43 protein-coding genes, 1 tRNA gene and 2 pseudogenes (1 of these 46 only partly in view) are annotated in these 42,769 nt (G+C 65.6%); 19 read left to right on the top strand and 27 right to left on the bottom strand.

Going from position 1 to position 42,769, the window contains the following annotated elements:
• The 11 genes and pseudogenes from ACU0B3_RS10525 to ACU0B3_RS10475 all read right to left on the bottom strand — a co-directional run.
• A pseudogene (locus ACU0B3_RS10525) lies at positions 1-179 on the bottom strand (type III glutamate--ammonia ligase); the annotation flags it as partial.
• 378 nt (positions 180-557) lie between these two features.
• The gene (locus tag ACU0B3_RS10520) at positions 558-1,904 is read right to left on the bottom strand and encodes an FMN-binding glutamate synthase family protein (protein ID WP_446260811.1); all 1,347 of its coding nucleotides are present in this window, start codon (positions 1,902-1,904) and stop codon (positions 558-560) included.
• Between the two features lie 19 nt (positions 1,905-1,923).
• A complete protein-coding gene (locus tag ACU0B3_RS10515) occupies positions 1,924-2,601 on the bottom strand; it encodes a GltB/FmdC/FwdC-like GXGXG domain-containing protein (protein ID WP_446260810.1) in 678 nt (225 codons plus the stop codon).
• 1 nt (position 2,602) lies between these two features.
• Positions 2,603-3,533: pseudogene (locus ACU0B3_RS10510) on the bottom strand (class II glutamine amidotransferase).
• Between the two features lie 124 nt (positions 3,534-3,657).
• Positions 3,658-4,152 (bottom strand): GNAT family N-acetyltransferase, encoded by a 495-nt coding sequence (locus tag ACU0B3_RS10505; RefSeq protein ID WP_446260809.1) that lies wholly within the window; start codon positions 4,150-4,152, stop codon positions 3,658-3,660.
• Positions 4,149-4,775 (bottom strand): helix-turn-helix domain-containing protein, encoded by a 627-nt coding sequence (locus tag ACU0B3_RS10500; protein WP_446260808.1) that lies wholly within the window; start codon positions 4,773-4,775, stop codon positions 4,149-4,151. The genes ACU0B3_RS10505 and ACU0B3_RS10500 overlap by 4 nt, the downstream gene beginning before the upstream one ends.
• A gap of 56 nt (positions 4,776-4,831) precedes the next feature.
• Entirely contained in the window at positions 4,832-5,857 is a 1,026-nt protein-coding gene (locus tag ACU0B3_RS10495; RefSeq protein ID WP_446260807.1) for an ACP S-malonyltransferase, read from the bottom strand.
• Positions 5,854-8,043: a dehydrogenase E1 component subunit alpha/beta gene (locus ACU0B3_RS10490; protein ID WP_446260806.1), complete on the bottom strand. Its 2,190-nt coding sequence runs from the start codon at positions 8,041-8,043 to the stop codon at positions 5,854-5,856. The genes ACU0B3_RS10495 and ACU0B3_RS10490 overlap by 4 nt, the downstream gene beginning before the upstream one ends.
• A gap of 126 nt (positions 8,044-8,169) precedes the next feature.
• Positions 8,170-8,245 (bottom strand) — tRNA-Thr (locus tag ACU0B3_RS10485).
• A gap of 44 nt (positions 8,246-8,289) precedes the next feature.
• Positions 8,290-9,786 (bottom strand): heme biosynthesis HemY N-terminal domain-containing protein, encoded by a 1,497-nt coding sequence (locus tag ACU0B3_RS10480; RefSeq protein WP_446260805.1) that lies wholly within the window; start codon positions 9,784-9,786, stop codon positions 8,290-8,292.
• Positions 9,787-9,805: 19 nt separating this feature from the next.
• A complete protein-coding gene (locus ACU0B3_RS10475) occupies positions 9,806-10,897 on the bottom strand; it encodes a COG4223 family protein (protein WP_446260804.1) in 1,092 nt (363 codons plus the stop codon).
• A gap of 46 nt (positions 10,898-10,943) precedes the next feature.
• On the opposite strand from ACU0B3_RS10475, the gene ACU0B3_RS10470 reads away from it, so the two are divergent.
• Entirely contained in the window at positions 10,944-11,345 is a 402-nt protein-coding gene (locus ACU0B3_RS10470) for a hypothetical protein (protein ID WP_446260803.1), read from the top strand.
• Between the two features lie 56 nt (positions 11,346-11,401).
• Here the strand turns inward: ACU0B3_RS10470 and ACU0B3_RS10465 are convergent, their stop codons facing one another.
• Positions 11,402-12,121, bottom strand: a complete 720-nt coding sequence (locus ACU0B3_RS10465) for a uroporphyrinogen-III synthase (RefSeq protein ID WP_446260802.1) — start codon at positions 12,119-12,121, stop codon at positions 11,402-11,404.
• 61 nt (positions 12,122-12,182) lie between these two features.
• On the opposite strand from ACU0B3_RS10465, the gene tsaD reads away from it, so the two are divergent.
• The 4 genes from tsaD (at position 12,183) to ACU0B3_RS10445 (ending at position 14,468) form a co-directional block, all read left to right on the top strand.
• Positions 12,183-13,283, top strand: a complete 1,101-nt coding sequence (gene tsaD / locus ACU0B3_RS10460) for a tRNA (adenosine(37)-N6)-threonylcarbamoyltransferase complex transferase subunit TsaD (RefSeq protein ID WP_446260801.1) — start codon at positions 12,183-12,185, stop codon at positions 13,281-13,283.
• A 62-nt stretch (positions 13,284-13,345) separates the two neighbouring features.
• Complete coding sequence (locus ACU0B3_RS10455) at positions 13,346-13,621, top strand: YciI family protein (RefSeq protein WP_446260800.1); 276 nt, start codon at positions 13,346-13,348, stop codon at positions 13,619-13,621.
• Positions 13,621-14,058, top strand: coding sequence for an EVE domain-containing protein (locus ACU0B3_RS10450; protein ID WP_446260799.1), 438 nt, complete (start codon positions 13,621-13,623; stop codon positions 14,056-14,058). The genes ACU0B3_RS10455 and ACU0B3_RS10450 overlap by 1 nt, the downstream gene beginning before the upstream one ends.
• Positions 14,059-14,072: 14 nt before the next feature.
• On the top strand, positions 14,073-14,468 hold the full coding sequence (locus ACU0B3_RS10445; RefSeq protein WP_446260798.1) for a DUF1761 domain-containing protein: 396 nt from the start codon (positions 14,073-14,075) through the stop codon (positions 14,466-14,468).
• 288 nt (positions 14,469-14,756) lie between these two features.
• On the opposite strand, the gene ACU0B3_RS10440 is transcribed toward ACU0B3_RS10445, so the two are convergent.
• From ACU0B3_RS10440 to ahcY, 3 genes are all read right to left on the bottom strand, one after another.
• The gene (locus ACU0B3_RS10440) at positions 14,757-15,098 is read right to left on the bottom strand and encodes a DUF2853 family protein (protein ID WP_446260797.1); all 342 of its coding nucleotides are present in this window, start codon (positions 15,096-15,098) and stop codon (positions 14,757-14,759) included.
• A 202-nt stretch (positions 15,099-15,300) separates the two neighbouring features.
• Positions 15,301-16,530, bottom strand: a complete 1,230-nt coding sequence (locus ACU0B3_RS10435) for a PRC-barrel domain-containing protein (protein ID WP_446260796.1) — start codon at positions 16,528-16,530, stop codon at positions 15,301-15,303.
• A 139-nt stretch (positions 16,531-16,669) separates the two neighbouring features.
• Entirely contained in the window at positions 16,670-18,058 is a 1,389-nt protein-coding gene (ahcY, locus tag ACU0B3_RS10430; protein ID WP_446260795.1) for an adenosylhomocysteinase, read from the bottom strand.
• Between the two features lie 110 nt (positions 18,059-18,168).
• Between ahcY and ACU0B3_RS10425 the strand changes: the two genes are divergently transcribed.
• From ACU0B3_RS10425 to ACU0B3_RS10415, 3 genes are read left to right on the top strand one after another with little or no spacing between them, the layout of a single operon-like run.
• Positions 18,169-18,879 carry an FkbM family methyltransferase gene (locus ACU0B3_RS10425; RefSeq protein ID WP_446260794.1) on the top strand — a complete coding sequence of 237 codons (711 nt, stop codon included), beginning with the start codon at positions 18,169-18,171 and terminating at the stop codon, positions 18,877-18,879.
• Positions 18,880-18,889: 10 nt separating this feature from the next.
• Complete coding sequence (locus ACU0B3_RS10420) at positions 18,890-19,489, top strand: hypothetical protein (protein WP_446260793.1); 600 nt, start codon at positions 18,890-18,892, stop codon at positions 19,487-19,489.
• Complete coding sequence (locus tag ACU0B3_RS10415) at positions 19,490-19,963, top strand: N-acetyltransferase family protein (RefSeq protein WP_446260792.1); 474 nt, start codon at positions 19,490-19,492, stop codon at positions 19,961-19,963.
• 180 nt (positions 19,964-20,143) lie between these two features.
• Here ACU0B3_RS10415 and ACU0B3_RS10410 read toward each other — a convergent pair whose 3' ends face one another.
• Positions 20,144-20,503, bottom strand: coding sequence for a YigZ family protein (locus ACU0B3_RS10410; protein WP_446260791.1), 360 nt, complete (start codon positions 20,501-20,503; stop codon positions 20,144-20,146).
• Positions 20,503-21,231, bottom strand: a complete 729-nt coding sequence (locus tag ACU0B3_RS10405; RefSeq protein ID WP_446260790.1) for a M48 family metallopeptidase — start codon at positions 21,229-21,231, stop codon at positions 20,503-20,505. Before ACU0B3_RS10405 ends, ACU0B3_RS10410 begins: the two co-directional genes overlap by 1 nt.
• Positions 21,232-21,388: 157 nt before the next feature.
• Between ACU0B3_RS10405 and ACU0B3_RS10400 the strand changes: the two genes are divergently transcribed.
• From ACU0B3_RS10400 to ACU0B3_RS10385, 4 genes are read left to right on the top strand one after another with little or no spacing between them, the layout of a single operon-like run.
• Positions 21,389-21,622: a hypothetical protein gene (locus tag ACU0B3_RS10400; RefSeq protein ID WP_446260789.1), complete on the top strand. Its 234-nt coding sequence runs from the start codon at positions 21,389-21,391 to the stop codon at positions 21,620-21,622.
• 1 nt (position 21,623) lies between these two features.
• Positions 21,624-22,733 (top strand): class II histone deacetylase, encoded by a 1,110-nt coding sequence (locus ACU0B3_RS10395; RefSeq protein ID WP_446260788.1) that lies wholly within the window; start codon positions 21,624-21,626, stop codon positions 22,731-22,733.
• 55 nt (positions 22,734-22,788) lie between these two features.
• A complete protein-coding gene (locus ACU0B3_RS10390; protein WP_446260787.1) occupies positions 22,789-23,367 on the top strand; it encodes a nitroreductase family protein in 579 nt (192 codons plus the stop codon).
• A complete protein-coding gene (locus ACU0B3_RS10385) occupies positions 23,364-24,053 on the top strand; it encodes an EI24 domain-containing protein (protein ID WP_446260786.1) in 690 nt (229 codons plus the stop codon). The genes ACU0B3_RS10390 and ACU0B3_RS10385 overlap by 4 nt, the downstream gene beginning before the upstream one ends.
• A 279-nt stretch (positions 24,054-24,332) precedes the next feature.
• Here the strand turns inward: ACU0B3_RS10385 and ACU0B3_RS10380 are convergent, their stop codons facing one another.
• Entirely contained in the window at positions 24,333-24,614 is a 282-nt protein-coding gene (locus ACU0B3_RS10380; protein ID WP_446260785.1) for a DUF1467 family protein, read from the bottom strand.
• Positions 24,614-25,018, bottom strand: a complete 405-nt coding sequence (gene mce / locus ACU0B3_RS10375) for a methylmalonyl-CoA epimerase (protein WP_446260784.1) — start codon at positions 25,016-25,018, stop codon at positions 24,614-24,616. Before mce ends, ACU0B3_RS10380 begins: the two co-directional genes overlap by 1 nt.
• A 125-nt stretch (positions 25,019-25,143) precedes the next feature.
• On the opposite strand from mce, the gene ACU0B3_RS10370 reads away from it, so the two are divergent.
• Positions 25,144-25,869 (top strand): response regulator, encoded by a 726-nt coding sequence (locus tag ACU0B3_RS10370; RefSeq protein ID WP_446260783.1) that lies wholly within the window; start codon positions 25,144-25,146, stop codon positions 25,867-25,869.
• A gap of 205 nt (positions 25,870-26,074) precedes the next feature.
• On the opposite strand, the gene ACU0B3_RS10365 is transcribed toward ACU0B3_RS10370, so the two are convergent.
• The 3 genes from ACU0B3_RS10365 to ACU0B3_RS10355 all read right to left on the bottom strand — a co-directional run bounded on the left by ACU0B3_RS10365 (position 26,075) and on the right by ACU0B3_RS10355 (position 29,523).
• Positions 26,075-26,815, bottom strand: coding sequence for a GNAT family N-acetyltransferase (locus tag ACU0B3_RS10365; RefSeq protein ID WP_446260782.1), 741 nt, complete (start codon positions 26,813-26,815; stop codon positions 26,075-26,077).
• Positions 26,816-26,898: 83 nt separating this feature from the next.
• A complete protein-coding gene (locus tag ACU0B3_RS10360; protein WP_446260781.1) occupies positions 26,899-28,113 on the bottom strand; it encodes a DUF1501 domain-containing protein in 1,215 nt (404 codons plus the stop codon).
• Positions 28,114-28,128: 15 nt separating this feature from the next.
• The gene (locus ACU0B3_RS10355) at positions 28,129-29,523 is read right to left on the bottom strand and encodes a DUF1800 domain-containing protein (protein ID WP_446260780.1); all 1,395 of its coding nucleotides are present in this window, start codon (positions 29,521-29,523) and stop codon (positions 28,129-28,131) included.
• 152 nt (positions 29,524-29,675) lie between these two features.
• Here ACU0B3_RS10355 and ACU0B3_RS10350 point away from each other — a divergent pair, with 152 nt between their 5' ends.
• Complete coding sequence (locus tag ACU0B3_RS10350; protein ID WP_446260779.1) at positions 29,676-30,320, top strand: MT-A70 family methyltransferase; 645 nt, start codon at positions 29,676-29,678, stop codon at positions 30,318-30,320.
• A 64-nt stretch (positions 30,321-30,384) separates the two neighbouring features.
• On the opposite strand, the gene ACU0B3_RS10345 is transcribed toward ACU0B3_RS10350, so the two are convergent.
• Both ACU0B3_RS10345 and aspS read right to left on the bottom strand, forming a co-directional pair.
• Complete coding sequence (locus ACU0B3_RS10345; RefSeq protein WP_446260778.1) at positions 30,385-31,125, bottom strand: BglII/BstYI family type II restriction endonuclease; 741 nt, start codon at positions 31,123-31,125, stop codon at positions 30,385-30,387.
• A 3-nt stretch (positions 31,126-31,128) separates the two neighbouring features.
• A complete protein-coding gene (gene aspS / locus ACU0B3_RS10340; protein WP_446260777.1) occupies positions 31,129-32,979 on the bottom strand; it encodes an aspartate--tRNA ligase in 1,851 nt (616 codons plus the stop codon).
• A gap of 179 nt (positions 32,980-33,158) precedes the next feature.
• Here aspS and ACU0B3_RS10335 point away from each other — a divergent pair, with 179 nt between their 5' ends.
• Positions 33,159-34,388, top strand: a complete 1,230-nt coding sequence (locus ACU0B3_RS10335; protein WP_446260776.1) for a class I SAM-dependent methyltransferase — start codon at positions 33,159-33,161, stop codon at positions 34,386-34,388.
• On the opposite strand, the gene ACU0B3_RS10330 is transcribed toward ACU0B3_RS10335, so the two are convergent.
• The gene (locus ACU0B3_RS10330; protein ID WP_446260775.1) at positions 34,370-35,044 is read right to left on the bottom strand and encodes an HAD-IA family hydrolase; all 675 of its coding nucleotides are present in this window, start codon (positions 35,042-35,044) and stop codon (positions 34,370-34,372) included. The two genes, ACU0B3_RS10335 and ACU0B3_RS10330, sit on opposite strands and share 19 nt — an antisense overlap.
• Positions 35,045-35,230: 186 nt before the next feature.
• Between ACU0B3_RS10330 and carB the strand changes: the two genes are divergently transcribed.
• Complete coding sequence (gene carB, locus ACU0B3_RS10325) at positions 35,231-38,584, top strand: carbamoyl-phosphate synthase large subunit (RefSeq protein WP_446260774.1); 3,354 nt, start codon at positions 35,231-35,233, stop codon at positions 38,582-38,584.
• Between the two features lie 2 nt (positions 38,585-38,586).
• On the opposite strand, the gene ACU0B3_RS10320 is transcribed toward carB, so the two are convergent.
• Entirely contained in the window at positions 38,587-39,105 is a 519-nt protein-coding gene (locus ACU0B3_RS10320) for a hypothetical protein (RefSeq protein ID WP_446260773.1), read from the bottom strand.
• 106 nt (positions 39,106-39,211) lie between these two features.
• Entirely contained in the window at positions 39,212-40,021 is an 810-nt protein-coding gene (locus ACU0B3_RS10315; RefSeq protein WP_446260772.1) for an undecaprenyl-diphosphate phosphatase, read from the bottom strand.
• Positions 40,022-40,236: 215 nt separating this feature from the next.
• Between ACU0B3_RS10315 and ACU0B3_RS10310 the strand changes: the two genes are divergently transcribed.
• The 3 genes in view from ACU0B3_RS10310 to ACU0B3_RS10300 are tightly spaced (at most 50 nt apart) and all read left to right on the top strand, a layout consistent with a single transcriptional unit that may run on beyond the window.
• Positions 40,237-41,658, top strand: coding sequence for an NAD(P)-dependent oxidoreductase (locus ACU0B3_RS10310; protein ID WP_446260771.1), 1,422 nt, complete (start codon positions 40,237-40,239; stop codon positions 41,656-41,658).
• 50 nt (positions 41,659-41,708) lie between these two features.
• The gene (locus ACU0B3_RS10305; protein WP_446260770.1) at positions 41,709-42,410 is read left to right on the top strand and encodes a hypothetical protein; all 702 of its coding nucleotides are present in this window, start codon (positions 41,709-41,711) and stop codon (positions 42,408-42,410) included.
• A gap of 10 nt (positions 42,411-42,420) precedes the next feature.
• A protein-coding gene (locus tag ACU0B3_RS10300) for a hypothetical protein (protein WP_446260769.1) crosses the window boundary here: on the top strand, positions 42,421-42,769 show its 5' portion. It continues 338 nt past the right edge of the window; only the first 349 of its 687 coding nucleotides appear in the window; the start codon lies at positions 42,421-42,423; the stop codon falls past the right edge of the window.

Here is a 42,769-nt window from a genome sequence, read left to right as displayed (position 1 = left end):
TGCGGGCGTCATGTCGAGCCAGGTGGCAAAGCCCGCAAAGCCCGCGCCTTCGGTCTGCATGTCCGCGATGGCCTGCGCCGGCACCAACTTGGCCCGCTGCCCGCCGAAGAGGTCGGTGAAGGAGATCATGAAGTATTTGACCCGTTGGCCTCGGCGAAGGCAGCAAGATCGGTGGTCATGGCTGCGTCCCTTGTCTTTTTGCGCACCCGTCCCCGGCGTGACCCGGGACCTCGCGCGTTAACGTGAAGGTCCCGGATCAAGTCCGGGACGCGAGATGCTAAATTGGAAAGCCCTGCAGGCAGGATTGAGCGGCTGTTCTATGTGATTGTGCGGAATCAAGGCGAAGCCGCCGCACATCGACGGGCCGCCCCCACGGCACGTCGATACGTCGAAATGAGTGTTTCGCTCAAAGGTCATCCGGACTTGGCTGGCATAAAGGTGCCTAGAACTCAGGTTAGATCGACGCACCGCGGCCCGTCGATGTGCGGCTATCGCGGGCGCATGGAAAAGCCTCGGGGCAACACGCCCGGGGCAGGAGGGGCTCTGAGCCCGAGGGCTCAATACCCGCTCCCAGGCTTGCCGGGGTACCAGTCGGTGCCGGCCAGCGGGATGCGCGCCATGGCGGCGGCCTCCATCGTCAGGGCGCAGAGGTCCTCGGGCTCGAGGTTGTGCAGGTGGCTCTTCCCGCAGGCGCGCGCGATCGTCTGTGCCTCCAGCGTCATCACCTTGAGGTAGTTGTTGAGCCGCCGCCCGCCCTCGATCGGATCGAAGCGCGCCATCAGCTCGGGGTCCTGCGTGGTGATCCCGGCGGGATCATTGCCCTCGTGCCAATCGTCATAGGCGCCCGCAGTGGTGCCGAGCTTTTGGTACTCGTCCTCCCAGCGCGGATCGTTGTCGCCCAAAGCGATCAGCGCCGCTGTCCCGATGGCCACCGCATCCGCCCCCAGCGCCATGCACTTGGCCACATCGGCGCCCGTGCGCACGCCGCCCGAGACCACCAGCTGCACCTCCCGGTGCATGCCGAGGTCCTGCAAAGCCCGCACCGCCTCGCGGATACAGGCGAGGATGGGTTGGCCCACATGCTCGATAAACACATTCTGCGTCGCCGCCGTGCCGCCCTGCATCCCGTCGAGGACGACCACATCGGCCCCTGCCTTCACCGCCAGCGTCGTGTCGAAGTAGGGGCGGGCGCCGCCCACCTTGATGTAGATCGGGACCCTCCAGGAGGTGATCTCGCGCAGCTCGAGGATCTTGATCTCCAGATCGTCCGGTCCCGTCCAATAGGGGTGACGGCAGGCCGAGCGCTGGTCGATCCCCTTGGGCAGGTTGCGCATCTCGGCCACGCGGTCCGAGATTTTCTGCCCCAGAAGCATGCCTCCCCCGCCAGGCTTGGCACCCTGGCCCACAACCACCTCGATCGCGTCCGCCTTGCGCAGATCGTCCGGGTTCATCCCGTAGCGCGAGGGGAGGTACTGGTAGACGAGCTTGTTCGAATGCCCGCGCTCCTCGGGGGTCATGCCGCCGTCTCCCGTCGTGGTCGACGTCCCGGCAAGGGTCGCACCGCGGCCGAGCGCTTCTTTGGCCGGACCCGACAGGGCGCCAAAGGACATGCCCGCGATGGTGATCGGGATGTCGAGCTGGATCGGATTCTTGGCGTAGCGCGTGCCGAGCGTGACGGAGGTGTCGCACTTCTCGCGATACCCCTCGAGCGGGTAGCGCGAGATCGACGCGCCAAGGAACAGCAGGTCGTCGAAATGCGGCACCTTGCGTTTGGCCCCGCCACCGCGGATGTCGTAGATGCCCGTTGCCGCTGCCCGCCGGATCTCGGCGTTGATGCTCTGGCTGAACGTGGCCGACTGGATCGGCGTGGTCCGCGGAGGGCCGTTGTGCTTGATGTCTTTCATCTGTCCGTCCCCGGATGGCCTAGTAGGCATTGTCGATGTTGAAGGTGTAGAGCTGCCGGGCCGAGCCGTAACGCTTGAAGTCCTCGGCTTTGGCATCGCACCCGCCGCGCTCCAGCAGGTCCTCGAGGAGCGCGATGTGCTCGGGACGCATTTCCTTCTCAATGCAGTCCGCACCCAGCGACTTGACCGAGCCGCGCACGAAGAGACGCGCCTCGTAGATCGAGTCTCCCAGCGCGTCGCCCGCGTCGCCGCAGACCACCAGATTGCCCGACTGCGCCATGAAGGCGCTCATGTGCCCGACGTTGCCGTGCACGATGATGTCGATCCCCTTCATCGAGATACCGCAGCGCGAGGAGGCGTTGCCCTTGATCACAAGCGTCCCGCCGTTGTCGGTCGCGCCCGCATATTGCGAGGCATCGCCCTCGATCACCACGGTGCCGGACATCATGTTCTCGGCCACCCCGGGTCCGGCAGAGCCATGCACGTGCACGTTGGCCTGCTGGTTCATGCCCGCGCAGTAATACCCGGTGGAGCCTTTGACCGCGACGTCGATCGGGGCGTCGAGCCCGCAGGCAATCGCATGGGCGCCCTTGGGGTTCACGATCTCCCAGGCGGTCTGGTTGGTGGTCACAGACTGGGCGTGCAGCGTGGCGTTCATCTCGCGCAGGGGGGTCTCCGCCATGTCGATGGTCTGCATGTCAGGCGGCCCTCTCGGTCGCAGTGGGTGCCGAGGTGTGGCTCCAGAAGTAGACCGTCGCAGGCTCCGGCTCCCACACTCGGGCGTCTTCGATGCCTGGAAGGTTCACCAGCGCCCGGTACTCCGAGCCAAAGGCGACGTACTGGTCCGTTTCCGCCATGACGGCGGGTTTGCAAGCGATGGGATCGCGCACGACGCCAAAGCCGTCCTTGGTGCCGACGACAAAGGTGAAGAAGCCGTCGAGATCGTCGAGCGCGCTCTCCAGCGCCTCGCCGAGTGTTGCGCCGTTTTGCATCTTCCACGTCAGGTAGGCGGCTGCCACTTCGCTGTCGTTTTCCGTTTCGATCCGCATGCCGGCACGGGTCAGCTTGCGCCGGAGGGAGTTGTGGTTCGAGAGGGAGCCGTTGTGCACCAGGCACTGGTCCGGCCCGGTGTTGAACGGGTGGGCGCCCATCGTCGTGACCGCCGATTCGGTTGCCATGCGGGTGTGCCCGATGCCGTTCGTGCCGGACATCGCGGCAAGGTCGAAGCGGGCTGCGACGTCCCTCGGCAGGCCGACCTCCTTGTAGATTTCGACGGTCTCGCCGACACTCATCACCCGGACGTTGCCGGGCAGGTTGGCGAGCGCGGTGCGGGCCCTCTCGATCTGGCCGGGCGGGACCTCGAGCACGGCGTGGGTGTCCTTGACGGTCATCGCGATGTTTGTGCCGAGGGTTTGGGACAGTGCGTCTGCAAGGCCGCAGAAGGCTGTGTCCGGGGTGCCTGATTGCACGGTGAGTTTGGACGCCGTGCCGCCGCCGGCACCGTAGACCGCGATGCCGGCGCTGTCCGGGCCACGGTCGGTCATGGTGATCAGCATATCCGTCAACATCGCGCCAAGCCGGGGCTCGAGCGATGTATCCTTGAGAAAAAAGTGCCATGATGCCGCACATGCGCGCGCACTCCTTGCCTCATGTTCCGCGCGAGATGATAGCAGGTCGCTGCGCCTGTGACAGCCGTCAGGAATAAAATTTTCATCTTAGGCAAATTACGGCGCCAGGATTGCCGTGAAATCGGTCAGGCTTGGCCTGTCGGGGCGTGAAGGACCATGGGAAGGATCAACCCCCAGGGCGTCTCCTGCGGTGGGCCTTCGGGGGCGAAGCCGGCCTTGCGGTAGGCGGCGATGGCGCGGGCGTTGTCCGGGTGCGGGTCTGTAGCGACGGCCGGGGCGCCACCTGCGACAAGTGCCGCGACGCGCTGGGCGACAAAGGCGGGTCCGTGTCCCTGTCCGAGCAGGGCTGCGTCGCCGATGTACTGGTCGATCCCGCGGCTTCCCTTAGGCAAATGTGCGAAGTGGTGGTCCGGCCAGCCGTGCACGGTGTAGTCCTGCATGTAGGCAAAGGGGTGGCCGCCGAGCGATACGATCCAGCGCGCCACGCGCGGGTCCTGGCGGTCCGCCTCGGTTGGGGGCGGCTCACCGTCCCACCACCGGGCCACGTGCGGCGTGGCGAGCCACGTGCGGAGCATCGGCACGTCATCCGCTGTCATGGCGCGGAACGTGTATCGGGTCACGGCGTCTGCGGGTAGGCGATGATCGACAGGTACTTCGCCGGCAACTCCACCAGCGTTTCAGGCCCGTGCGGCGCGTCCGCGTCGAAAAAGAGCCTGTCGCCGGGGCGCAGCGGGTAGACCCGGTTGCCGTGCCGGTAGTCGACCGCGCCTTCGAGCATGTAGAGCGTTTCGATCCCGCCGTGCTGGAAGGTCTCGAACGCGTCGCTCTCGGTCGTCAGCTCGATCAGGTAGGGCTCGACGATGACGCCGCTGGCGTTGCTGCCGATGTGACCCAGCAGGTTGTACTGGTGACCGGCACGGGTGCCGTCGCGCTCGGTCTCGACGCCGTCGCCCGCCTTGGTGTGGACCGCCTCGCGTCGCTCCTCGTACTGGCGAAAGAAGGCAGTGACCGGCACGGACAGCGCGTGCGACAGCGCCTGCAGCGTCGACAGGGACGGCGAGGTGTTGCCGTTTTCGATCTTGGACAGCATCCTGATCGAGAGGCCGGTCTGTTCGGACAGCTCGGCGACGGTCGTGCCTTGCGCCTTGCGGAAGGCGCGCACTTCGCGCCCGATGGCCACCTCGAGCACCTTTTCGCGGGCGGGCCGCGTCGAGTGCGGGTCTTGGGTCAAACGTGCGCGCATCGTCGGTGCGGTCCCTCGGGTTGCCTTTTTTGCATAGTGGGCGAGGTGTGCGCCGTCTACTGCCGCGTCACGGTGGCGCGCTGGGCGGGATCGCCCATCGTGAGCGTGAGGGGTTCGGGGAGCGCCGCGACGTCTGCCTTGTTGCGGACGTCTTTCCACGTCGCGCGGATCAGTGATTGGGTGACCGCGCCGGTGAGGGTCGTGCCGGGGCCGGCGATGAGGAACATATCCGGCGCGAACTCGCGCGCGGCGGCGGTGATGGCGCGGGTGAAGTCGTAGGTCTCGGTGACCTGATGGCCGAGGGTGTAATCCCAGAGGGCGGTCAGATCGCTCGAACCCGGCCACCAGACATGTCCGCGCCCGTCGATCATCGGCTGCGCAGGCTGGGTGATTCGCGTACCGTCGAGCGCCTCCTGTCCCATCTCGGCGACGTGGCGCAGGAGCGGCGTGTGGAACGCTGCATGTCCGCGCAGGCGCAGGGGAAAGCGGTCGGCGATGCGGGGGACCTCGGCCTCGAACGCAGTGAGGCCGGCTTCGGTACCGGCGATCACGAGCATCCCTCCCAGCTCGATCGAGAGCGCGAGGCTCTGCGGATCGTCCGCGTTGATGCGGTCGACGAGGTCCAGCAGCGTCTTCCGTTGGTCCGGCGCGTCCTCCCACGTTGGCGGCATGAAGGGGTAGACCAGCTGACCGCCGGTCCCGTGCTCCTGCATGAGCGTCCCCATTGTGTTCGCCACGCGGAACCCGTCCTCGACCGTGAGCGCGCCGGCGGCGGCGAGGGTGGAGTACCAGCCCATGGAATTGCCGGTGACCGCGACGATCTCGACGTCCGCGAGGGCCAGGACATCTCCAAGAGTTGCGGCGTAGATCAGGGCGGAGGCCGTGTCGCCGCGGGTGTGCAGGCTGGGCGTGAAGCGCTCCGCGCCGTCGAGGGCGCGCAAGGTCGGCTGGCCCGCCTCGGCGCGGATCGCGTCGAGCCGGTCCAAGAGCACGGTATCCGGGAAGTGTCGCGAGAGGTATCCGAGCTCGGGGGCGTTGTATGTGCCGCGCCCGGGACAGATGAGGACGGCGGTGCGGGTCATGTGCGCCCTTTCACCAGCGCGCGGGCTGCGGCGAGGATGCTTGCGCGCGAGGGCATGGTGGCGGCATAGGCCGGGCCGGTCGCGATAAAGCTGTCCTCTGCTGTGAGGCGCGCCGAGGGGGCGGGGCAGGTCTCGTGCAAATGCGCCAGCAACGCCTCGGCCACACCGCCGGAGCGGCGCGTTTCATCGACCACGAGCACGTGCTTGCATCCCTCTAGAGCGGCGTCGAGGCTGGCGAAGGGCAGGGGCGAGAGCCACCGCAGGTCGATCACGCGTGCGTTGATTCCGTCGTCCGCCAGATCGCGCTGCGCCTGCGTCGAGAGGTACACGCCGTTGCCAAAGGTCACGATCGCCAGATCGGTGCCGTCGCCGCTCACCCCCACCTCGCCCATCGGCAGGTGCCAGCTGGTCTCGGGGTAGGTGCGCATCCAGCCGCCGTCCTTCTCGTCGAAGAGGTCCCGCATGGGGTAAAGCGCGATGGGTTCGAGCATCACCACCAGCCGCTGCTCTTCACGCGCCAGCCGCACCGTCTCGCGCAAAAGGCCGACGGCGTCGCGGCCATTCGAGGGGCAGGCGAGGATCATGCCTGGGATGTCGCGCAGCACCGCGACGGAGTTGTCGTTGTGGAAGTGCCCGCCGAAGCCCTTTTGGTAGCCGAGCCCGGCCACGCGCACGACCATCGGGTTGCTGTACTGCCCGTTCGAGAAGAAGGGCAACGTCGCCGCCTCCCCCCTGAGCTGGTCTTCGGCGTTGTGCAGGTAGGCGAGAAACTGGATCTCCGGCATCGGCAGGAAGCCGGTCTGCGCCATCCCGATGCCAAGCCCCAGGATCGACTGCTCGTCGAGCAGCGTGTCGATCACACGGTCCGGGCCAAACCGGGCGTGCAGCTTTTGCGTGACGCCGTAGACGCCGCCTTTGCGGCCGACGTCCTCTCCCATCAGGGTAATCGCGTCATGCGTCAGCATCAGATCGGTAAGCGCCCAGTTGATGAGGCGCGACATGATCTGCGGCTCCTTCATCGCGGCGAGGTCGCTGCCGAACGCCGCCTGCCTGCGGTTGTCGCCTGGCGTGGGCGCTGGTTTGCAGGCGCGTCTGGGCGGGATCAGGCTGGCCATGACGTCGGAGTCCGTCTTGAGCCGCGGTCGGGTCACGGCCTCCGCTGCGATGCGGGACACGCGGGCGCGGGTGCCGGTGTAGATGGCCAAAGCGGCTTCCGGTGTCATCGCCTTGGCGTCCACCAGCTGCCGCGCCATGTGCAGGAGGGGATCGTTGGCCTCGTCCGCCTCCACCTCGTGTTTCGGCAGGTAAGACGTCGCCACATCCGCGCCTGCATGGCCGTAGAGGCGCACCGTCCGCAGGTGCAGGAACGCCGGTTTGCGCTGGGTCCGCACGTAGCGCGCGGCCTCCGCCGTGACGCGCGCGGTCTCGTGCATGTCGAGCGCGTCGGCGTAGAAGTACTTGAGACCAGGCCGCCCGGAAAAGGTGGCGGCGATCCAGCCCCTGGGGGTCTTGGTCGAGATGCCGATCCCGTTGTCCTCGCAGCAAAAGAGCAGCGGGAGCGGCACGGATTGGTAGGCCGTCCATTGTGCGGTGTTGAACGCGCCCTGCGCGGTCGAGTGGTTGGCCGAGGCGTCCCCGAAGGAGCAGAAGACCACCGCGTCTTCCGGCAGCTCTGCGTGCTCCGGCCTGCGTCTGCGGCAGGCGCCAAGGCCGTAGGCTGCACCGACCGCCTTTGGCAGGTGTGAGGCGATCGTCGAGGTCTGCGGCGGGATGTTGAGGGCCTTGGATCCCAGCACCTTGTGCCGTCCGCCGCTGATTGGGTCCTCGGAGGCGGCGGCAAAGGACAGCAGGATATCCCAGGCGGGCGTCTGTCCCGGCACCTGTCCCGCGCGCGCGATTTGAAAGGCAGCATCGCGGTAATGGAGAAAGGCGAGGTCCGTGGGGCGCAGTGCGTGCGCGACAGCCGCCATGCCCTCGTGGCCGGACGAGCCAATGGTGTAGAACCCCTGACCGGCCTTTTGCATCGCGCGGCTTTCGAGGTCGAGTGCGCGGCTGAGGCAGGCGGCGCGGAAGATGGCTGCCGCATTCTCGTTGGTCAGGTCAGGCCCGGGTCCAAGTCCTTCGGGCAAGTCACCGTCGGCTACGCGGCGCAGAAAGCTCTCGTGCACCAGCGTGGCGCGATCCATGGAATGTCTCTCTTGGCCGAACGTCCGTGGCATTAAGTAAACCGCGCGGCGAGGTCCGGTGCAAGCAGGCTTGGCGGGGTGCTTTGCGGAGAAAGTGCAGCCGCGCCGAAGCGCTGGGGGCTGTCATGGTGCCGGTGATAGGACTCGAACCTACGACCCCATCATTACGAATGACGTGCTCTACCAGCTGAGCTACACCGGCACCGTGGCGCGTCGCTTAGCAGCGTCGCGCTGTTCTGAAAAGCCCTATTTCGATGCCTCGGCGGGCGCGGGCTTGGTCTCTTCGGGGTGCTTGACGATCTCGCCGTCGACGGCCTCGACAATCTCGGCTTCGGGGACGGAAACGTCCTCTCGCTTGTCCTCGACGGCGCCGACGATCAGGGGGAGCATTTCGACGCCGGTGGGTGCGGCGATCTCCTGTTTCGGCGGTGCGCGCCAGGTGAGCGTGTCGAGGCTCTCGCAATTGGCGCAGATGGCGGTCCAGTCGGCGGAGACGGCGTTGCAGTTGTCGCAGACCCATTGCGGGCCGCGGGGTGCTGCGATGGCGCGGGCTAGCCAGCCTTTGACGACCTCGTCTGTCGCGCCCTCGCCGCGTTCGATGGCGGCCATGATGGTGAGCGCGCGGGCGTCGGCCTCCTCGGCGATGACATCCCCCATGGCGCGGCGCGCGGCGGGGAAGTTCTCGGCGGCGATGTTGAGCTCGGCGTTCAGCAGCTTGGATTCGCGATGCTCGGGCTTGAGGCGGATCAGCGGCTGGAAACGCTTGAGGCGGGCGTCGGCGGACTCGTCCGGCTCGATGGCGGCGAAAGTCGCAGCGAGGGAGGGGTGCGGCTGTGCCTCCCATGCCTTTTTCAGCACGCGGGTCGCGTATTTTGGCTTGCCTTGGGCGATGTAGCTTTCGGCGGCCATGATCGCCGCGGGGATCAGGTCCGGGGAGAGCCGGTTCGCCTCGATCGCCGCTTCCCGCGCCGCGATGTCGAGGCCCTCGCCCGCGACGTCCGCCTTGGCCGCGCTGAGTGTCAGCACTGCGTTGCGGCGCTTGTGCACGTCGCGGGGCAGCGTGCCGGATTTCAGCTTGGCATCGAGCGTTTTCTTGGCACCGTTCCAGTCCGCGGTCTTGGTCTGCAGCTTGAGCAGGACGTCCTGCGTCTCCTCGTGGCGGGGTTTGAGGGCGAACGCCTTTTCCGCCAGCTTGAGCGCGGTGTCGGTGTCGCCGGCTTCGAGCTTTTGCTTCATGATGCCGCGCACGCCGACGAATCGCGTGGTCTCGTTGGTGACGAGACGTTTGTACGCCTCTTCGGCCTTGGCGCGGTCGCCGGCCATTTCGGCGGCTTGCGCTGTGATCAGGTCGGTGAGCTCGGGCTTTTGCAGGTACTTTTCGGCGCGCGCGGCCTTGGACATCGCAAGGCGCCCTTCGCCTGAGGCGAGCGCCATAAGTCCTTCGCTAAGCGCCTGATAGCCGCGGCGTTCGCGGTTGCGGTCGAAGTAGCGGGAGATTGCGGTTTCGTCTCCGTTCAGGAACCGCACGACCGCGACGAGGAACGACAGCAGCTTGAGCAGCAGCCAGACCGCGATCAGGAGCAGGACCAGCGCGATGACGGTTTGCAGCGCGGAGAGCGGGTATTCCTGGCCCGCGACGGTCAGGGTCATCCCGTCGCCGCGCGTCATCAGCCAGCTGGCGCCAAAGGTCAGGGCGCCGACGAGCGCGATGAAGATCAGGATTTTAAGCAGCGACCAGAGCATGTGCGGTCCCTTCCGAGGTCTAGTTCAGGTCCGCCGCGAGCGCGGCAGCGGCTGTGATGGCGTCAAGGCGCGCGCGCGCGGCGGTTTCCCAAGCCTCGAGTTCGGCGCGCGAGGAGGGCGGGAGCGCCTCGATCTCGGCGAGGGCGGTTTCAAAGTCATCGACGCGCACGGCCGCCTCGACGCGCGACAGGACGGCGTCGGCGCTTGCGCCTTCGATCGGTTCGACGGAGCGGGCGCCGACCTGCGCGCGGAGGTAGCCGAGCATGCCTCCGTCCTCGCCGCTTTCGCCGGCGTCACGGGCGGCGCCAAGCGCGACGCGGGCAGCGCCGGGGAATTGCTCTTGCAGCTCAGATAGCGTGGCAACGCCATCGGTGGCGGCGGTGCCGAGCACGTCCGGGATGCTGGCGTCGCTGACGTCCGAGAGATCGGCGAGGGCGGTGTCGAAGGGCGTGCCGTTGTCGAGGGACAGCTGGACCCGTGTCAGCGCCTCGCGCGCGGCGGCGCGTTCGGCCTCGGCGGCGGCTTGCTCCTCCATCTGGGAGGCGTTCTCGGCGATGCGCGCCACTTCGGCCTTTTGCTGGGCGAGGAGGTCTTCGATGGCGCCACGCTCGTTCGCGATGGCCTCTTGCAACAGCGCGAGTTCGCGTTCGTAGGCGTCGATGGCCTGGCGGGACACGTTGTCCTCGATGGGGCGTTTTTCGAGGGCGGTCAGGCGCTCGTCGAGGGTCGTGAGACGCGTGTCGACGGCGCCGACGGCGGCTTGCGCCTGAGATGCGGAGTCCGCCGATTGGGAGGCCGCGTCGGCCAGCCCGCCCTCGACGGAGCCGGTGAGGTCCGCAAGGCCGGTGGTCAGTGTCTCGAGCCGTGTTTCGATGGGGCCGAGGTCGAGTGAGGCGGCCGCCTCCGCATTGCGTGCCACGTCGGTGAGCGACGCTTCGAGCTCGGCGATGCGGGCGTCCTGCGCTTCGACCTGCGCGGTGAGGTCCGTGTCGGTATCCGCATAGAGGTAGTACGCGGCGCCAAAGCCGATAGCGGCTGCGATCACGCCGCCGATCAGGGCCGGGACGAAACCGCCGCTGGAGTGCTGCGGCGCCGGTGTTGGAGCTGGCACGGGAGCGGGCGCTGGCTTGGTTTCGGCTTGCCTGGTGTCAGTCTGAGTGGGTTTTGCTGTGTCCGGTTTCGCGGTGTCGGAAGACTTGGTCGCGGGCGTCGTGGCCGTTGGCTTTGCGTCGGACTTGGCCGGGTCTGCTTTCGCCGTCGTTGGCTTCGGCGTGGCGGGGCCGGCTGAGGAGTCGATGACTTCGGCGTCCTCGATCTTGGTCGGCGTTTTGGGTCGGTCAGACTTTGGCGCCGATTTGGATGTCGCGGCCGCTGGTTTGGCGTCCTCGGGTTTGGCCGACTGCGCCGGTTTGGCCGACGCGTCGGCGCTTTCGGAGGGCTTGTCCGATGCCTTTACGTCGTCAGCTTTGGTCTGGTCGGTCTTCGACGAGGATTTGGACGTGCTCGGCGTGCGGGTCGATTTGCTGTTGGTCGGCTTCGCCACTGTGCGATCCCCTTGATTCTCGTCTCGCCGCAGGGGCCAGCCTTGGAAGTCTACTCGGCGCGGGAGGGCCTCTCAACCCGCTACCCCGGATAAAGTGTCAATCACGCTTGTCACCATGCTGTCACGCGTTGGCGTCGGCGCTATCGTCATGCGCGTCCATCTAGTTCCCTTGGCCGCCTCCGCCACCGCTGCGCTGAGGGCGATGCCGTGGATCGGCGCGGTCCCGGTGCACTCGCGCACAAACTGCGTCGCGGTGCGGGGGGAGAACAGGGGAATGATCACCGGTCTCTCCCCAGCGAGGGCGGTAAGGGCTGTCTCGGTCAGAGGCCGCAAATTCTGTGCGTAGACAACAGTTTCTCCGGCGGAAAGGTTCCGGGCTGAGAGGGTTTTCGCGATGTCTCCGCGGGCGTGTTCGCCGCGTACGTGCAGAACGGGTCCTTGAGGTGCATTTGTCGCGCAGAAGGCGAGCAGTGTGGCGGCATCAGGGTGCTGGGACAGGACCTCGTGACCGCGTGCGCGGGCGGCCTCAGCAGTGCGGCCTCCGACAACGTGGCAGGAAAGGCGGGGCGCGTGTGCCTGTGCGGCATAGGCGGCAACGCCGTGGCGCGAGGTGAAGATCAGCGACTGTACGCCTGATGTGTCAACGTGAGTGGACAGGTAGACACATTCGAGCAAGGGAGAGATGACCACGTCGTGGAGTGGTGCGTCGTGCCTGCCTAAGAATTGGGCAAATTCGGCGGAATCGTCCGCGCTGCGGGTCAGCAGAAGGATGGGGCGAACGGGGACGGGCATGGCCTCGGCATTGTTTGCAGGGATGCCGAGTGGTAGCCCCCGGCGCGGAGGCTTGCAACGGATGGACACCACCGGACCCCTGACGCTGCTCGGGATCGAGAGCAGTTGCGACGACACGGCGGCGGCGCTGGTGCGCGGCGTGCCGGGGCGTGCGGAGGTTCTGTCAAACGAGGTTGTGAGCCAGGCTCAGCTGCACGCGCAGTTCGGCGGGGTCGTGCCGGAGATCGCAGCGCGGGCGCATGCCGAGCGTCTGGATGGCGTGGTGCGCGATGCGCTGGAGGCTGCGGGCGAAGGTCTGAACGCGGTCGATGCCATTGCGGTGACAGCGGGTCCGGGGCTGATCGGCGGGGTCATGTCGGGGGTCATGTGTGCCAAGGGCATCAGCGCGGCGACGGGGCTGCCTCTGGTGGGGGTGAACCATCTGGCGGGCCATGCGCTGACGCCGCGTCTGACGGACGGTGTCGCGTACCCCTACCTAATGCTGCTTGTTTCGGGTGGGCATTGCCAGTTTCTGATCGCCCACGGGACGGACCGGTTCCAGCGTTTGGGTGGGACGATCGACGATGCGCCCGGGGAGGCGTTCGACAAGGTCGCGCGGCTTCTTGGGTTGGCGCAACCGGGTGGGCCGAGTGTCGAGGCCGCGGCGCGGGGCGGGACCGCGGAGCGTTTCTCGCTGCCGCGGCCTTTGAGGGATCGCGCTGATTGCAACCTTAGCTTTTCGGGGCTCAAGACGGCGGTGCTGCGCGCGCGCGACCTTTTGGTGGCCGAGCAGGGCGGGCTTTACGAGCGTGATCGGAGAGATCTGTGCGCGGCGTTTCAGGCGGCGGTGACGGATGTGTTTGTGGCCAAGACGCGCCGGGCGCTTGAGGCGTATCTGGCGCTTGACCCGGATGAGCCGGTGCTTGCCGTGGCGGGTGGTGTCGCGGCGAACATGGCCCTGCGCGCAGCGCTCGAAGAGCTTTGCGCAGCGGAGGGTGTGCGTCTTGTCGCGCCGCCGCTGCGGCTCTGCACCGACAATGCGGCGATGATCGCCTATGCGGGGCTGGAGCGGTTTGCCGCGGGACATACCGACGATCCGACGTTGCAGGCGCGCCCGCGCTGGCCGCTCGATCCAACGCCTGCGCCACTGCTTGGTGGCGGCAAGAAGGGCGCAAAGGCGTAGAGCTTGACAGGATGTCGCGGGTGGGGCGTGATCGACGCATTGCCAGCGAAGAGGACTAACTGATGCTCGTTGCCCTGACTGCCCGCGACAAACCCGGTGCGCTCGACCTGCGCCTGTCCACGCGGGAGGCGCATGTCGCCTACCTCAAGGCGGACGGCTCGCCGGTGCAGATGGCCGGGCCGCTGCTGGATGCCGAAGGGCAGATGTGCGGCTCACTGATCATCCTCAAGGTGGCCGACATGGCGGCGGCGCAGGCGTTCGCGGAGGGAGACCCTTACGCGCAGGCGGGTCTATTCGAGAGCGTGAAGCTGGATGCGTGGAACCGGGTGATCGGCTGATGGCGCACTGGCTCTTCAAGTCCGAGCCGTCGGTCTGGTCGTGGGACGACCAGGTCGCCAAGGGCGACGCAGGCGAAGAGTGGGACGGCGTGCGCAACTACCAGGCGCGCAATTTCATGCGGGAGATGAAGGAAGGCGAGCTGGGCTTTTTCTATCACTCGCAAAAGGAGAAGGCGGTGGTCGGCGTGGTGATGGTGAGCGCAGAGGCGCATCCCGACAGCACCTCGGAGGACGACCGCTGGGAGTGCGTCGACATCCGCGCCGTGGCGCCTTTCAAGGAGGCGGTGACGCTGGACGCGATCAAGGCGGAGGAGGGGCTGGCGGATATGGTGCTCGTCAAGAACTCCCGCCTGTCGGTGCAGCCGGTCACCGACGCTGAATTCCGCACCATTTGCCAGATGGGCGGCGTGACCCCGGACGATCTGGGGGACACATAAGGGAGAGGGAACCCATGGGAATTCTTGCTGTTTTGGTGGCCGGAGTGGCCGCGTTCATGTTCGGGGCCGTCTGGTACACGATCATGGGAAACACCTGGATGCAGGTGTCGGGCGTGCCGGTCAAAGATGGAAAGCCTGCCAACGCGAGCAATCCGCTACCGTTCATCACCGGCTTTGTCGGGACGGTGCTGGTGGCGGGCATGATGCGGCACATGTTCGTGCTGAGCGGCGTCGATACGGTGCTCGAAGGCGTTGTGAGCGGGTTCGGCCTGGGCCTGTTTGTCGTCGTTCCGTGGATCGCGACCTGCTACGCCTTTGCCGCGCGGCCGCTCAAGCTGGTGATGATCGACGCGGTCTATGCGACGGGCGGTTGCACGGTGGCGGGGTTGGTGCTGACGCTGTTTGCGTAGAAAAGGCTATTTGCGGCCTGACAAATAACAGATCGGCACGCGCCGTCCCGGGGGTGGCGCAATCGCGCAGCCCGTTTTGCCGGAGGCAAACCTTAGGTTTGGCGGGGGCGGGTCATGCCGGAGGCATGCCTTCGGCATGACTCGACCTGACGGTTCTGGTCAGGCGGGTGCTTTGATCTAGGCGGACTCGCATCAGGTTTAACGTCACTAAATCTTAGCGTCTGTTCCCAAACAAAAAAGGGCTTTGCCGGCGTGGCAAAGCCCGTGTCTTGCAACCCGGTCCGAGGGTCAGCCGTAGACGCTTTCCTTGCCGAAGCGTTTGGTCAGCATGTAGTACATCACGGCGCGGTACTTGGAGCGTTCGGATTTTCCGTAGGTCTCGATCGCGGCGTTGATGCCGTCCATCAGCTCGGGACCGTCGGCGAGGCCGAGCTTTTTCATCAAAAAGTTCTTCTTGATGGTCTCCAGCTCGGCAGGCTGGCTGCCAGCGACGGTCGAGGCGTCGTCGTTATAGATGGCCGGGCCGCAGCCGATGGTGACCTTGGTGAGCAGCGCCATATCAGGCTCCATGCCGCATTTGTTGCGCAGATCATCTGCATATTTGGCGATCAAGTCGTCGCGCTTCCCCATTGTGGTCCCCCTAGTCCCTATTTTTGTTGCTGTGCCACGCATTTTGCCTGACGGCGGCAGGTTGGCAAATCAGACTGCGTCATACAACGAAAAAGGGCCGCGCGCGAAGGCTGCGGCATTTTTGCGCGGCGCCTGCGGCATATTCTGTCACAAAAAAGAGGCCGGGGGTGCCGGCCTCTTTCTTGCGTATATGGTCGTCCGCTTAGATGCGGTCGGAAATCATCACGTCGTCTTCGAGGCTTTCCAGCCCGGTCTCGTTGATTTCCGGCAGCGCTTCGAGCTCTTCACGCGTTTTGCCGACCGACAGCATGTCGTCCTGCGCCACGTCGAAGTTCTCGAGCGGGATCGCGACGGTGTACTCGCCGAGACCGAGGAAGCCGCCGATGCCGATGACGGCTTCGATCACGCCAGCGTTGTCGATCACGTAGTCGATCTCACCAACAACTTCGTCTTGCGGGCCGATGACCGATTTGCCGATGATCTGACCAACGGTCATTTCCTGGATCGACATCGGTGCATCTTCGACAGGCGCAACTTCGGCCGTCGTCGATTCAGCGTAGGTCGGCATCGTCGGATTGTCCGAGTTCTCCATCTCTGCCACGTCGTTTTCGGCGGTGTCGCTATCACCCATGGGTGCCATCGGAGTGGCGTCACCTTCGGCGATCTGCGGCTCTTCGATGGAATCTTCGCGGTTGGCGGCGCGCGGAGACGGCGTGGCGTCAGCCATATCGGAGTCGTCGGTCGCCATCTCACCGGTTGCCATGTCGCCCGATGCCATGTCTGTGCTCTCGGTATCATCGGTCACGTCCATCGCTGGCGCGGCTGTGTCAGCGTCTGCCATCTCGCTCTCGTCGCCAGCGATCTCGCCGGTTTGGAGTGCGGGTGTCACGTCACCGTCGGCGATCTGCAGCGCCTCGGGATTGGCGAAGTCCTCGGCGTTTTCCATGATCGACACGAGCATCACGTCGTCCGCAACCGGCTGGATCGTCGACTCGTCGACTTCCGGCATGGCTTGCAGGGTTTCCGCAGTCTGCGTGACGATCAGGCCATCTTCACCCATCGTGAAGCCGTCGAGCGGCAGAGCGACGGTGTACTCACCGAGACCCAGGAAACCGCCCACGCCGATCACGCCGGCCGGTGCGCCGTCCTGAACGATCACGTAATCGATTTCGCCGACGTCTTCACCCTGGTCGGTCATGACATTCATGCCAACGAATTCGGCAACAGTCATGCCGGCCCACGGCGAATTTGCGCTCTCCATTTCGGAGCCGGAGTTCATCGTGTCCGCGTCTGCGATTTCGGTCACGTCCTCGGCTTGGATCGCATCCGTGGAGGTCATGTCGGCGTCGTCTTTGTCGTAGGTGCCGGCAAAGGCGGCGCCAGACACGAACACGGACAGGGCGATGGCGGAGGTCAAAGTCTTAACAGTCATTGTCATCTCCTATGATGATGCATTGACACCAAAACGCAAAAAACCCCCACGCTGGTTCCAGCGCGGGGGCCTTATTTTTAACGGGAACTTAACTGTTCGGCTGGTGTTATCGCATGTTGCCCTGCGCCAGCCTGGACGGTCAGTAGCGGTAGTGTTCGGGCTTGAACGGGCCTTCGGGTTTTACGCCAATGTACGCGGCCTGGTCGGCATCCAGCTCGGTCAGTTGCACGCCGATCCGCTTGAGGTGCAGGCGCGCGACCTTTTCGTCGAGGTGCTTGGGCAGGATGTAGACCTCGTTCTTGTAGTTGTCGCCGTTCTTCCAGAGCTCGATCTGGGCGAGCACCTGGTTGGTGAATGAGGCGGACATCACGAAGGACGGGTGACCCGTGGCGTTGCCGAGGTTCAGAAGGCGGCCTTCGGAGAGGAGGATGATCCGGTTGCCCGAGGGCATCTCGATCATGTCCACCTGTTCCTTGATGTTGGTCCACTTGTGGTTCTTGAGGGCGGCGACCTGGATTTCGTTGTCGAAGTGGCCGATGTTTCCGACGATCGCCATGTCCTTCATCTCGCGCATGTGCTCGATGCGGATCACGTCCTTGTTGCCGGTGGTGGTGATGAAGACGTCGGCCGAGTCCACCACGTCCTCGAGGCGGACCACCTCGAAGCCGTCCATGGCAGCTTGCAGCGCGCAGATCGGGTCAACTTCGGTGACTTTGACGCGGGCGCCGGCGCCTGCGAGCGAGGCCGCGGAGCCCTTGCCCACGTCGCCGTATCCCATCACAACCGCGACTTTACCAGCCATCATGGTGTCGGTCGCGCGGCGGATGCCGTCGACGAGCGATTCCTTGCAGCCGTACTTGTTGTCGAACTTGGACTTGGTGACCGAGTCGTTCACGTTGATCGCCGGGAAGGGCAGCTGGCCGTTGCGCACCAGTTCATAGAGGCGGTGCACACCGGTGGTGGTCTCTTCGGAAACGCCCTGGATCTGGTCGCGCATCTTGGTGAACCAGCCGGGTGTCTCTTCCATACGCTTGGCGATCTGCTTCTTGATCACCTCTTCCTCCTCGGAAGTCGGCACGGGAATGATGTCCTCACCCGCCTCGGCGCGTGCGCCAAGAAGGACGTAGAGCGTCGCGTCGCCGCCGTCATCGAGGATCATGTTCGGGCCGTCTTCGAACTGGAAGGACTTGTCGAGGTAGTCCCAATGCTCTTCGAGGCTTTGACCTTTGATGGCAAAGACCGGCACGCCCGCTTCGGCGATCGCTGCTGCCGCGTGGTCTTGCGTGGAGAAGATGTTGCACGACGCCCAGCGCACGTCCGCGCCGAGCTCGACCAGCGTTTCGATCAGCACGGCGGTCTGGATCGTCATATGCAGCGAGCCCACGATACGCGCGCCGGTCAGCGGCTTGCTCTCACCGTATTCCTCGCGCAGCGACATCAGGCCCGGCATCTCGGTCTCGGCAATGTCCAGTTCCTTGCGGCCGAAGGCGGCCAGGGCAATATCTTTGACGATGTAATCTTGTGACACTGTTGGGTCTCCACGGATAATTTGCGCCGCGCCTAGCAGGTCTTGCTGGCTTGCACAATGCGCGCTGCGGTAGCAGGGCCAAGTATGGTTCAAGAACAGAGAGGGATGTCATGGAACGCCCCGATTTCGAGCATTTCATCGCCGCAAACGAGTATGGCTTTTACTGTGTTCCCGAGAGTTTCCGGGGGCGCAAGGTCCCGCGCCTCTTGCGCAAGGGTGACGTCTACGAGCCCACGACGCTGCGGTTTCTGGCGCGGCATCTGGGGGATGGGGACATCGTGACCGGCGGTGCCTTTGTCGGCGACTTCTTTCCCGCGCTTGAACGGGGGCTGGCGGAGGGCGCGCAGATCCATTCGTTTGAACCGGCGCCTGAGACGCATGCTGCGGCGTCCTACACAATCGCCTTGAACCAGCTCGAACGCGTAAACCTGCACTCCGTTGCCGTCGGCGCGGAAGAGGCGACGCTGCACCTGCAACTCGCACGCCCCGGTGCGGATGAGCCGCTGGCGGCGGGCGCGCGCATCGTCTCCGATCCCGGCAAGGGGCAGACCATCGAGGTGCCGGTGACCACGCTCGACAAGTTGGTGCCTGAAGGCCGGAAGGTCTCGATCCTGCATCTGGATGTCGAGGGACACGAAGTCCCGGCGCTTTCCGGGGCGCAGCGAATCCTGACCGAACACAAACCCATTGTCGTGCTCGAGACAGGCAACCGCAAACGCCGCATCCAGTATCTCGACCTGCTCGGCCTTCTGGCACCTCAGCACAAATACGTGCACACCTCGCAGATTGAGGAAAACGGGATCTTCATCCCCACAGCCTAGAGGAGCCTCCATGCCACCGACCCAAGCCCCGCGCGCTTGGCAGCGGATGCTGTCGGGGCGGCGGCTCGACCTGCTTGATCCCACGCCGATGGATATCGAGATCGCGGACATCGCGCACGGGCTGGCTTTCGTGGCGCGCTGGAATGGCCAGACGGAGGGTAATTTCGCCTATTCCGTAGCCGAGCACTCGCTGCTGGTCGAGGCGCTCTACGCGCGGATGGTGCCCGATGCGCCGCCCAAATGGCGGCTGGCAGCCGTGCTGCACGACGCGCCCGAATACGTGATCGGTGACATGATCTCTCCGGTAAAGGCGGCCGTGGGTCCGGGCTATGGTGCGCTGGACGACCGGCTCACGGCGGCGATCCACCTGCGGTTCGGCCTGCCGGCGACGCTGCCGCAGACCGTCAAGCGCCAGATCAAGAAGGCCGACAAGGTCAGCGCCTGGATGGAGGCGACCGCGATTGCCGGGTTCACGCACGCAGAGGCCGGGCGCCTCTTTGGCAAACCGGACCCCGCTGTCATCGAAGGTCTCGCGATCACCCTGCGCCCGCCTGCGGAGGTGCGTGCCGCCTTCACCGCCCGCGTGGCGCAAATCCTGGGAGAGATGTGAATGACGCTCGAAACCCGCACCATGCGCCTGGAAGATGTCCCGTCCTGCGTCGCCATCGTGAACCACACTATCGCGCTGGGCGGATCGACCGCCTACGAAGAGCCCTACACCGAGGACGCCTTTGCCGCCGGGTACCTCAACACGGCTCCGGTGCGGAACGTCACCCTATCCGAAGGCCGGCTCGTCGGGTTTCAGGCGGCGTTCGACGCGGGTGGCGGGCTCTATTCCATCGGTACGTTTGCGGACCAGCAAAATCCGGTCAAAGGCGTGGGACGCGCGCTCTTTGCCAAGACGCTCGCCGATTGCCGCGCGCGGGGCGGGGAGGCGATCCTGGCCAAGATCACCTCTGACAACAGCGCAGGATTGGCGTTCTATTCGGCCATCGGATTTCAGGATTTCGAAGTCTGGCCGGACGATCACACCCGCCCGAACGGGGTCAAGGTCGACCGGATTGTGAAGCGCTACCCGCTCTAGAGGCCGGACTTGTAGCCTGCGACCTCGAACCCGATGCTCTCGCAGCGGATGGGCACGCGCCGCCCGTTTTGCCAAAGGCAAACCTGCGGTTTGACGGGGGCGGGGCGGGGCGGCCTGACAGTGCCTGTCAGGCGGGTGCCTTGATTTAAGCGAGTACGATCAGGTTCAAGGTCGATTGAGTCAAAGGCCCGGCGCCGCGTCCAGATAGGCGCGTACCGCGTCCTGCACGCGGCGGAACCGGTCGCCGCCCAGCTTGGTCCCGCCAAACCAGCGCGTGACGACGATCACGTGGTCCGTCACGCCCTCCCGCTCCAGCATCCGCAGGATAACCTGCCCCGCGCCCGCCTCGCCGTCGTCGCCCTTGAGCGGCACGCCGTCCGCGAAGACCACGCCCCAGGTGTTGTGCGTCGCCTTGGCGAACTTGCGGTTGCGCTTGAGCGTCTTGAGATACAGGTCCACCTCGGCGCGGCTCGTGACTTTCCCGCCCGACACCGCGTATTTCGAGCCCCGGTCCGTAAACACCGGGTTGATCTGAAACATCAGCTGCTGCGCGCCTCGGCGGCCGTGCGCCGCACGATGTCGCGACGTGCGGCATTCGGGGGGTGGGTGCCTAGGAACCTGTCGCCGGGATCGGGGATGCGAAAGAAATAGTCCGCGCCGCGCACCGGGTCATATCCGGCATCCAGCGTGATGAGCGTGCCGAGACGATCCGCCTCCAGCTCGAACTCCTTGGAATAGCTGCGCGCCCCGACCGAGGCGCCAAGCTCCTGCGCGTTGCGCACCGCCTCCGCCGAGGCGCCGCCCAGCGACGCGAGCCCGCCAAAGATCACCGCGCCTGCGGTGGCATTCTGCGCCTGCCTGGCCAGGTGTCCCTCGATATGATGCGCCGCCTCGTGCCCGAGGATAAAGGCCAGCTCGTCCGCGTTGCGCGCATCCGCGATCAGCGCGAGGTTGAACGCGATCACCGGGCGGCCCTGCCGGTTGAGTGTTTGAAACGCGTTTGGCGGCATGCCGGGCCGATCGTCCACGACGATCAGGAAATCGCAGTTGATATTGCTGGTGCGATTGCGACAGGCACGTTCGGCGATGGGCTCCATGTCTTCGACCACAGTGATGAACTGGCGCGCGGCCCGGCGCGCAACCGCTTGTTCGTCGCTGTCGCTCAGCGCTTCGGGGGGAGTCGTCGGGCGCGCGGGCCCGGTGGTTGGCGGCGCGGCACAGGCGGCGACCAAGAGCAACGCGGCGCAACTGGCGAGGTAACGGATCATGGCGGCTCCTGCGAAAACGTAGGCTCAAGGTAAATCGCGCCACCCGGCAGGACCAGTCACATTTACGCGGCGCGCGGGACGTAGCCGATCCGCACGAGGCGCGCCAGGCGGCGCGATGAGGTGTTGCCCCTGCCGCCCGCGCCGCTAGGCTGGAGGCATGTTTACCATCGAGCACGAATTCGACACCACGGTCATCACCTTGATCGACCAGGGCACCGCGCCGTTGCAGGAGGATGTGATCGTCCATTCCTTTGCCGAATGCATCACCGTCGAGCAATACGACGCCCGCACCGACAGCGTGGTCAAGATCACGCTCTCCATCGATCAGATGCATGACCTCGCCGCAGCCATCGACCTGCCCGAGGGCGTCTACGTCCGCAAGGAGGACTGACATGCCGCGCACCGCGCTTTACTGGGACGAGCGCTGCTTCTGGCACGCCGGCGCGCATTACGCCGGCACCCTGCCGGTCGGCGGGTTCGTGCAACCCCAGCCAGACGGATTGCCCGACAGCCCCGAGACCAAACGTCGGTTTCTCAACCTCTGCCATGTCAGCGGCATCGTCGCGGACCTGTCCTTGCGCGGCGCAGGCCCGGCCACCGACACCGACCTCGCGCGGGTGCACACCGCGGACTACCTCTCCGAGTTCAAACGCGTGTCGGACGCCGGCGGCGGCGAGATCGGCCTGCGCACCCCCTTCGGGCCCGGCGGATACGAGATCGCCAAGCACTCCGCGGGACTGGCCAAGGCCGCCATCCTCGACGTCGCACGCGGTGACATCCAGAACGCCTACGCGCTCTCCCGCCCGCCGGGCCATCACTGCACCGCAGACTGGGCCAACGGCTTTTGCCTTTTGAACAACATCGCCATCGGGATCGAGGCCGCGCGCGCCGAGGGCCTTGCCCAGCGTATCGCGGTGGTCGACTGGGACGTGCACCACGGCAACGGGACTGAGGCGATCTTTTGGAACGACCCGGACGTGCTGACCGTCTCACTCCATCAGGAGCGCAACTACCCGCTCGACACCGGCGCGCCGGACGCCACAGGTGGCCCGAACGCGCCCGGCACAAACGTCAACATCCCCCTGCCGCAGGGGAGCGGCCATGCCGCCATCCTCGACGCCTTCGACCGGATCGTCCTGCCGCGCCTCGCCACCTTCAAGCCCGACCTGATCATCGTCGCCTGCGGCTTCGACGCCGCCGCGCCCGACCCGCTGAGCGCCACGCTCGCAACCTCCGAAACCTTCCGTCTGATGACGCACGGCATCATGGGCGCTGCAGACTCGCTTTGCGGGGGCAAGCTGGTTCTGGTGCACGAGGGCGGGTATTCCGAGGTCTACGTCCCCTTTTGCGGTCACGCCACGCTCGAAGAGCTGTCCGGCAGCAGGGTCCACGTCCCCGACCCAATCCTCGCCACCTACACTGCACGCCAGCCCGGCGCGCGGTTCGACGCCTTCGCCAAGGGGTGGGTCGACGACCTCGTGGCCAAACTCGTGCCGGAGTGACCCTTGAAAGCCCGTTGCGCGCCTCCGACATCCTGAGCACCCCGGGAGATCCGATATGTCGACACCCAACCCCGCCGCGCTCGACTTTCTCCTGACGCGGCGGTCCCGCCCCTACAAGACGCTGACCGGACCCGTGCCGGACGATGCCGCGCTGGGCAAGCTGCTCACCGCGGCGGCGCGCACGCCGGATCACGGCAAGCTCGAGCCCTGGCGGTTCATCGTGCTGCGCGCTGCGGCCCTCACGCGGCTTGCACGCCTCGTGGCCGAACGCGGAGCGGTGCTGGGCCACGACGCGGACGAGATCGCGAAGGCGCAGCTCGCCTATCAGACCGGAGAGCTCGCCGTTGTCGTGGTCGAGGTGCAAAAGCCCTCCGCCAAGATCCCCGCCATCGAGCAAAGCTATTCCGCTGGCGCGGTCTGCCTTGCGCTGCTCAACGCCGCGCTTGCGTCGGGCTGGGGCGCGAACTGGCTTTCGGGCTGGCCGAGCCATGACCACGCCTTTTGCGAAAAGGGGCTCGGGTTGGAGGAGAGCGAACGCGTCGCCGGGATCATCTACCTCGGAACCGAAAAGGCGGCCCCGCCCGAGCGCCCGCGCCCCGACGTAGCAGCGCTCACCACCTGGGTCGACACATGATCCTGACCGCATTCTTCAAGGCGCTGGGCCAGATCGCCGACCCGGTCTTTCGCCGGGTTCTACTGCTCGGCATCGGTCTTACGATCGCGCTGCTGGTCGTCGCCTGCGCGGGGTTCATGGCGTTCCTGCAGTGGCTGGTGCAGGACAGTTTCGGCATCCCCTGGCTCGATCAGGCGACCTGGGTCGGGGACTTGCTCAACGGGGGCGCGATCCTGGTGTTCCTGATCCTGTCGGTGTTCCTGATGGTGCCGGTCGCCTCTGCGATCACCTCGATGTTCCTCGACGAGGTCGCCCGCGCGGTGGAGGCGCGCCACTACCGCCATCTGCCTCCTGCGAAGGGTGTGCCGTTCTGGACCGGGGTGCGCGACACGGTGAACTTCCTTGGCGTGCTGATTGGCGCGAACCTCTTGGCGATCATCCTCTACCTCTTCATCCCGCCTGCCGCGCTCTTCATCTTTTGGGGGATGAACGGGTTTCTGCTCGGGCGGGAGTACTTCACCCTTGCCGCCCTGCGCCGCCATGACCGCGAGACCGTGCGCGCTTTGCGCAAAGAGAACGCGGGCCGCATCTGGCTCGCCGGCGTACTGATGGCCGTGCCGCTGACGATCCCGCTGGTGAACCTGCTGATCCCGATCCTCGGCGCCGCCACGTTCACGCATCTTTATCACGCGGTGGTGCGAAGGTAGGGCTCTAGAGCGAGCGCATTGACGGGCCGCGGTGCGTCGATGCAACGGCTGTTCTAGACACCTTTACCCCTGCCAAGATCGGACAACATCCGAGCGATTGTCTGACTTCAACGTATCGACGTGCCGTGCGGGCGGCCCGTCGATGTGCGGCGGCTGCGCCTTGGTTCCGCACCGGGACATTGAACGAGCCGCCTAGCCGTCCCGGACTTGATCCGGGACCTCTCGTCTCGGCTTGAAAATATCCGCGAGGCCCCGGATCAAGTCCGGGGCGGGTGACTCTTACCCCGCGTACTCGCTGTTCCAGCGGTGGAAGAGGTCGATGTCCTCCAGCGTAATCAGCCCGAAGAAGATGATCCCCGCGATGATCACCCAAAGCACCAGCGCCACCCAGGTCGTGATCCACGCCTTGCGCTTGGTGTTGTGGACTTCCGGCGCGCCGGCGTGGGTGCCGGGCACGATCTCGCCGAGATCGCCTTGCGTCTTGACCCGGATCGGGAGGACCACGAGGAACGTCATGAACCAGATCACCGCATAAAGGACGAGCGCCGAGGTGATCCCCATCAGACCTGCTCCAACTCGACGAGGCAGCCGTTGAAATCCTTGGGATGCAGGAACAGCACCGGCTTGCCGTGCGCGCCGATCTTGGGCTCTCCGGTGCCGAGGACGCGCGCGCCGTCGGCCTTGAGCTTGTCCCGCGCCACGAGGATGTCGTCCACTTCGTAGCAGATGTGGTGGATGCCGCCCGCCGGGTTCTTGTCGAGGAAGCCCTGGATTGGAGAGGCGTCCCCCAGCGGGTAGAGCAGCTCGATCTTGGTGTTCGGCAGCTCGATGAAGACGACGGTGACACCGTGGTCCGGCTCGTCCTGCGGCGCGCCGACATTGGCGCCGAGCGTGCCGCGGTATTGCTCAGCCGCGGCCTGGAGATCCGGCACGGCAATGGCAACGTGGTTCAGGCGTCCGATCATGGCTTGCTCTCCGCTTTGCGTCCGGGCGCGGTTATGCGGTGCGGCGGGCGGGTCTGCAAGTCTGCGGGCGTTAACCTCGCATTAGCCGGGCTGCGGCATGGTGACCGCAACTGGTGGAGGTACCCATGGACGACCTGATTCATCTTGCGACGATGCCCAAGCCGACGGCGACGCGCCCTTTGCTGGGTTTGACCGTCCTTGCCGTCGAGGACAGCCGCTATGCCTGCGATGCGCTGCGGCTCTTGTGTCTGCGGTCGGGTGCGCGCATCCGGCGGGCCGATTGCCTCGCCTCGGCAGAGCGTCACCTCAAGGTGTACCGGCCCAGCGTTCTGATCGTCGATGTGGGCCTTCCCGATGGCTCCGGCCTCGACCTCATCCGCGAGACGGCTGCGAGTGCGCCGCGCATCGAGGTGATCCTCGGCTCGAGCGGTGACGACACGCAGTCCGGAGCTGTGGCAAAGGCCGGGGCGGATGGGTTCCTGGCCAAGCCGATCGTGGCGCTTGCCGAATTCCAGCAGACGCTGCTGTCCCACCTGCCGGAGATGCGCCAACCCAAGGGCCCGCGCGGGCTCAGCGAGGAGGTCGTGCAGCCCGATCCCATCGCCTTTTCCGACGACATGCTGCACCTTGCGGCGGTGCTCGAGGACCGTTCTGATATGGTGCTGCTCGACTACGCGGCGCGCTTTGCCAAGGGCGTTGCGCTGACGGCGCAGGACGACGCGCTCTACGAGGCGGCGCAGACAGCCGCGCGCGAGGTTAGCCGCGCACCGAGTGACCCGGTGTCCGTCCGCGCGTTCGGCGCTTTGGCCGATCTGGTGGCGGACCGTGTTGAGCATCGGGTGGCGATTTGAATTCGGCTTGTTGCGTATTCGTCTAAATCGAAGCCTTCGCCTGACAGGCACTGTCAGGCCGCGCCGACCCGCCCCCGTCAAACCGAGGGTTTGCCTTCGGCAAAACGGGCGGCGCGACTGCGCCACCCCTCGGGCCGGCGCGTGCACAAGTGTTTGATGAGTGCCTTTGTGTTGAGTTGTCCCCGCTGCTCGATGCCATCCACACCTAACTCAAAGCAGGATCATCGCTCGCGCGCACCAGCCGCGTGAGATCGCTGAGGCGCTCTTTTTGCGTGCCGGTCTCGTCGAAATTCGAAGGGGCCAGCCATGCGGCAAAGGCTTCCTTGAGCGCGGGCCACTCGCTGTCGATCACGGAAAACCAGGCCGTGTCGCGATTGCGGCCTTTGCTGATGGTCGCTTGCCGGAAGGTACCTTCGTAGCTGAACCCGAGGCGCTGCGCGGCGCGCCGGGAGCCGAGGTTGAGGGAGTTGCATTTCCACTCGTACCGCCGGTAGCCGGCCTCGAAGGCCCATTCCATCATCAAAAACATCGCATCCGTCGCGGCACGCGTGCCTTGCAGAGCGGGTGCAAAGTTGATGTGTCCAACCTCGATGGAGCCGTCGGTTGGCTTGATCCGCAGGAAGGATGCGACGCCGAGGTAGGCCGCGGCGGCGGTGCTGTGGACGGCGAAAAAGAACGGGTCCTGCCGCGCTTCGGTGTCGCGCACCCAGCGGTGGTATTGCGCGGAGGAGCTGAAGGGGCCGTAGGGCAAGTAACGCCAGACCCGCGTGTCGCCGTCATAGGCGCGGAAGAGCCGGGCGGCGTGGGTCTCGGCGCGAAGCGGTTCGAGCCGTGCATAGCTTCCTTTCAGGACCTCTCCCGAGGGCGCAGGCGGCACAGTGAACCCCTCGACCAGCGGTCCGATGGGGCGCGGGTCTTCACCGTCGGGGAGCATATCCTGCGTCATCGTCGTCTTTCGCCCGTGATTTGAGCAGATTACGCGTCGCAAACGCGGATGCAAGACGGATGCACATCGAGGCGTTGGGTGCGCTACAGGATCAGCCGGGGATCGGCGCCCATGTCAAGGCCGGGGAAGATCGCCGTCTCGAGCGTGCGCTGATCGAGGCCAAAGAGGCCGCGCATGATCCAGGCCGCGTGCGCGCGCACGTCGCGCGTCGGCATGAGGTCGCGGCGTCCGTAGAGGTCGGCCTCCGCCAGTCCCGGCCAGTCGGCCACGACCCGTCCTCCGCGCAGCGCGCCACCCGCAAGGATCATCGCGCCCGCCGTGCCGTGATCGGTCCCGTCCGAGCCATTGAGCCGCACCGTCCGCCCGAACTCGGTCATGGCGATCACGGTGGTCTTGGACCACGTGTCGCTGAGTCGCTTACGCAGGGTCAGCAGAGTGTCGGCCAGCCGGTTCATCGCGCGGGGCAAGGTCTGCGTCTGGCGCCTGTGCGTGTCCCATCCGTTGATGGAAAAGGCGGCGATGCGGCTGTCTTCTTTGAGCCGTTGGGCGGCGAAATCGGCGACCTTGCGGTGTGCGGCGCCCTGGCGGGCCTGGGCCATCTCCTCGACCATGCCGTCCATCGACATCTCGCTAGGCGCTGCTGTCAGGCTGGTGCCGTCGCCGTCGGCCAGCTCGAACGCCTCGGCCATCGCGTCGCGAAAGGCCGGATCGTCGTGCATGATGAGGTCCGCAAGCAGCAGCGCCTGGGGCGAGATCGCGAGGTCGATGTCGGGTGACCACCGGGCGATGGGTGCCTCGCCGCGGGTCAGGTACATTTCCCCCTGGCCGATGGCGTAGGCGGTGTCGGTCCGCAGCCCCGGCACGGTCTGCAGCATCCTGTTCAGCCAGCCGTCGCGCGCGGTGACGCCGTCCGTCTCTCCGGTGCCGGCCTCGAGGATGTCCTGCCCGTCAAAGTGGCTGCGCTTGTCACGGTACGGGGTGGAGACGGCGTGTACGAAGCTGAGCTCTTGCGCTTGCCAGAGCGGTAAGAGCGGCGCGAAGGCCGGGTGCATGGCGTAGAACCCGTCGAGGTCGATGGCACCCTCGTCAAGCGCGCCGCGCAGGGCGCTGTAGCCGGGATCACCGTAGGGGGCGATGGCGCCGAGCCCGTCCATCCCGCCGCGCAGGATGATGACGACGAGGCGGTTGTCGAAGGGCGCGCTGGCAAAGGTGACCGGCGTCAGCAAGGGGCTGGCGGCGGCAGTGCAGCCAAGCGCGAGCGAGCGGGTGAGGAACGTGCGGCGGGAAGTGGCGGTCATGGGCAAGCGCTCCGATCAGAGGCGTTGGAAGGCGGGAGAGCAGAGGATGAGGCCGATCCCCTCCGCCCGGCTCTCGGCGGCGCGGGCGGCGAAACGGACGGCCTCCGTCGCGCGTGGGCCAAGCGCGGTCTCGACGAATTCGCGCGGGTCGGGCAGGCCACCTGTCAGCGCCGTGGGGGCAGAGACCGCCCATCGCAGGCGTGCGGCCAGCCCTTGCGCGGTGATCCAGTTGGTGTCCTCTTCGGGCAGGCCATCCGGGCCGGGTGGCTGTTCCCAGTTCTGACCCATCTGCGCCATCGGCTGCCGGATCAGCGCGAGCATCTCGCGCTCGTCCAGCCGGTCAAAGTGGTGCGGCGCGACGCCCAGCGCGCGGCAGGCCGATGCGATGAAATCGAAGGGCTGTTTGACGTTGGGCGCGGTGTCGTCCCACGCCGTGGGGTGGGCGAGCATCGCTTCGGTGACGGCGTAGAGGTCGCCGCCGGTGTCGAGGAACCGGGTCTCGAGCGCTCTGACGAGCTCCGGGTCAGGTGTGTCGGACACGAAGTGGGTGGCCAGTTTGCTGGCGATATGGCGCGCGGTTGCGGGGTGGCGGGCGAGGTCACGCAGGGCGGCGTCGATTGCGGCAAACGTTTCGTTCCCGCCGCCGTAGGTGCGCCCGAGGATGGTCTCCGCGCCCGGCTCTGCGAGCGGTTTGCGATAGTTGAACCCGTTTGGTGCCTGTACCGACATGCCGGTGAAAAGCTCGGCCAGCTGGCGCACGTCGGCCTGGGTGTAGGGCCCTTGCGCGCCGAGCGTGTGCAGCTCGAGCACCTCGCGGGCGAGGTTTTCGTTGAGGCCGGCGGTGCGCCCCTTGGCTTGGCGTCTAAGGCCCATCTCGGAGTTGGGACCCATGGCACCGTCCTGGTCGAGGTACATGAGCATTAGAGGCGCGGTGACGGCGGCGATCAGGAGGTCCTCGAACCGTCCGGCGATGTGGGGGCGGATTGCAGTCTCGACGTAAGGTGTCGTGCCGAACCGGGCGACGCCGCCCTTGCCCATCGCGGTGAAGTGATCCGCCCAGAAGCCGACCATGCGCTCGCGCAGGCCCTGCCGGGTGTGCGTGCGGCGCAGGATGTGCGTGCCGAGCCAGCGCATCCGGTCTTCGCGCGCATAGCGGCGAAAGACGTTGGTGGCCTTGCGGGCAACTTCGAAGTCGTCGGTGCCGCGGGCGCGGCGGCGGGCACGCACCAGGTCGCGGTAGTCGGCCATGCGCACGAGGAAGGCGTCGAAATCCTCGACCGGAAAGGCCGCGGCGATGCGGTCGGGGCCTGCGATCTCGGCCAGCAGGGCGTCCGGTGAGGTCGGAGCGGCGATGTCGGGCGACAGGCCGCAGCCAAAGCGGATCGCGGCGGTGGTCGGGTCAAAGGGCACGGCGTCCTCCGGTCAGAGCCTGCCCAGAAGATAGGAATGCAAAAGCGGCATCAAAACGGGAAAAGTCCTGCAACTTTGAGACAAGCGGGGATCAGCGCACTGGAAAGGGCGCGCGGGTTCCTCTAACGTTCCGCAACACACTTGGAGCGATGATGACCGACACGCCCGCACATCAAGCATCTGGCGACCTGCGTGCCTTCCTCGACGGGGCGCGGTTCGGCTGCGTGATGGCGGACCCGCCGTGGCGGTTCACCAACCGCACGGGCAAGGTCGCGCCCGAGCACAAGCGGCTGGCGCGCTATCCGACGATGACTGTGGAGGACATTTGCGCACTGCCGGTGGCGAACCACCTCGAGGACCGCGCGCATTGCTACATGTGGGTGCCGAATGCGCTCTTGCCGGAGGGATTGCAGGTGCTGAGCGCATGGGGCTTTACCTACAAGTCGAACATCATCTGGCACAAGGTGCGCAAGGATGGCGGCTCGGACGGGCGCGGGGTGGGGTTCTACTTTCGCAACGTGACAGAGATCCTGCTCTTTGGCACGCGGGGCAAGAACGTACGCACGCTGCCGCCGGGACGGCGTCAGGTGAACATGCTGCAGACCCGCAAGCGCGAGCATTCCCGCAAGCCTGACGAGCAGTACGAGCTGATCGAGGGGTGCTCCTGGGGGCCGTATCTCGAGCTTTTCGGGCGCGGGCAGCGCGAGGGCTGGACGGTCTGGGGCAATCAGGCGGACGCTGATTACAAACCGACGTGGAAGACCTACGCCTACAATTCCGGGGTGGCTGCGGAGTGATCCCGAGGGGGATGGGTGCGAGCACCCATCCTACGGGAAGCGCGGCAAAGTAGGATGGGTGATCTCACCCATCCTCCGTCACGATTGAGGCGGGCAGGCCGATCAGCAGCAGGGGGCAGGGGTTGCCGACGCCGCGCGCGATGCGGTCGGTGAGTTTGGACCAGTGCGTGGTTGCGATGCCGTATTTGTCAGCCACGAAGAATCGCGCGAAGGCGGCCGGGAAATCTGCACCGGCAGCCATGGCGCGCTCTACCGAGGTGCGCTGGCGAGCCGTGCGGTCCTTCATCCCCAGGTGCAACAGGTCCGCCTCTTCGGCGACATCGTGCGCGCGCAGGTATGTCTCGACGATCCGGGTCAGGCCCGCCTGCAGCGCGGCGCCGCGGGTCACCACGATCCCGGCGCTGATGATCGACTGGGCGTGCAGGCGCTGGAAGTTCTCGAGGTCCCGGTCAAAGAACGGGTCCTTGTTGTTCCATTCGATCTCGAGCGCCAGACGGCCGGCCTTGGCCTGTTTGACGTGGTCGATCTCGTGGCTGGTGCCGCCGCCGAGCGCGACCCCGTCCACCGTCGTTTCGATCCGAAAGTTGTGCTTGAGCCAGCCGGCGTCACTGAGCACGCGGCGGATGCGCTGTGTCGAGGGCGCCTCGCCGCCGCCGGACCCGATCAGCTCTGCCGCCGACATGCGCGTGCTGGCGAGGAGGGAGACCAGCGTCTCCGTCTCCTCGGGGAAGTCGACCTGCAGCACTGCCTCGGCGTGGTTGCGCACCAGCACGTCAAACCCCAGCGCGCGCAGCCGGTCGAACATCGCCTACTCCTGCGGGATCACCCGCAGACCCAGCTCCATCAGCTGATCCGACATCGGATCGGAGGGCGCGTTCATCATCAGGTCTTCGGCGCGTTGGTTCATCGGGAACATGATGACCTCGCGGATGTTCTGCGTCTCGGCGAGCAGCATCACGATCCGGTCGATGCCCGCCGCACAGCCGCCGTGGGGCGGCGCGCCGTACTGGAAGGCATTGACCATGCCGCCAAAGCGCTTCTCGACTTCGTCCCTGCCGTAGCCTGCGATCTCGAACGCCTTGAACATGATCTCGGGGCGGTGGTTCCGGATGGCGCCGGAGACAAGCTCGTAGCCGTTGCACGCGAGGTCGTACTGGTAGCCGAGCACGTCGAGCGGGTTGCCTTCGAGCGCCGCCATCCCGCCCTGCGGCATGGAGAAGGGGTTGTGCTCGAAGTCGATCTTGCCAGTCTCTTCGTCCGCCTCGTAGATCGGGAAGTCCACGATCCAGGCAAAGGCGAAACGGTCTTTGTCGGTGAGGTTCAGCTCCTCGCCGATGACGTCGCGCGCTTTGCCGGCCACTTTTTCAAAGCTAGAGGGTTTGCCGCCGAGGAAGAACGCCGCGTCGCCAACATCGAGGCCAAGCTGCTGACGGATTGCCTCTGTGCGCTCGGGACCGATGTTCTTGGCCAGGGGACCTGCGGCTTCATTGCCAAGGGTGATCTCGCCCGATTTGATCAGTGCGTTGACCTCCTTGACGGTGATCCCGCGCTCTTGCGCGATACTGTCCGGGGATTGCTTGCGCCAGAAGATGTAGCCCATCCCCGGCAGGCCTTCTTTCTGGGCGAAGGCGTTCATGCGGTCGCAGAACTTGCGCGAGCCGCCGGTGGGGGCGGGGATGGCGCGGATTTGCGTGCCGTCCTGCTCGAGCAGCTTGGCAAAGATCGCAAAGCCCGACCCGGCAAAGTGCTCGGAGACGACTTGCATCTTGATCGGGTTGCGCAGGTCCGGCTTGTCCGTGCCGTACCAGAGCGCCGCGTCGCGGTAAGAGATCTGCTCCCACGTCTGATCCACCTTCTTGCCGCCGCCGAACTCTTCGAAAATGCCGGTCAGCACGGGCTGGATCGTGTCGAAGACGTCCTGCTGCTCGACGAACGACATCTCGAGGTCAAGCTGGTAGAAATCGGTCGGCGAGCGGTCCGCGCGCGGGTCTTCGTCCCGGAAGCAGGGCGCGATCTGGAAGTACTTGTCGAAACCCGACACCATGATCAACTGCTTGAATTGCTGCGGTGCCTGCGGGAGCGCGTAGAACTTGCCCGGATGCAGGCGCGACGGCACGAGAAAGTCGCGCGCGCCCTCGGGCGAGGAGGCCGTGATGATCGGCGTCTGATACTCGCGGAACCCCTTGTCCCACATGCGGCGGCGCATGGAGGCAACCACGTCCGAACGGAGCGTCATGTTGCGCTGCATCACCTCGCGGCGCAGGTCGAGGTAGCGGTATTTGAGGCGCGTCTCCTCGGGGTACTCCTGATCGCCGAACACCATGAGCGGCAGCTCTTCGGACTTACCCAGCACCTCCATGTCGCGGACAAAGACTTCGATCTCGCCGGTCGCGATCTTGGGGTTGATGAGGCTCTCGTCGCGCGCTTTCACGGTGCCGTCGATGCGGATGCACCATTCAGAGCGGACCTTTTCGACTTCGGCGAAGACCGGGCTGTCGGGGTCGCAGAGCACTTGCGTCACGCCGTAATGGTCGCGCAGGTCGATAAAGAGCACCCCGCCGTGGTCGCGCACGCGGTGCACCCAGCCCGAGAGCCGCACGGTGTCGCCCACATGGCTGGCGTTCAGATCGGCGCAGGAATGGCTGCGGTAGGCGTGCATGGCGTGGCCTTTCAAGGGAAGCGCGCCCGAAGCGCGCAGGTCGCGCCGATACAAACGAGGCAGCGCGGCTTGTCAAGCGGATGGGGCGGCCTGCCAGGGAACGCTCCCCTTTGACAGGGCGTTTTCGCAGACGTTAACCTTTTGCTATCCACGCCAAGACCACCACGAGACACGTTGTTATGTGGGACAAGATACTCGACCGCTTTCTCCGCCACCTCATCACCCGCGGCGCCCTGACCGTGATTTGGCCAGATGGGCATCGCAAGACCTACGGACCCGGCGGGGACATGTTGTCGACCGTGCGCCTCAAGGACGACGCGCTGGTCAAGGCGCTGTGCCTCGACCCGGACCTCGCGCTGGGCGAGGGGTACATGGACGAGCGTGTGGTGATCGAGGAGGGTGATCTGCGCGACTTCATCCTCCTGGTGCTGCGCAATCGTCAGGGTCCGGACGTACCCTTTCTGGCAAAGGCGCTCCTCAAGACGCGGTTTGCGCTGCTGCGCGTCAGTCAGGCGAACCGGATCGGCCGGGCCAAGGACAACGTCGCGCATCATTATGACCTGAGCGACGACCTCTACGATCTCTTTCTCGACACCGACAAGCAGTACAGCTGTGCCTACTGGTCAGATCCGGGTATGACGCTCGAGGAGGCGCAGCTGGCGAAAAAGCGGCACATCGCGCGCAAGCTGCGGATCGAGTCGGGCCAGCGCGTGCTCGACATCGGTTGCGGCTGGGGCGGGATGGGCCTGACACTGGCCAAGGAGTTCGGCGCAGAGGTCGTCGGCGTGACGCTCAGCGCCCGCCAGCACGCCGTCGCCTGCCAGAGGGCCGAGGCAGCCGGGCTGTCCGGCCAGGTCGATTTCCGCCTGCAGGATTACCGCACGCTCAAAGGTCCGTTCGACCGGATCGTCTCGGTCGGGATGCTCGAACACGTGGGCGCGCCGAACTACGGGGAGTATTTTGCCAAGGTCAAAGACCTGCTCGACGAAGACGGGATTGCGCTGATCCACACCATCGGGCGCTGCGCGCCTCCGGGAGCGCAATCAAGCTGGATCGCCAAGTACATCTTTCCCGGCGGGTACATCCCGTCGCTGTCCCAACTCGCCCACGCCACCGAGGCCGCGCAACTGTGGATCGCGGACCTCGAGGTCTGGCGCGAACACTACGCCACGACGCTGGCCGAATGGCGCGCCCGGTTCGAGGCGCGCGTGGACGAGGTGGAGGCGATGTACGATGCCCGCTTCGTGCGGATGTGGCGCTATTATCTGGTGATCTGCGAATGCGCATTCCTGTCACAGCCGCAGGCGGTGTTCCACCTGCAGCTGTCACGCAGGATGATGGCAGTCCCCAAGACGCGGGACTACCTCTATGCCGAAAAGTTACTCGCCGATCAGGCTGCGAGCGGCTGAGCGCGCAGCGCGTCGAGCGGCGTTGTCAGCAGCTCCGCCTTCTCCGGCAGCGCCCGCCCCTCGGCCATAGCGCCAGGATAGACGAACGTGCGGACACCGGCGCCAAGTGCCGCGCCAGCGCTTTCGGGGGTGTCCTCGATGGCCACGGCGTCCGAGGCCGTAACGTCGAGCGCGTCCAGCGCATCATGGTAGATGTCAGGCGCGGGCTTGCCCTCCGCCACGCGGTCGATGTTCCCAACGTAGTCGAAAATGTCGAGCGACAGCTGCTCTTTGAGCGCGCCGGCGATCAACGCGATCTGCCGGGTCGAGGTCGCGGTGACAAAGCCGAGCTTCATCTCGGCCACACGTGCCTCGGCGAGGAGGTCCCCGATCCCCGGGCGGAGTGTCAGCCCGTGTGTGTCCACCAGCCGCTCATAGGCGGCGACCTTGGCCTCGTAGATGGCGTCCGCCGGCACGCCGATGCCGCGGCTCTCGGCATAGGCGACGATGCGGTTACGCCCGCCCTGGGTGCGCAGCAGGCACTTGTACTCCTCGGCATCCCACGCCCAGTCCAGGCCGTGCTCGGCAAAGGCGGCGTTGAACGCCTGGCGTTGCAGGTCGGAGCTTTCGGTCAGCACCCCGATGGATCCGATCAAAAGTGTCGATGCTCGTGACATGGTGCGTTCTCCTCATTCCTTTGACGCGAACGTAGAGCGGCCTGCCCGGGTTCCCAGCGCGTGGGCAATTCGGGCGCAAAACGGAGGGCCAAGATATTGCGCCCGAGCGCCTTGCGCGCCGGTCCGCGATCCCTATAAGGCAGGACAATTTGGCTCCGTCCGGGGCGCACAAGACGAGGGTCCGACATGCCGAAACGTACCGACATCCAGTCGATCATGATCATCGGAGCCGGCCCCATCGTCATCGGCCAGGCGTGCGAGTTCGACTACTCCGGCGCGCAAGCCTGCAAGGCGCTGCGGGAAGAGGGGTACCGGGTGATCCTCGTCAACTCGAACCCGGCGACCATTATGACCGACCCGGGCCTTGCCGACGCGACCTACATCGAGCCCATCACGCCCGAGGTCGTCGCCAAGATCATCGAGAAAGAGCGGCCTGATGCGCTCCTCCCGACGATGGGCGGGCAGACCGGGCTGAACACGTCCCTCGCTTTGGAAGAGATGGGAGTGCTCGACAAGTTCGGGGTCGAGATGATCGGCGCCAAGCGGGACGCCATCGAGATGGCCGAGGACCGCAAGCTCTTCCGCGAGGCGATGGACAGGCTCGGGATCGAGAACCCCAAGGCCACCATCGTCACCGCGCCCAAGACGGCGAGCGGCGGCAAAGACCTCGACGCTGGCGTGCGCGAAGCCCTCGACGCGCTCGAGGAGATTGGCCTGCCCGCCATCATCCGTCCTGCCTTCACCCTTGGCGGCACCGGCGGCGGCGTCGCCTACAACCGCGCCGACTACGAGCACTTCTGCCGGTCCGGCATGGACGCCTCCCCGGTCGGGCAAATCCTCGTCGACGAGTCGCTCCTCGGCTGGAAGGAGTTCGAGATGGAGGTTGTCCGCGACCGCGCCGACAACGCCATCATCGTCTGCGCCATCGAGAACGTGGACCCGATGGGCGTGCACACCGGCGACAGCATCACCGTCGCCCCGGCGCTGACGCTCACGGACAAAGAATACCAGATCATGCGCAACCACAGCATCGCCGTGCTGCGCGAGATCGGGGTCGAGACTGGCGGGTCCAACGTGCAATGGGCGATCAACCCCGTCGACGGGCGCATGGTCGTGATCGAGATGAACCCGCGTGTGTCGCGCTCCTCGGCGCTCGCCTCCAAGGCGACCGGTTTCCCGATTGCCAAGATCGCGGCCAAGCTCGCCGTGGGCTTTACCCTCGACGAGCTCGACAACGACATCACCGGCGTGACGCCCGCGTCCTTTGAGCCGACCATCGACTATGTCGTGACCAAGATCCCGCGCTTTGCCTTCGAGAAATTCCCCGGCTCCGAGCCGTACCTCACCACCGCGATGAAGTCCGTGGGGGAGGCCATGTCCATCGGGCGCACCATCCACGAGTCGCTCCAAAAAGCGCTCGCGTCGATGGAAACCGGCCTCACCGGCTTTGACGAGGTCGCCATCGAGGGCCTGCCGCAAGATAGCGCCATCGTGCTGCGCGAAGGCCCCGAAGGCACCCTGCCGCAGGTGAAGTTCGGCGCCGATGCCTCCGCCCAGCAGATGATCGACAAAGCGGTGACCCGCGCGCTGGGACAGCAAACGCCCGACCGTCTGCGTGTGATCGCCGAAGCCATGCGGTTCGGTTTCTCCGATCAGGAGATCATCGACCTGACCAAGTTCGACCCGTGGTTCCTGGCCCGCATCCGCGAGATCATGGTGGCCGAGGTCGAGACCCGCCGCGACGGCCTTCCCATGACCGAAGAGGGTCTGCGCGCACTCAAGATGATGGGCTTTACCGACGCACGCCTCGCCAAACTCACCGGAAGGGACGAGGCCAACGTGCGCCGCGCGCGCATCAACCTCGGGGTCACCGCCGTCTTCAAACGTATCGACACCTGCGCCGCCGAGTTCGAGGCGCAGACGCCCTACATGTACTCCACCTACGAGGCCCCGATGATGGGCGAGGTCGAGTGCGAGGCGCGCCCCTCGGACCGCAAAAAGGTCGTCATCCTCGGCGGCGGTCCCAACCGCATCGGGCAGGGGATCGAGTTCGACTATTGCTGCTGTCACGCCTGTTTCGCGCTCACGGACGCGGGCTACGAGACGATCATGGTCAACTGCAACCCGGAGACCGTGTCGACCGACTACGACACCTCCGACCGGCTCTATTTCGAGCCCCTGACGTTTGAACACGTCATGGAAATCCTGCGCGTCGAGCAGCAGAACGGCACGCTCCACGGCGTCATCGTCCAGTTCGGCGGCCAGACTCCCCTCAAGCTCGCCAACGCGCTTGAAGCCGAAGGCATCCCGATCCTCGGCACCACCCCCGACGCCATCGACCTCGCCGAAGACCGCGAACGGTTCCAGGCGCTTGTCAACCGCCTCGGCCTCAAACAGCCGCACAACGGCATCGCCTCCACCGATGCCGAAGCGATCAAGATCGCCGGCGATATCGGCTTCCCCCTCGTGATCCGCCCCTCCTACGTGCTGGGCGGACGCGCGATGGAGATCGTGCGCGATATGTCCCAACTCGAACGCTACATCGCCGAGGCCGTTGTGGTGTCCGGCGACAGCCCCGTCCTGCTCGACAGCTACCTCTCGGGCGCAACTGAACTCGACGTGGACGCGCTCTGCGACGGGACCGACGTGCACATCGCCGGGATCATGCAGCACATCGAGGAGGCCGGCGTGCACTCCGGCGACAGCGCCTGCTCGCTCCCGCCCTACTCGCTCTCCGCCGACGTGCTCGATGAGATCAAACGCCAGACCCGCGAGCTGGCCCTCGCCCTCAACGTGGTCGGCCTGATGAACGTCCAGTTCGCCATCAAAGGCAGCGACATCTACTTGATCGAGGTCAACCCCCGCGCCTCCCGCACCGTGCCCTTCGTGGCCAAGGCGGTGAACTCCCCCATCGCCTCCATCGCCGCGCGCGTCATGGCAGGGGAGCCTCTGGCGAACTTCGACCTGGTTGACCCGAGCATCAACACCTTTGCAGTGAAAGAGGCCGTCCTGCCCTTCGCCCGCTTCCCAGGTGTCGACACGATCCTCGGCCCCGAAATGCGCTCCACCGGCGAGGTCATGGGCGCCGACGCCACCTTTGCCCGCGCCTTTCTCAAGGCCCAGATGGGCGCAGGCACCGACCTGCCGACCGGCGGCCGCGTCTTCTTCTCGATCAAGGACGAGGACAAGACGGACGCACTCGTCGAGACCGCCCGTACCCTGTCTGGCCTCGGCTTCACCATCGTTGCCACCCGCGGCTCCGCCGCCTTCCTCGAAAAGCACGGCCTCACCTGCGAAGTGGTCAACAAAGTCTACGAAGGCCGCCCGGACATCACCGACCAGATGAAGGACGGCCGCATCGCGCTTGTCGTCAACACGACCGAAGGCATCCAAGCCGTCGAAGACAGCCGCTCCATCCGCTCCATCGCCCTCTACGACAAAATCCCCTACTACACGACCGCCGCCGGCGCCCATGCCGCCGCCATGGCGATGCAGGCCCGGGAAGAGGGGGAGGTCGGGGTGCTGGCGTTGCAGGGGTGATGCTAAATCCCATCAACAGCTTTGATCAAACACGTCGCTTCGGAGATGAGAGTCTTTTCCAGAGCCTCCATTTTTGAAATACTTTCAATGGCTACTTCCGAAGCTGTTTTTGTAGAATCTTTGGCATCTGATTCCGTTAGGGAAAACCTTGCTGACGTTCCGGCAGCAAAATTTTTTACTGCATCTGCAAATCGTGTAGCATCGATACCCACCGAAGAACATGATGCCTGAACGATGAATAGATGTTCAAAATAAGTGTCATTGGCCTTAGCAAGCTTTGGCCACACCTTCTTGCTCGAAGGTTGTTCAAAGTAGTCTGACAACTTCGAAGCATTTTCACTATAGACCTGTTTTTGCTTGTTAGCTGCGCGAATTAGCTCCTTGATCGAGCTTATTAGCTCCTTTCGTCTTTCGTCTGACCTTCGTCTTCTTGCCTCGAAGATATTGAAGAAAATCGGGGAGAATACCCCGAGCAAGGATCCGAGAGATGTGATTATTAACGCGACATCTTTAGCTTCCATGTAAGCAACGCTTTCTCATTTTTTTGGAGGGACTCCGGCATCCGCGCGATTGGCGAAAGCCCTGCGCTGGGCAACCAAATTAACGCCCGTACGCCACTATACTGAGTCAAGAGACCGTATACCCCCACCACAAGAGCCCAACCCCCAACACCACCCGATACACCACATACGGCGTAAAGCTCACCGACCGCAGGAGGCGCATCATCAGCGTCAGGGCGAGCAGGGCCGCCAGGAACGCGAAGATGGCGGCGATGAGGCCGTCGCGGGCGGCGGGGAGGTCGGCGGAGAAGGCGACTTCGGAGCCGAGGAGTACGCCGGAGGCGAAGATCGTGGGGATGGACATGAGCATCGCGACCCGCGCGGCTTCGGAGCGTTCGTAGCCAAGGAACCGCGCGCCGGTGATCACGATGCCCGACCGGGACGTGCCGGGGATCAGGGCGACCGCTTGCCAGAGGCCGAGGAGCCACGCGTGCTTCAGCGACCAGCGCTCCAGCGTCAGCTCCGACGCGCCCCGGCGGTCCGCCCACCAGAGCACCAGGCCAAAGATCACCATCGTCCAGCCGATCACTGTCACCGAGCGGAGCGCGGCGTCCCAGCCCGTCAGCTTGAGCACCAGCCCGAAGAGCACCACCGGCACCGTCGCGATCGCGAGGCATAGCGCCAGCCACGCGCCCTGGCTGTCGATCCGCCCGCGTACAAGCGACGGAATACCCGACAGCGCCAGCCGCACGTCGCGCCAGAAATAGAGCACCACGGCCCCCAGCGTGCCGACATGCACGGCCACGTCGATCACCTGCCCCTGATCGTCGAGCCCCGTCAGATTCGGCAGCAGAATGAGGTGACCCGACGAGGAAACCGGCAGAAATTCCGTCACACCCTGGATGACAGCCACGAGGAGAAGGTGGTAAAGCGCCATACGGCCTCACAGGCATGCTGCAACTGCATCCGGTATAAGCCCCTCACGGCAAAAGAGAAGTCTCGAGTTGAGGCCGGATCGGACCTAGTTTCACACCTTTTTCTACCCACACTGCGGCGATGCGGCAAAAATATCCGTGCTTAGGTCAGTATTTATGACTTTTCACGACGGAGGTGTGTGGATAGAAGGGCGGCTCGACAGCCAGCGAGGGATCCATGGCCAATCAGCCGATGCTCAAGTTTACCAAGGTCGGGCGCGACATGCCGACCAAGCGCACCGCCGATGACCGCAAGACGGATTTCAACGAGATCTACGCCGAGTTCGCGCGCGAGAAGGCGGCGGAACAAGCCTCCCGCTGTTCGCAATGTGGCGTGCCGTACTGTCAGTCGCACTGCCCGCTGCACAACAACATCCCCGACTGGCTGCGCCTGACCGCCGAAGGCCGTCTGCAAGAGGCGTATGAGGTCAGCCAGGCCACCAACACCTTCCCCGAGATTTGCGGACGGATCTGCCCGCAGGACCGCCTGTGCGAAGGCAACTGTGTAATCGAGCAATCCGGCCACGGCACGGTCACCATCGGTGCGGTGGAAAAGTACATCACCGACACCGCCTGGGAGAACGGCTGGGTGCTGCCCGCCAAGCCCGCGCAGGAGCGCGCCGAAAGCGTTGGCATCATCGGTGCAGGCCCGGGTGGTCTGGCGGCGGCGGACGTGCTGCGCCGGGCGGGTGTGCAGGTGACGATTTACGACCGGTATGACCGCGCAGGTGGGCTTCTGACCTACGGCATTCCCGGCTTCAAGCTGGAGAAAGACGTGGTGATGCGCCGCAACCAGCAGCTCGAGGCGGGCGGCGTGACGTTCGAACTGAACTGCGACGTGGACGCGGCCAAATTCGCGGAGATCCGCGAGACGCACGACGCGGTGATCATCGCCACGGGCGTCTACAAGTCGCGCGACCTTGGCCTGCCCGAAGTGGCGGGCTTTGAAAGCGTCAGGGCGCTCGATTTCCTGACCGCCTCGAACAAGCTCAGCTTTGGCGAGGAGACGGCGGGCTATGCCGAAGGCACGCTCAACGCGGCCGGCAAGCGGGTCGTCGTGATCGGCGGCGGCGATACGGCGATGGACTGCGTGCGCACGGCGATCCGACAGGGCGCGAACAGCGTCAAATGCCTTTACCGCCGCGACCGCGCCAACATGCCGGGCTCCCAGCGCGAAGTGCAGAACGCCGAGGAGGAAGGCGTCGTGTTCGAGTGGCTGACCGCGCCCAAGGGCTTTACCTCCGAGGGGGTGATGGTCCAGCGGATGCGCCTTGGCCTGCCCGACGCGACGGGCCGCCAGGCGCCCGAGCTGATCGAGGGGTCCGACTATGTCGAGCCGGCCGATCTGGTGATCAAGGCGCTCGGGTTCGAGCCCGAGGCGCTGCCGCAGATGTGGGACCAGCCCGAGCTGGAGGTCACCCGCTGGGGGACGATCAAGGCCGCCTTCACCACGGGTGAGACTGCGATGGACGGCGTCTATGCGGTGGGCGACATCGTGCGCGGTGCCTCGCTGGTCGTCTGGGCGATCCGCGACGGGCGCGACTGCGCCGAGGCGATCCTCGACCGGTTTGGCGCGGCCCACGCCATCGCGGCGGAGTAAGCGGCGATGGGTCACCTTTCGTGACCCTTTAACCATGTGGAGCTCTTGACGTGAAACGAAGCCTCTTCATCACCTGTGCTGCGCTGCTGCCCTCTCTTGGTGTGGCAGAAAGCCGTCCGGCCTGGCTGCCGGAGGTGTGCCAGCCGCTTGTGACCGTCGAAAAGAACTCCTGCATCGCGGTCACGCACGCGACGTGTGACGACGAGTATCGCACCTACGAGTTCGAGGACGCCGAGCTGCGGCTCGTCGGGCGGTACACGCTCGACGGCGATCTGATCGCGGCGGAAAGCTATGATGCCGAGATGCCGTCCATCGGCGCGGAGGCGCAGACGGCGTTCTCGTTCGAGGCATTGCGGTCAGGCGGGACTTCGACGGGTGCAGGCGCGCTCGAGATGGTGATCTCCCCCGGGTTTCCGCCGGCGCGCGGCACTTACACGATGACCGCGGCCAAGACCGGAGGGACCACCACGATCGACGGTGCGGCGTATCTGCAAGTCGACGTGCGGTTCTCGATGGATTTCATGGGAAGCGAGGTCGAGATTGCCGGGCAGGCCGCCTGGCTCGAGGCGCAAGGCATCCTCGTCTACGGCAGCTTTGCCAGCATCGGCCCGGATGCGGCGCCCGAAGTCTCGGACGAAGAAATCCGCGCCCTGCATTTCCCGGGGGATGCGCTTTTTCTAACCAGCCAGTCGGCCTTCGGGTGCGGCACGGATGCAAGCATGCCGATCCCGCAGAGTGGCTCGCATGGTTAGGGCGGGCCTCATGCTGGCGCTAATCGCGCCGCTGCCGGTGGCCGCGCAGGAGTTCCAGCCGCCCGAGGGCTGTACGGGGTTCCTGACGGTGCAGTCGCGCACCTGCAAGGTGTCCAACCACTGGACCTGCGAGGGCGACCAGCCGGGCGACAACTGGCGCGTGGACATCGGGCCGAACGGACCGAATTTCGTGTCGCGCATCAACTTCGAGGCGGAATGGGTCGAGAGCCACACGCTCTTTCCCACACGCTCTTCCCGGCTCTTGTCCTCGGCAGACCCGATGTCGATGACCGAGCTTTTGACGACCGGCGTGGACACCTACGACTTTACCGTCTCCCGCGGCGAGGAGACCGAGCGCG

The organism is Pseudaestuariivita sp. (assembly GCF_052825805.1).
The sequence above is the reverse complement of the archived record's forward strand: the minus strand, read 5'-3'. Positions and strand labels throughout refer to the sequence as shown.

What these genes read in the sequence shown, in the direction of transcription:
- ACU0B3_RS10440 (WP_446260797.1), bottom strand. Translation starts at nt 15,098, where the DNA reads ATGGGGAAGCGCGACGACTTGATCGCCAAATATGCAGATGATCTGCGC.
- ACU0B3_RS10390 (WP_446260787.1), top strand. Translation starts at nt 22,789, where the DNA reads ATGTCGACACCCAACCCCGCCGCGCTCGACTTTCTCCTGACGCGGCGG.
- ACU0B3_RS10420 (WP_446260793.1), top strand. Translation starts at nt 18,890, where the DNA reads ATGCCACCGACCCAAGCCCCGCGCGCTTGGCAGCGGATGCTGTCGGGG.
- ACU0B3_RS10360 (WP_446260781.1), bottom strand. Translation starts at nt 28,113, where the DNA reads ATGACCGCCACTTCCCGCCGCACGTTCCTCACCCGCTCGCTCGCGCTT.
- ACU0B3_RS10330 (WP_446260775.1), bottom strand. Translation starts at nt 35,044, where the DNA reads ATGTCACGAGCATCGACACTTTTGATCGGATCCATCGGGGTGCTGACC.
- ACU0B3_RS10310 (WP_446260771.1), top strand. Translation starts at nt 40,237, where the DNA reads ATGGCCAATCAGCCGATGCTCAAGTTTACCAAGGTCGGGCGCGACATG.
- ACU0B3_RS10425 (WP_446260794.1), top strand. Translation starts at nt 18,169, where the DNA reads ATGGAACGCCCCGATTTCGAGCATTTCATCGCCGCAAACGAGTATGGC.
- carB (WP_446260774.1), top strand. Translation starts at nt 35,231, where the DNA reads ATGCCGAAACGTACCGACATCCAGTCGATCATGATCATCGGAGCCGGC.
- aspS (WP_446260777.1), bottom strand. Translation starts at nt 32,979, where the DNA reads ATGCACGCCTACCGCAGCCATTCCTGCGCCGATCTGAACGCCAGCCAT.
- ACU0B3_RS10490 (WP_446260806.1), bottom strand. Translation starts at nt 8,043, where the DNA reads ATGGATCGCGCCACGCTGGTGCACGAGAGCTTTCTGCGCCGCGTAGCC.
- ACU0B3_RS10315 (WP_446260772.1), bottom strand. Translation starts at nt 40,021, where the DNA reads ATGGCGCTTTACCACCTTCTCCTCGTGGCTGTCATCCAGGGTGTGACG.
- ACU0B3_RS10500 (WP_446260808.1), bottom strand. Translation starts at nt 4,775, where the DNA reads ATGCGCGCACGTTTGACCCAAGACCCGCACTCGACGCGGCCCGCCCGC.
- ACU0B3_RS10410 (WP_446260791.1), bottom strand. Translation starts at nt 20,503, where the DNA reads ATGTTTCAGATCAACCCGGTGTTTACGGACCGGGGCTCGAAATACGCG.
- ACU0B3_RS10335 (WP_446260776.1), top strand. Translation starts at nt 33,159, where the DNA reads ATGTGGGACAAGATACTCGACCGCTTTCTCCGCCACCTCATCACCCGC.
- ACU0B3_RS10495 (WP_446260807.1), bottom strand. Translation starts at nt 5,857, where the DNA reads ATGACCCGCACCGCCGTCCTCATCTGTCCCGGGCGCGGCACATACAAC.
- ACU0B3_RS10455 (WP_446260800.1), top strand. Translation starts at nt 13,346, where the DNA reads ATGCTCGTTGCCCTGACTGCCCGCGACAAACCCGGTGCGCTCGACCTG.
- ACU0B3_RS10435 (WP_446260796.1), bottom strand. Translation starts at nt 16,530, where the DNA reads ATGACTGTTAAGACTTTGACCTCCGCCATCGCCCTGTCCGTGTTCGTG.
- ACU0B3_RS10385 (WP_446260786.1), top strand. Translation starts at nt 23,364, where the DNA reads ATGATCCTGACCGCATTCTTCAAGGCGCTGGGCCAGATCGCCGACCCG.
- ACU0B3_RS10345 (WP_446260778.1), bottom strand. Translation starts at nt 31,125, where the DNA reads ATGTTCGACCGGCTGCGCGCGCTGGGGTTTGACGTGCTGGTGCGCAAC.
- ACU0B3_RS10465 (WP_446260802.1), bottom strand. Translation starts at nt 12,121, where the DNA reads ATGCCCGTCCCCGTTCGCCCCATCCTTCTGCTGACCCGCAGCGCGGAC.
- ACU0B3_RS10320 (WP_446260773.1), bottom strand. Translation starts at nt 39,105, where the DNA reads ATGGAAGCTAAAGATGTCGCGTTAATAATCACATCTCTCGGATCCTTG.
- ACU0B3_RS10400 (WP_446260789.1), top strand. Translation starts at nt 21,389, where the DNA reads ATGTTTACCATCGAGCACGAATTCGACACCACGGTCATCACCTTGATC.
- ACU0B3_RS10350 (WP_446260779.1), top strand. Translation starts at nt 29,676, where the DNA reads ATGACCGACACGCCCGCACATCAAGCATCTGGCGACCTGCGTGCCTTC.
- ACU0B3_RS10405 (WP_446260790.1), bottom strand. Translation starts at nt 21,231, where the DNA reads ATGATCCGTTACCTCGCCAGTTGCGCCGCGTTGCTCTTGGTCGCCGCC.
- ACU0B3_RS10520 (WP_446260811.1), bottom strand. Translation starts at nt 1,904, where the DNA reads ATGAAAGACATCAAGCACAACGGCCCTCCGCGGACCACGCCGATCCAG.
- ACU0B3_RS10395 (WP_446260788.1), top strand. Translation starts at nt 21,624, where the DNA reads ATGCCGCGCACCGCGCTTTACTGGGACGAGCGCTGCTTCTGGCACGCC.
- ACU0B3_RS10480 (WP_446260805.1), bottom strand. Translation starts at nt 9,786, where the DNA reads ATGCTCTGGTCGCTGCTTAAAATCCTGATCTTCATCGCGCTCGTCGGC.
- mce (WP_446260784.1), bottom strand. Translation starts at nt 25,018, where the DNA reads ATGATCGGACGCCTGAACCACGTTGCCATTGCCGTGCCGGATCTCCAG.
- ACU0B3_RS10370 (WP_446260783.1), top strand. Translation starts at nt 25,144, where the DNA reads ATGGACGACCTGATTCATCTTGCGACGATGCCCAAGCCGACGGCGACG.
- ACU0B3_RS10415 (WP_446260792.1), top strand. Translation starts at nt 19,490, where the DNA reads ATGACGCTCGAAACCCGCACCATGCGCCTGGAAGATGTCCCGTCCTGC.
- ACU0B3_RS10445 (WP_446260798.1), top strand. Translation starts at nt 14,073, where the DNA reads ATGGGAATTCTTGCTGTTTTGGTGGCCGGAGTGGCCGCGTTCATGTTC.
- ACU0B3_RS10380 (WP_446260785.1), bottom strand. Translation starts at nt 24,614, where the DNA reads ATGGGGATCACCTCGGCGCTCGTCCTTTATGCGGTGATCTGGTTCATG.
- ACU0B3_RS10450 (WP_446260799.1), top strand. Translation starts at nt 13,621, where the DNA reads ATGGCGCACTGGCTCTTCAAGTCCGAGCCGTCGGTCTGGTCGTGGGAC.
- ACU0B3_RS10365 (WP_446260782.1), bottom strand. Translation starts at nt 26,815, where the DNA reads ATGACGCAGGATATGCTCCCCGACGGTGAAGACCCGCGCCCCATCGGA.
- tsaD (WP_446260801.1), top strand. Translation starts at nt 12,183, where the DNA reads ATGGACACCACCGGACCCCTGACGCTGCTCGGGATCGAGAGCAGTTGC.
- ACU0B3_RS10515 (WP_446260810.1), bottom strand. Translation starts at nt 2,601, where the DNA reads ATGCAGACCATCGACATGGCGGAGACCCCCCTGCGCGAGATGAACGCC.